The sequence below is a fragment of the Rhizobium sp. BK377 genome (genome assembly GCF_014193935.1).
Classification (GTDB): domain Bacteria; phylum Pseudomonadota; class Alphaproteobacteria; order Rhizobiales; family Rhizobiaceae; genus Rhizobium.
In genome coordinates, this window is record NZ_JACIAC010000002.1 from 1,119,659 (window position 1) to 1,172,857 (window position 53,199).

At 60.3% G+C, this 53,199-nt stretch carries 48 protein-coding genes and 1 pseudogene (1 of these 49 running past the window's edge); 20 read left to right on the forward strand and 29 right to left on the reverse strand.

Annotation, left to right across the window (positions count from 1 at the left end):
- The 3 genes from FHT92_RS14355 to preA all read left to right on the forward strand — a co-directional run.
- Nucleotides 1–677, forward strand: the 3' portion of a protein-coding gene (locus tag FHT92_RS14355; RefSeq protein ID WP_183826300.1) for a sensor histidine kinase. It extends 319 nt beyond the left edge of the window; 677 of the gene's 996 nt are visible here — the last part of the coding sequence; the start codon falls outside the window, past its left edge; its stop codon occupies nucleotides 675–677.
- Nucleotides 678–1,136: 459 nt separating this feature from the next.
- Nucleotides 1,137–2,498: an NAD(P)-dependent oxidoreductase gene (locus FHT92_RS14360; RefSeq protein WP_183826065.1), complete on the forward strand. Its 1,362-nt coding sequence runs from the start codon at nucleotides 1,137–1,139 to the stop codon at nucleotides 2,496–2,498.
- Between the two features lie 15 nt (nucleotides 2,499–2,513).
- Nucleotides 2,514–3,827 (forward strand): NAD-dependent dihydropyrimidine dehydrogenase subunit PreA, encoded by a 1,314-nt coding sequence (gene preA / locus FHT92_RS14365; protein WP_183826067.1) that lies wholly within the window; start codon nucleotides 2,514–2,516, stop codon nucleotides 3,825–3,827.
- A gap of 68 nt (nucleotides 3,828–3,895) precedes the next feature.
- Here preA and ftrA read toward each other — a convergent pair whose 3' ends face one another.
- Complete coding sequence (gene ftrA, locus FHT92_RS14370) at nucleotides 3,896–4,876, reverse strand: transcriptional regulator FtrA (RefSeq protein ID WP_183826070.1); 981 nt, start codon at nucleotides 4,874–4,876, stop codon at nucleotides 3,896–3,898.
- A gap of 104 nt (nucleotides 4,877–4,980) precedes the next feature.
- On the opposite strand from ftrA, the gene FHT92_RS14375 reads away from it, so the two are divergent.
- Nucleotides 4,981–5,391: a rhodanese-like domain-containing protein gene (locus FHT92_RS14375; protein ID WP_183826073.1), complete on the forward strand. Its 411-nt coding sequence runs from the start codon at nucleotides 4,981–4,983 to the stop codon at nucleotides 5,389–5,391.
- Nucleotides 5,392–5,433: 42 nt separating this feature from the next.
- Here FHT92_RS14375 and FHT92_RS14380 read toward each other — a convergent pair whose 3' ends face one another.
- Complete coding sequence (locus FHT92_RS14380; protein ID WP_183826076.1) at nucleotides 5,434–6,456, reverse strand: NAD(P)-dependent alcohol dehydrogenase; 1,023 nt, start codon at nucleotides 6,454–6,456, stop codon at nucleotides 5,434–5,436.
- Between the two features lie 103 nt (nucleotides 6,457–6,559).
- Between FHT92_RS14380 and FHT92_RS14385 the strand changes: the two genes are divergently transcribed.
- Nucleotides 6,560–7,459, forward strand: a complete 900-nt coding sequence (locus FHT92_RS14385; RefSeq protein WP_183826079.1) for a LysR family transcriptional regulator — start codon at nucleotides 6,560–6,562, stop codon at nucleotides 7,457–7,459.
- Nucleotides 7,460–7,584: 125 nt separating this feature from the next.
- On the opposite strand, the gene FHT92_RS14390 is transcribed toward FHT92_RS14385, so the two are convergent.
- The gene (locus FHT92_RS14390) at nucleotides 7,585–8,235 is read right to left on the reverse strand and encodes a TetR family transcriptional regulator C-terminal domain-containing protein (RefSeq protein ID WP_183826081.1); all 651 of its coding nucleotides are present in this window, start codon (nucleotides 8,233–8,235) and stop codon (nucleotides 7,585–7,587) included.
- 310 nt (nucleotides 8,236–8,545) lie between these two features.
- On the opposite strand from FHT92_RS14390, the gene FHT92_RS14395 reads away from it, so the two are divergent.
- From FHT92_RS14395 to FHT92_RS14410, 4 genes are read left to right on the forward strand one after another with little or no spacing between them, the layout of a single operon-like run.
- Nucleotides 8,546–9,799: a Zn-dependent hydrolase gene (locus FHT92_RS14395; RefSeq protein WP_183826084.1), complete on the forward strand. Its 1,254-nt coding sequence runs from the start codon at nucleotides 8,546–8,548 to the stop codon at nucleotides 9,797–9,799.
- A complete protein-coding gene (locus FHT92_RS14400; RefSeq protein WP_183826087.1) occupies nucleotides 9,799–10,374 on the forward strand; it encodes an endonuclease domain-containing protein in 576 nt (191 codons plus the stop codon). The genes FHT92_RS14395 and FHT92_RS14400 overlap by 1 nt, the downstream gene beginning before the upstream one ends.
- A gap of 16 nt (nucleotides 10,375–10,390) precedes the next feature.
- Nucleotides 10,391–11,845: a dihydropyrimidinase gene (gene hydA, locus FHT92_RS14405; protein ID WP_183826089.1), complete on the forward strand. Its 1,455-nt coding sequence runs from the start codon at nucleotides 10,391–10,393 to the stop codon at nucleotides 11,843–11,845.
- Between the two features lie 5 nt (nucleotides 11,846–11,850).
- Nucleotides 11,851–12,228 (forward strand): hypothetical protein, encoded by a 378-nt coding sequence (locus FHT92_RS14410; protein ID WP_210278489.1) that lies wholly within the window; start codon nucleotides 11,851–11,853, stop codon nucleotides 12,226–12,228.
- Nucleotides 12,229–12,230: 2 nt separating this feature from the next.
- Here FHT92_RS14410 and FHT92_RS14415 read toward each other — a convergent pair whose 3' ends face one another.
- Entirely contained in the window at nucleotides 12,231–12,644 is a 414-nt protein-coding gene (locus FHT92_RS14415; RefSeq protein ID WP_183826094.1) for a cupin domain-containing protein, read from the reverse strand.
- A 94-nt stretch (nucleotides 12,645–12,738) separates the two neighbouring features.
- Here FHT92_RS14415 and FHT92_RS14420 point away from each other — a divergent pair, with 94 nt between their 5' ends.
- The 7 genes from FHT92_RS14420 (at nucleotide 12,739) to FHT92_RS14450 (ending at nucleotide 22,112) form a co-directional block, all read left to right on the forward strand.
- Nucleotides 12,739–13,524 (forward strand): ABC transporter ATP-binding protein, encoded by a 786-nt coding sequence (locus FHT92_RS14420; RefSeq protein ID WP_183826096.1) that lies wholly within the window; start codon nucleotides 12,739–12,741, stop codon nucleotides 13,522–13,524.
- A gap of 217 nt (nucleotides 13,525–13,741) precedes the next feature.
- Entirely contained in the window at nucleotides 13,742–14,113 is a 372-nt protein-coding gene (locus tag FHT92_RS14425) for an endonuclease domain-containing protein (RefSeq protein ID WP_183826098.1), read from the forward strand.
- A complete protein-coding gene (locus FHT92_RS14430) occupies nucleotides 14,110–14,994 on the forward strand; it encodes an ABC transporter permease (RefSeq protein ID WP_183826100.1) in 885 nt (294 codons plus the stop codon). The genes FHT92_RS14425 and FHT92_RS14430 overlap by 4 nt, the downstream gene beginning before the upstream one ends.
- Nucleotides 14,991–16,118 (forward strand): ABC transporter permease, encoded by a 1,128-nt coding sequence (locus FHT92_RS14435; RefSeq protein ID WP_183826102.1) that lies wholly within the window; start codon nucleotides 14,991–14,993, stop codon nucleotides 16,116–16,118. The genes FHT92_RS14430 and FHT92_RS14435 overlap by 4 nt, the downstream gene beginning before the upstream one ends.
- A gap of 54 nt (nucleotides 16,119–16,172) precedes the next feature.
- Nucleotides 16,173–17,144: an ABC transporter substrate-binding protein gene (locus FHT92_RS14440; RefSeq protein ID WP_183741508.1), complete on the forward strand. Its 972-nt coding sequence runs from the start codon at nucleotides 16,173–16,175 to the stop codon at nucleotides 17,142–17,144.
- Nucleotides 17,145–17,552: 408 nt separating this feature from the next.
- The gene (locus tag FHT92_RS14445) at nucleotides 17,553–18,779 is read left to right on the forward strand and encodes an efflux RND transporter periplasmic adaptor subunit (protein ID WP_183826104.1); all 1,227 of its coding nucleotides are present in this window, start codon (nucleotides 17,553–17,555) and stop codon (nucleotides 18,777–18,779) included.
- A 12-nt stretch (nucleotides 18,780–18,791) separates the two neighbouring features.
- Nucleotides 18,792–22,112 (forward strand): efflux RND transporter permease subunit, encoded by a 3,321-nt coding sequence (locus tag FHT92_RS14450; protein WP_183826107.1) that lies wholly within the window; start codon nucleotides 18,792–18,794, stop codon nucleotides 22,110–22,112.
- Between the two features lie 57 nt (nucleotides 22,113–22,169).
- On the opposite strand, the gene FHT92_RS14455 is transcribed toward FHT92_RS14450, so the two are convergent.
- Nucleotides 22,170–23,231, reverse strand: coding sequence for a LacI family DNA-binding transcriptional regulator (locus tag FHT92_RS14455; protein ID WP_183826110.1), 1,062 nt, complete (start codon nucleotides 23,229–23,231; stop codon nucleotides 22,170–22,172).
- A gap of 464 nt (nucleotides 23,232–23,695) precedes the next feature.
- Between FHT92_RS14455 and FHT92_RS14460 the strand changes: the two genes are divergently transcribed.
- On the forward strand, nucleotides 23,696–24,382 hold the full coding sequence (locus FHT92_RS14460) for a Crp/Fnr family transcriptional regulator (protein WP_183741516.1): 687 nt from the start codon (nucleotides 23,696–23,698) through the stop codon (nucleotides 24,380–24,382).
- Nucleotides 24,383–24,474: 92 nt separating this feature from the next.
- Here the strand turns inward: FHT92_RS14460 and ureG are convergent, their stop codons facing one another.
- The 17 genes and pseudogenes from ureG to FHT92_RS14545 all read right to left on the reverse strand — a co-directional run bounded on the left by ureG (nucleotide 24,475) and on the right by FHT92_RS14545 (nucleotide 40,410).
- Nucleotides 24,475–25,086 (reverse strand): urease accessory protein UreG, encoded by a 612-nt coding sequence (gene ureG / locus FHT92_RS14465; RefSeq protein WP_183826113.1) that lies wholly within the window; start codon nucleotides 25,084–25,086, stop codon nucleotides 24,475–24,477.
- An 87-nt stretch (nucleotides 25,087–25,173) separates the two neighbouring features.
- Nucleotides 25,174–25,845, reverse strand: a complete 672-nt coding sequence (locus tag FHT92_RS14470) for an urease accessory protein UreF (RefSeq protein ID WP_183741520.1) — start codon at nucleotides 25,843–25,845, stop codon at nucleotides 25,174–25,176.
- Between the two features lie 6 nt (nucleotides 25,846–25,851).
- The gene (gene ureE / locus FHT92_RS14475; protein ID WP_183826115.1) at nucleotides 25,852–26,400 is read right to left on the reverse strand and encodes an urease accessory protein UreE; all 549 of its coding nucleotides are present in this window, start codon (nucleotides 26,398–26,400) and stop codon (nucleotides 25,852–25,854) included.
- 85 nt (nucleotides 26,401–26,485) lie between these two features.
- On the reverse strand, nucleotides 26,486–27,349 hold the full coding sequence (locus tag FHT92_RS14480) for a GGDEF domain-containing protein (RefSeq protein WP_183741522.1): 864 nt from the start codon (nucleotides 27,347–27,349) through the stop codon (nucleotides 26,486–26,488).
- A gap of 640 nt (nucleotides 27,350–27,989) precedes the next feature.
- Nucleotides 27,990–29,702, reverse strand: coding sequence for an urease subunit alpha (ureC, locus tag FHT92_RS14485; RefSeq protein WP_183826118.1), 1,713 nt, complete (start codon nucleotides 29,700–29,702; stop codon nucleotides 27,990–27,992).
- Nucleotides 29,703–29,705: 3 nt separating this feature from the next.
- Nucleotides 29,706–30,329, reverse strand: coding sequence for a Urease operon accessory protein (locus FHT92_RS14490; protein ID WP_183826303.1), 624 nt, complete (start codon nucleotides 30,327–30,329; stop codon nucleotides 29,706–29,708).
- Between the two features lie 16 nt (nucleotides 30,330–30,345).
- Nucleotides 30,346–30,756 carry a lysozyme inhibitor LprI family protein gene (locus FHT92_RS14495; RefSeq protein ID WP_183741524.1) on the reverse strand — a complete coding sequence of 137 codons (411 nt, stop codon included), beginning with the start codon at nucleotides 30,754–30,756 and terminating at the stop codon, nucleotides 30,346–30,348.
- A gap of 27 nt (nucleotides 30,757–30,783) precedes the next feature.
- Nucleotides 30,784–31,089: an urease subunit beta gene (locus FHT92_RS14500; protein WP_183826121.1), complete on the reverse strand. Its 306-nt coding sequence runs from the start codon at nucleotides 31,087–31,089 to the stop codon at nucleotides 30,784–30,786.
- 10 nt (nucleotides 31,090–31,099) lie between these two features.
- Nucleotides 31,100–31,351: a DUF1272 domain-containing protein gene (locus FHT92_RS14505; RefSeq protein ID WP_183741526.1), complete on the reverse strand. Its 252-nt coding sequence runs from the start codon at nucleotides 31,349–31,351 to the stop codon at nucleotides 31,100–31,102.
- Between the two features lie 10 nt (nucleotides 31,352–31,361).
- On the reverse strand, nucleotides 31,362–31,664 hold the full coding sequence (locus FHT92_RS14510) for an urease subunit gamma (protein WP_007816043.1): 303 nt from the start codon (nucleotides 31,662–31,664) through the stop codon (nucleotides 31,362–31,364).
- Between the two features lie 20 nt (nucleotides 31,665–31,684).
- Complete coding sequence (locus FHT92_RS14515; RefSeq protein ID WP_183826124.1) at nucleotides 31,685–32,509, reverse strand: urease accessory protein UreD; 825 nt, start codon at nucleotides 32,507–32,509, stop codon at nucleotides 31,685–31,687.
- A gap of 176 nt (nucleotides 32,510–32,685) precedes the next feature.
- Nucleotides 32,686–33,381 carry an urea ABC transporter ATP-binding subunit UrtE gene (gene urtE, locus FHT92_RS14520; protein ID WP_183741530.1) on the reverse strand — a complete coding sequence of 232 codons (696 nt, stop codon included), beginning with the start codon at nucleotides 33,379–33,381 and terminating at the stop codon, nucleotides 32,686–32,688.
- Between the two features lies 1 nt (nucleotide 33,382).
- Complete coding sequence (gene urtD, locus FHT92_RS14525) at nucleotides 33,383–34,138, reverse strand: urea ABC transporter ATP-binding protein UrtD (RefSeq protein ID WP_183826127.1); 756 nt, start codon at nucleotides 34,136–34,138, stop codon at nucleotides 33,383–33,385.
- A 76-nt stretch (nucleotides 34,139–34,214) separates the two neighbouring features.
- A pseudogene (gene urtC / locus FHT92_RS14530) lies at nucleotides 34,215–35,306 on the reverse strand (urea ABC transporter permease subunit UrtC); the annotation flags it as partial.
- Complete coding sequence (gene urtB, locus FHT92_RS14535; protein ID WP_183826133.1) at nucleotides 35,303–36,922, reverse strand: urea ABC transporter permease subunit UrtB; 1,620 nt, start codon at nucleotides 36,920–36,922, stop codon at nucleotides 35,303–35,305. The gene urtB and the pseudogene urtC, both read right to left, overlap by 4 nt.
- Nucleotides 36,923–37,032: 110 nt before the next feature.
- A complete protein-coding gene (gene urtA / locus FHT92_RS14540; protein WP_183741539.1) occupies nucleotides 37,033–38,325 on the reverse strand; it encodes an urea ABC transporter substrate-binding protein in 1,293 nt (430 codons plus the stop codon).
- A gap of 183 nt (nucleotides 38,326–38,508) precedes the next feature.
- Nucleotides 38,509–40,410: an acid phosphatase gene (locus tag FHT92_RS14545; protein ID WP_183826136.1), complete on the reverse strand. Its 1,902-nt coding sequence runs from the start codon at nucleotides 40,408–40,410 to the stop codon at nucleotides 38,509–38,511.
- A 178-nt stretch (nucleotides 40,411–40,588) separates the two neighbouring features.
- Between FHT92_RS14545 and FHT92_RS14550 the strand changes: the two genes are divergently transcribed.
- Nucleotides 40,589–43,972 carry an ATP-binding protein gene (locus tag FHT92_RS14550; RefSeq protein ID WP_183826139.1) on the forward strand — a complete coding sequence of 1,128 codons (3,384 nt, stop codon included), beginning with the start codon at nucleotides 40,589–40,591 and terminating at the stop codon, nucleotides 43,970–43,972.
- Nucleotides 43,965–44,876, forward strand: a complete 912-nt coding sequence (locus FHT92_RS14555; protein ID WP_183826142.1) for a response regulator transcription factor — start codon at nucleotides 43,965–43,967, stop codon at nucleotides 44,874–44,876. The genes FHT92_RS14550 and FHT92_RS14555 overlap by 8 nt, the downstream gene beginning before the upstream one ends.
- Before the next feature lie 21 nt (nucleotides 44,877–44,897).
- Here FHT92_RS14555 and FHT92_RS14560 read toward each other — a convergent pair whose 3' ends face one another.
- The 7 genes from FHT92_RS14560 to FHT92_RS14590 form a co-directional block, all read right to left on the reverse strand.
- Nucleotides 44,898–45,869, reverse strand: coding sequence for a D-glycerate dehydrogenase (locus FHT92_RS14560; protein WP_183826145.1), 972 nt, complete (start codon nucleotides 45,867–45,869; stop codon nucleotides 44,898–44,900).
- A gap of 128 nt (nucleotides 45,870–45,997) precedes the next feature.
- The gene (locus FHT92_RS14565) at nucleotides 45,998–47,119 is read right to left on the reverse strand and encodes a branched-chain amino acid ABC transporter substrate-binding protein (RefSeq protein WP_183741549.1); all 1,122 of its coding nucleotides are present in this window, start codon (nucleotides 47,117–47,119) and stop codon (nucleotides 45,998–46,000) included.
- A 120-nt stretch (nucleotides 47,120–47,239) separates the two neighbouring features.
- Nucleotides 47,240–47,593, reverse strand: a complete 354-nt coding sequence (locus tag FHT92_RS14570; protein ID WP_183741551.1) for a DUF6867 family protein — start codon at nucleotides 47,591–47,593, stop codon at nucleotides 47,240–47,242.
- 25 nt (nucleotides 47,594–47,618) lie between these two features.
- Complete coding sequence (locus FHT92_RS14575) at nucleotides 47,619–48,347, reverse strand: ABC transporter ATP-binding protein (protein ID WP_183741553.1); 729 nt, start codon at nucleotides 48,345–48,347, stop codon at nucleotides 47,619–47,621.
- Nucleotides 48,347–49,222: an ABC transporter ATP-binding protein gene (locus FHT92_RS14580; RefSeq protein WP_183741555.1), complete on the reverse strand. Its 876-nt coding sequence runs from the start codon at nucleotides 49,220–49,222 to the stop codon at nucleotides 48,347–48,349. The genes FHT92_RS14575 and FHT92_RS14580 overlap by 1 nt, the downstream gene beginning before the upstream one ends.
- On the reverse strand, nucleotides 49,222–50,619 hold the full coding sequence (gene livM / locus FHT92_RS14585) for a high-affinity branched-chain amino acid ABC transporter permease LivM (protein ID WP_183826148.1): 1,398 nt from the start codon (nucleotides 50,617–50,619) through the stop codon (nucleotides 49,222–49,224). Before livM ends, FHT92_RS14580 begins: the two co-directional genes overlap by 1 nt.
- Before the next feature lie 3 nt (nucleotides 50,620–50,622).
- Entirely contained in the window at nucleotides 50,623–51,525 is a 903-nt protein-coding gene (locus FHT92_RS14590) for a branched-chain amino acid ABC transporter permease (RefSeq protein WP_183741559.1), read from the reverse strand.
- A gap of 499 nt (nucleotides 51,526–52,024) precedes the next feature.
- Here FHT92_RS14590 and cysQ point away from each other — a divergent pair, with 499 nt between their 5' ends.
- Nucleotides 52,025–52,822 (forward strand): 3'(2'),5'-bisphosphate nucleotidase CysQ, encoded by a 798-nt coding sequence (gene cysQ / locus FHT92_RS14595; RefSeq protein WP_183826306.1) that lies wholly within the window; start codon nucleotides 52,025–52,027, stop codon nucleotides 52,820–52,822.
- Nucleotides 52,823–53,199: the final 377 nt, after the last annotated feature.

Here is a 53,199-nt window from a genome sequence, read left to right on the forward strand (position 1 = left end):
GAAATTACGGCCTACTTTCCGTCATCTCTGAGATTACCGAAAGCCGGCACCGCGAAAAGGTGCTGAAATCGCTGTTGCGCGAGCTTTCCCACCGCTCCAAGAACCTGCTTGCCATCATTCAGGGCATTGCCACCCAGACTGCGCGAAACACAATTTCCCTCGATACTTTCCTGACGAAGTTCCGCGGGCGCCTTCAATCGCTCTCCAACTCACAGGATCTGATCACCGATTCCAGCTGGCGCGGGGCCTTCCTGTTCGAACTCGCCGAAAAGCAGTTCGCGCCCTATTGGCCGGAAACATCGGGCTCCATGTCGATTTCTGGCGTCAACGCGCATCTGACGCCGAACGCCGCCGTGCATCTCGGCCTGGCGCTGCATGAACTGATCGTCAATTCCGCCTCCTATGGCGCAATCGCCAGCGGCGCGACGTCGGTGACGCTGAATTGCCGGGAAACGGACATCGCCGGCCGCCGGGCAATCGAGCTCACCTGGGTGGAAGTGCTGCCAAACAGCGCCGATGTGCATGAATTTAGCGAAAACAGCTTCGGGCGCACAGTGCTGGAGCGGGTCGTGCCCTCCTCCGTCAACGGCAAGGCCGAGCTGACGCTGACACCCGGCCGTATCGAATACCACCTGACGGTTCCGGAAACCGAATTCGAAATCCTTAAGCGTCCCTGAGGCATTCCATGCAATTTGCGGCGTTCCGCGCGATTTGCATTTTCTGACGTTGCCTGAGCTCAAACGGAAAAACAGCCGGCGCGAGGGCGGCGCGCCGGCTGTTTCGACTCACCGGGAGGGGACCGTGAGTTCGTCCGAATGATGGGTTGGGGGCGCGCATGTTGGGTCGATGCGGTCATCATCCGGATACCGCATTAACTACGCACGTTAACTTTGGTTCCGCCGTTTCGGAAAAAAATTGGACTTTTATCAATTTTTTCTCGGACACCCGATTTGGGGCGCCATCCAAATCCTTCCAATTGGAAGGCAGAGCCTGCCTAAAGAATTATCATACCAAGCAAAATCAATCTCTTAAATGGCGTATGCGAAAGGAAATTGCCAAAATTTTACCGTTTGATAAATTTTTGAACCTGAGTTACGATTTCTTCACTAGCCGTTACCGATAAAGAGGGAACTTCAATGGAACGTCTGGAAACTGGGATTCGTGCCGGCCGGCTTTCGTCCGCCGAGTACGAGGCTAATTTCTCCGATCTTCATCCGCGCCTGGATAATCACGAAGCGCTGGTCGCCGCCGACCGCTGTTATTTCTGCTATGACGCGCCGTGCATGACGGCCTGTCCGACCTCCATCGACATTCCGCTCTTCATCCGCCAGATTTCGACCGGCAATCCGTTGGGTTCGGCGAAGACCATCTTCGACCAGAATATCCTCGGCGGCATGTGCGCCCGCGTCTGTCCCACCGAAGAGCTCTGCGAGCAGGCCTGCGTGCGCAACACCGCCGAAGAGCGCCCGGTCGAGATCGGCCGTCTGCAACGCTATGCAACGGATGCGGCGATGGCTGCTGGCAAGCAGTTCTACCGGCGCGCGGAACCAACCGGCAAGAAGATCGCCGTCGTCGGCGCCGGTCCCGCCGGCCTCGCGGCAGCCCACCGCCTCGCCGTTAAGGGCCATGATGTGGTGATCTACGATGCCAAGCCGAAATCCGGCGGCCTCAACGAATATGGCATTGCCACCTACAAGACGGTCGATGACTTCGCCCAAAAGGAAGTAGATTACGTCCTGTCGATTGGCGGCATTGAGGTGAAGCACGGCCAGCAGCTCGGCCGCGATTTCTCGCTCGCCGACCTGCAGAGCCAGTATGACGCCGTCTTCCTCGGCTTCGGCCTTGCCGGCGTCAACGCATTGCGCGTCGACAACGAAAACCTGCCCGGTGTCGATGACGCCGTCGATTTCATCGCCGCCCTGCGCCAGGCCAGGAACAAAGGCGACATCGCCATCGGCCGCCGTGTCGTCGTTCTCGGCGGCGGCATGACTGCGATCGATGCAGCCGTACAGGCAAAGCTGCTTGGCGCCGAGGAAGTGACGATCTGCTATCGCCGCGGCAAGGAACATATGAACGCCTCGGAATTCGAGCAGGATCTCGCCACCTCCAAGGGCGTCATCATCCGCCATTGGCTGGCGCCGAAATCCATCCTTTCCCAGGACGGCAAGGTCGCTGCTATCGAGGTCGAATATACAAGCCTCGTCGACGGCCGCCTCACCGGCACCGGCGAGACCGGCGTCATTGCCGCCGATCATATCCTGAAAGCCATAGGCCAGGCCTTCGAAGCCTCCAGCCTCGGCGCGCTGCGGATGGAATCCGGCCGCATCGCGGTTGATGCTGAAGGCCGCACATCGATCGAAGGTGTGTGGGCCGGCGGCGACTGCGTCTTTGGCGGTGAAGACCTGACCGTATCTGCCGTCGCCCATGGCCGTGATGCGGCCGAGTCCATTCACCGCACCCTCACTGCCGCAGCCGCTCCGGCTGTCGCCGTCGCCTGAAGGGGAGAATGAACAATGGCTGATCTCCGCAATAATTTCGTCGGCATCAAGTCTCCGAATCCCTTCTGGCTCGCCTCTGCACCGCCGACCGACAAGGCCTACAATGTCGAGCGTGCCTTCAAGGCTGGCTGGGGCGGCGTCGTCTGGAAGACACTCGGCGAAGAAGGCCCGCCTGTCGTCAACGTCAACGGCCCGCGTTACGGCGCGATCTGGGGTGCCGATCGCCGCCTGCTCGGCTTGAACAATATCGAGCTCATCACCGACCGCGACCTGCAAACCAATCTCAGGGAAATGAAGCAGGTCAAGATGAATTGGCCGGACCGGGCGCTCATTGCTTCGATCATGGTCCCGTGCGAGGAACAGGCCTGGAAGGCCATCCTGCCGCTGGTGGAAGAGACCGGCGCTGACGGCATCGAACTGAATTTCGGCTGTCCGCACGGCATGTCCGAGCGCGGCATGGGCTCGGCCGTTGGCCAGGTGCCGGAATATATCGAAATGGTCGTGCGCTGGTGCAAGCAGTACACGCGCATGCCCGTCATCACCAAGCTGACGCCCAACATCACCGACATCCGCCGCCCTGCCCGCGCCGCCAAGGCCGGCGGCACGGATGCCGTCTCGCTCATCAATACGATCAACTCGATCGTCTCGGTCGATCTCGACAACTTCGCGCCAAACCCGACCGTCGGCGGCAAGGGCAGCCACGGCGGCTATTGCGGCCCGGCCGTCAAGCCGATCGCGCTCAACATGGTCGCCGAGATCGCCCGCGATCCCGAAACCTACGGCCTTCCGATCTCGGGCATCGGCGGCATTACCACGTGGCGCGATGCGGCAGAATTCCTGGTGCTCGGCGCCGGCAACGTGCAGGTCTGCACCGCCGCCATGACCTACGGCTTCAAGATCGTGCAGGAGATGATCACGGGCCTCTCGGACTGGATGGATGAAAAGGGCCACAAGACCCTCGACGACATCACCGGCCGCGCCGTTCAGAACGTCACCGACTGGCAGTACCTCAACCTCAACTATATCGCCAAGGCCAAGATCGATCAGGACGCCTGCATCAAATGCGGCCGCTGCTACATCGCCTGCGAGGACACCTCGCACCAGGCGATCACCAACTTCGTCGATGGCGTTCGCCATTTCGAGGTGATGGACGAGGAATGCGTCGGCTGCAATCTCTGCGTCAGCGTCTGCCCGGTCGAGAACTGCATCACCATGGAGCAGCTTCCGGCCGGCTCCCTCGACAAGCGCACCGGCAAGGTGGTCGACCCGAATTACGCCAACTGGACGACGCATCCAAATAACCCGATGGCGCGCCAGGCTGCGGAGTGATGCCTCCAAAAGCCTGATGAAAAAGCCGCCCGTCCAAGGCGGCTTTTTCTTTGCCCGTTAACCGGCCCTCAAAGGCCGAACGACTTCCTATAAGCGCTCGGGCTCGTCCCGAGCCGCCTGCGGAAATGATGGCGCATGGTCGCCAATGTCCCAAACCCACTGGCAAGAGCAATATCGTCGAGCGACACCGCAAGCTGCTTTTCCAAGAGTTCACGCGCATGCCGCAGCCGCTCCTTCAGCAGCCACTCGCCGACGCTGTCGCCTGTCGTCGCCTCGAAGCGGCGCTGGAAGGTGCGCATGCTCATGCCGGCCTTGCCGGCAAGCAGGCTGATCGGCTGCTCCTCGGACAATCGCTCGCGCATCCATTCGATCAGCGGTCCCAAACGAATGCCCTCTCGCTCTTCCGGCACGGGGGCCGCAATGAATTGCGCCTGCCCGCCCTCGCGATGCGGCGGGACGACGAGACGTCGCGCCACGCTGTTGGCCGCGTCGGGCCCAAAATCACCGCGCACCACATGCAGGCAGAGGTCGATACCTGCGGCACTGCCGGCCGCCGTAAGGATGCTACCCTCATCCATGTAGAGCACGTCGGCATCGAGCGCGATGTCGGGGTAGCGTTCGGCAAGCGAGGCGACATAGCGCCAGTGGGTGGTCGCCCGACGCCCGGCAAGCAGCCCGGCAGCGGCAAGCACGGCGACGCCCGAGCAGAGCGACATCACCCGCGCTCCTCGTTCGTGGGCGGCCTGCAGGGCGGCAATCACAGGCTCCGGCACCGGCGCATCGATCGCCCGCCATCCCGGCGCGATGATGAGATCCGCCTCGTCGAGCAGTTCGAGCCCCTTGTCGACCGCTACCGTCAGCCCGCCGGCCGCGCGCAACGGGCCAAGCTCAATACCGGCGACCGAGAAGCGATACCAACCCTCCCCCATTTCCGGCCGCGGCAGGCCGAAGACCTCATAGGCGATACCGAATTCGAAGGTGCAGAGCCCGTCATAGGCCAGCGCTACGACATGCGGCCCACGCGTCTTGTGCACATTCGATTCTGGCATGATCTTTACGCTATCCGTCGTGACGGCCAATTTCGCTCATCACTATCATCGGCAATGATCGGCCGCAACCCAAGCCAAGACCAGCCCCAGGAAAGGACAAGATCATGCCGAGCCCCGTTTCCGAAATTCCCGCCGCCTCTCCCGAAGCCACCGTCGAATACTTCGCCCGCAAGCTCGCCTTCGAGACCGACTGCTCGGATGTGCACGCCGCCTTCGCCTCCGGCAAGGTCGATTTCGTGTTGCTCGATGTGCGCTCGCCAGCACTCTTCAACCTCTCGCATATTCCGGGCGCCCTCAACCTGCCGCATGGCAAAATGACTGCGCACCGCATGTCCGAATGGCCTGACGATACGCTGTTCGTGGTCTATTGCGCCGGCCCGCATTGCAACGGTGCGGACAAGGCGGCACTCCGCCTCTCCCGTCTCGGTCTGTCCGTCAAGCTGATGATCGGTGGTCTGACCGGATGGGCGGATGAAGGCTTTGTTTTCGAAGGCGAAGCAGGCGTTGCTGCCTGATCCGGTTCCCCTCTCCTCGCTTGAGGAGAAGGGAACCATCCCTCAAAACTCGACCACGACCTTGCCGAACGGTCCGCGATAGAGGTGATCGAGCGCTTCGGGGAATTCCTCGAACGCGTAGCGCTTGTCGATGACGGGTTTCAGCCCGACCTGATCCACCGCCCGAACCAGATCTTCCAGCGCCCGGCGATGACCGACGGAAATACCCTGCACCACAGGCGCCTTGAGCAAGAGCTGGCCGGCCGGACCGGATACTTCGAAACCTTCGAGAACGCCGATGACCGAGATGCGGCCGTTGACCGCCACCGCCTTGAGAGCCTGCCCGAGATGCGCGCCACCGACGATCTCGAGCACGTGGTCGGCGCCGTAGCCATCGGTAAGTGAATAGAGCTGCTCCACCCAATCACCGTCATTGCGGCTGAGCGCATGATCGGCGCCAAGGGCAACGGCGCGTTCCAGCTTTTCCGCGCTGCCTGATGTAATGAAGACCTCCGCCCCATGCGCCTTAGCGATCTGCAGTCCGAAGAGCGCAACGCCGCCCGTGCCCTGTACCAGCACCTTGTCGCCGGCCTTCAAGCCGCCGCGCTCGATCAGCGCGAACCACGCCGTCAGTCCGGCGCAGGGCAAAGTGCTCGCCTCGGCCGCATCAAGTGTGTCAGGTGCGTGCGAATACCATTCCTCAGAGAGCACCGTATATTGCGAGAGAACGCCGGGATAGAAGCCACCACGCGTTCTGTAGGGCGGCGTGCGGGCGTCACCAAAACCGCGTCCGTCGATCCAGTCGGGCGAGAAAGTCGAAATCACCCGATCTCCCGGCTTGAAGCGGGTAACATCGGGACCGACAGCTTCCACGATTCCCGCCATGTCGGAGGCCGGCACGAAAGGAAATTGCAGCGGCAATCCCATGCCGGTTTCCATCACCAGCCTGTCGCGAAAATTCAGCGAGACAGCCTTCGTCCGCACGAGAATTCTGTCGCTCGAAACCGGCTCCAGTCTCCGCTCACCTATCGCAAGTTTCCGCTCCGGTCCGATCGTGTCGATCTGCCATTGCCGCGTCGTCTCCATTGTCTCACTCCTTGTCCGATTGCGGGGGAGCAAAACATATCGTTGAAATCTTCTCTCCAGTTGCGATATTAATTCGCCAAACTGGTTCCATCAGGGAAACAATATGGAACACTTGAAAGGCATCTCGATCTTCGTCGAAGCTGTCGAGGCCGGCGGTTTTTCGGCTGCTGCCGAGCGGCTGCATCTCACGCGCTCCGCCGTCGGCAAGACCATCGCGCGCCTGGAGCAGCGGCTCGGCGTACGCCTCTTCAACCGCACGACACGGATGCAGAGCCTGACGGAGGAAGGCCGCTTCTTCTACGAACGCTGCCTGCGCGCGGTCGAGGAAATCCGCCTTGGCGAGGCGATGCTGGAATCGGGCCGCCGCACCGTGCGCGGCCGGCTCCGTGTCTCGATGCCCGTGCTCTTCGGCCGTCTCTGCATCGCGCCTGTTCTGGAGGATCTGCTCGATGAACATCCCGAACTGGAACTCGACCTCTCGTTTAACGACCGCATCGTCGATCTCCTGGAGGACGGCTTCGATCTTGTCATCCGCAACGGGCCGCTGAAGGATAATCCGGACCTGATGGCCCGCGCCGTCGCTCGCCAGCGGATGACCGTCTGCGCATCGTCGGCCTATCTGGAACGACACGGCATACCCCAATCGATCGCAGATATTCCTCGGCACAAGGGCATCGTCTACCGCCGCGGCGATTATGAAAGAAGCTGGATATTCCCGACACCCGACGATCGATGGAGGGAGATCCAGCCGAAGACGCGGCTGCGGCTCGACGACCTCGGGGCGATCTCGGATGCCGCCGTTGCCGGACGCGGCCTTGCCTGGCTGCCCTGCTGGTTGGTCCGCGACGACGTCGCTGCAGGCCGTCTCGTCCAGGTGCTGAAACACGAAGCAGCGAACGTCTTCGATGCCCATGCCCTCTGGCTGCGCTCGCCGGTCATGCTGCCGAAGGTAAGGCTGGCGATTGACACACTCGCCGCCAGGCTCCCGGCAATGATGGGCTAAGCAGCCAGCGTCCGGCGATGATTAAAGCATGTCGCGCAAAAGTGTGCAGCGGTTTTGCGGCAACGACATGCGTAAAAACAAAGACCTAAAGCGCAGCAAGCGGATCTGAAAGATCGCGACGCGCTTTAGGGGCCCGACCGATCCGGCCGCAATCCGCCGATGAAAAGCTGTTCGAGGAAACGCGCTGCGTCCTCGAAGCGCCCGTCGCCGGAATGCTCTTCGCCGAGCACGGCACGAACCTGCACGTCGAAATCGGCATAGTGCTGCGTCGTCGACCAGATCGAGAAGATCAGGTGATAGGGGTCGCAATGGACGATCTTGCCGCTTTTGATCCAGGTGCGGATCACGGCCGCCTTTTCGTCGACCAGCTCTTTCAGCGGCCCTTTCAGCATATCAAGGACGTGCGGCGCGCCCTGCAGCATCTCATTGGCGAAGAGCCGGCTCTCGCGCGGGAAATCGCGGGCCAACTCGAGTTTGCGGCGAATATAGCTGCGGATCTCCGATTCCGGATTGCCTTCCGCATCGAAGGCCCTCAGCGGCTCCAGCCAGTTGAAAAGCACCCGGTCGATCAACGCGCGGTGCATCGCTTCCTTGGTGCGGAAATAATAGAGGAGATTCGGCTTCGACATGCCAGCCACCTCGGCGATCTGGTCGATGGTCGAGCCCCGGAACCCGCTGACCGAAAATACATCGAGCGCCGCTTCCAGGATCTGCTCTTCCTTTTCTTCCTGGATGCGTGTCCGCCGAAGTGTCTTCGCCGCTCTCGGTATGGCCATTCGCTCTTTCCCCTTGAAATTCAACTCCTCGCTCAAGATTGGAAGAACGGCCTCTCCTGCCGCCTTAATGGGCACTTGCCAGCATTTTTGCCCATTTTTTGTATGTATTTTTCGTGATTTTCGTCTTGAGCGCAGCGATGGAAGTTGTAATGTTTACCAATCGGTCAAATTATCCGCCAGATAAAAAACAAAGGCAACTGGCGATTTTCCGGCGCTGACAGAACAACGGGCAGCAGCGGAATTTGACCACGGGAACAAGGCAGGCAGGCATCTCGCATGACTGCCGCAAAACAGGTGAGGATTTTCAACTATGGTGGCAGCGCCAGGCGAAAACATGCGCGTCAATGGGGACCGTCTCTGGGACAGTCTCATGGACATGGCAAAGATCGGCCCCGGAATTGCCGGCGGCAACAACCGCCAGACGCTGACGGATTCCGATGCCGAGGGCCGCAACCTCTTCAAGACATGGTGCGAAGACGCAGGCATGACGCTCGGCGTCGACAAGATGGGCACGATGTTTGCAACCCGCCCCGGCACCGATCCTGACGCGCTCCCCGTTTATGTCGGCTCGCATCTCGATACCCAGCCGACCGGCGGCAAGTATGATGGCGTGCTCGGCGTCCTCGGTGCCCTCGAAATCGTCAGGACCATGAACGATCTCGGCATCAAGACGAAGCACCCCATCGTCGTCACCAACTGGACCAATGAGGAAGGCGCCCGATTCGCGCCTGCCATGCTGGCCTCTGGCGTCTTTGCTGGTGTGCACAGCCTGGACTTCGCCTATAACCGAAAAGATCCCGAAGGCAATCTCTTCGGCGACGAGCTGAAGCGCATCGGCTGGGTCGGCGACGAGGAAGTCGGCGCGCGCAAGATGCACGCCTATTTCGAATATCACATCGAGCAGGGTCCGATCCTTGAAGCCGAAAACAAGCAGATCGGCGTCGTCACCCACTGTCAGGGCCTGTGGTGGCTGGAATTTACGCTGACCGGCAAGGAAGCGCATACCGGCTCGACGCCGATGAACATGCGCGTCAATGCCGGCCTTGCAATGTCGCGCATCCTGGAAATGGTTCAGAGCGTGGCGATGGGCGAACAGCCGGGCGCCGTCGGCGGCGTCGGCCAGGTCTTCTTCTCGCCGAACTCCCGCAACGTGCTGCCGGGCAAGGTCGTCTTTACCGTCGACATCCGCTCGCCTGACAGGGCCAAGCTCGATCGCATGCGGGCAAAGATTGAGGCCGAAGCACCCAAAATCTGCGATGCGTTGGGTGTTGGCTGTTCCGTCGAGGCGATCGGCCACTTCGAGCCGGTCACCTTCGACGAAAAGCTCGTCACCTCGGTCCGCTCCGCCGCCGAACGCCTCGGCTACTCCCACATGAACATCATCTCCGGCGCCGGCCACGACGCCTGCTGGGCCGCCAAGGTCGCACCCGCCACGATGGTCATGTGCCCGTGTGTTGGTGGTCTCTCGCATAATGAGGCGGAAGAGATTTCCAAGGAATGGGCAACAGCCGGTGCGGACGTTCTGTTCCATGCAGTGGTCGAGACGGCGGAGATTGTTGTGTGATGGATAGCACTGCGCCCGGGGCCCCCTCATCCGACCCTTCGGGCCACCTTCTCCCCGCTGGGGGGAAGGGGAAGGGGACGGTGAACGTCGCCGCCTCCCCCTTCTCCCCTCGGGGAGAAGGTGCCCGAAGGGCGGATGAGGGGGCTCCAAGCGCGACAAAAACTATCAAACAAGACGTCCGCAAACACCGCCCCGCCAAGACTGCGCAAGCAAGAAACCTGCGACAAACCGAAACCGAGGAAGAATATCGCCTCTGGAGTGACCTGCGTGCCCGCCGCCTGAACGGCTACAAATTCGTACGGCAAGTTCCGCTCGGCCCCTTCATCGTCGACTTCCTCTGTCGCGAAGAGCGGCTGATCGTTGAGATCGACGGCTTCCAGCATGCCGAAAGTGTTGCCGATAAACGCAGGACCGAATGGCTCAATGCTAATGGCTATTCGGTCCTGCGCTTCTGGAATCAGCAAATCTTGCGCGAGCGACGCTCGGTCCTCGAAACGATCCTGGCTGCAATAGAGGGCCGTCTCGAATTCAGCGCCAAACTGCCCGATTTTTATTCGCCAGCCGAACAACGATAATGAATAGGGAACGATCATGACCACAGTCATCAAGAACGGCACCATCGTCACGGCCGACCTCACCTACAAGGGTGACGTGAAGATCGACGGCGGCAAGATCATCGAGATCGGCCCGAACCTGTCGGGCAATGAGGTTTTGGATGCCTCCGGCTGCTACATCATGCCCGGCGGCATCGACCCGCACACCCATCTCGAAATGCCCTTCATGGGCACCTATTCCTCCGACGATTTCGAGAGCGGCACACGTGCGGCGCTCGCCGGCGGCACGACCATGGTCGTCGATTTTGCACTTCCCTCGCCCGGCCAGTCGCTGCTCGAGGCGTTGACCATGTGGGACAACAAGTCGACCCGCGCCAATTGCGACTATTCCTTCCACATGGCGGTCACCTGGTGGGGCGAGCAGGTCTTCAACGAAATGAGGACTATCGTTCAGGACAAGGGCATCAACACCTTCAAGCACTTCATGGCCTATAAGGGCGCCTTGATGGTGAACGATGACGAGATGTTCGCCTCCTTCCAGCGCTGTGCCGAGCTTGGCGCTCTGCCGCTCGTCCACGCCGAAAACGGCGATGTCGTCGCCTCGCTGTCCGCCAAGCTGCTGTCGGAAGGCAATAACGGCCCCGAGGCACACGCCTATTCGCGCCCGGCCGAAGTCGAGGGCGAAGCCACCAACCGCGCCATCATGATCGCCGACATGGCCGGCTGCCCCGTCTATATCGTCCACACCTCCTGCGAACAGGCCCATGAAGCGATCCGCCGTGCCCGCCAAAAGGGCATCCGCGCCTATGGCGAGCCGCTGATCCAGCACCTGACGCTCGACGAGACCGAATATTTCAACAAGGATTGGGATCACGCCGCCCGCCGCGTGATGTCCCCGCCCTTCCGCAACAAGCAGCATCAGGACAGCCTCTGGGCCGGCCTTGCCTCCGGCTCGTTGCAGGTGGTGGCAACTGATCACTGCGCCTTCACCACGGAGCAAAAGCGCTTCGGCGTCGGCGACTTCACCAAGATCCCGAACGGCACCGGCGGCCTCGAAGACCGCATGCCGATGCTCTGGACCTATGGCGTCAATACCGGCCGCCTGACGATGAACGAATTCGTCGCCGTCACCTCGACCAACATTGCCAAGATCCTCAACATCTATCCGAAGAAGGGCGCCATCCTCGTCGGCGCCGATGCCGATCTTGTCGTCTGGGATCCGAAACGCTCCAAGACCATTTCGTCGAAGCGCCAGCAATCGGCAATCGATTACAACGTCTTCGAAGGCAAGGAAGTCACCGGCCTGCCGCGCTACACGCTGACGCGTGGCGTCGTGGCGATCGAGGAAGACACGGTCAAGACCCGCTCGGGCCATGGTGAATTCGTCAGGCGCGAGCCGGTCACCGCCGTCAGCAAGGCGCTGTCGACCTGGAAGGAGATCACCGCCCCGCGCAAAGTCGAGCGCACGGGCATCCCGGCGAGCGGGGTGTGACATTGATGCGCGGCCACCTGCTTCTGACGATCGCTTCCCTGGCCGCGCTTTCCACCGCGGCAGATGCCGACACGCTGCCCATCAAGGGCAGCTACGGCAACAAGGATGGCTGCGCCTACGCCAAAAGCGGCGAAAGCACAGGTTCAGACGACTTCTTTCTGCTGACTTCCGAGGGCATCACCACGGCTGCCTCTTACTGCGAAATCAAGAAAGTCTTGAAGGCCGAAGGCAAGGACTTCACCGCGACGGTCGCTTGCCAGGCCGAGGGCGAAGAGAGCAATAACGACGACACCGTCAAGATCACATCAGGGCCTAAAGGCTATACGATCGGATTCCTGGCCGATGCCGCAATCAAGTGGGGGCCGCTGCCGCTATGCAAATAGCCTCACGCCGGCACCAAGGCATCCAGCTCGGGCAGCAGGATCACGCGTTCCTGCTCGTTCGGGTCGGTGCGGGCAATGATCGCCGTGCACGGCGTGCTGCTGAGGTTGGCTGGAAGATGCGGCACGCCGGCCGGGATATAAAAGAGCTCACCCGCATGCATGATGACGTGGTTTTCCAGCTTGTCGCCATACCAGGTATGCGCCTCGCCGGAAAGCATGTAGATCGCCGTCTCATGCGCCTCATGCAGATGCGCCTTGGCGCGCACGCCGGGCGGGATTGTCAGAAGATGCATGCAGATGCCCTTCGCACCAACCGTCTCGGCCGCGATACCCTGGAAATAGCTGAGCCCCTGCTTGCCGTCATAGGTGTGGTTGGGGCGAACAATGTGACAGGTGGGCTTTGATTTTGCGTCCATCCTCATCCTCCAAGGACTGTGCTGCCGGAAAGGCCGGCGGCAATGATATCATGGAAAACCGCGACGGCGCGGCGAAAACAAGACTGGTTTATTGATGCAAGCACCCTCCGTCGTATCCGCCAAGGATCTCTGTCTCAGCTACCAGACGAATGACGGCGCGGTGCATGCGCTTGCTGATGTCAATCTCGATATCCGCAGGGGCGAGTTCGTCTCCTTCATCGGCCCTTCCGGCTGCGGCAAGACGACTTTCCTGCGCGTCATCGCCGACCTCGAGCGCAAGACCTCCGGCGACATTGCCATCAACGGCATGACACCGGAAGAGGCCCGCAAGGCCCGCGCCTATGGCTACGTCTTCCAGGCGCCGGCCCTTTATCCCTGGCGCACGATCGAGAAGAACATCGCCCTGCCGCTGGAGATCATGGGCTATTCGAAACCCGAACAGAAGAAGCGCATTGCTGGGGCGCTCGACCTCGTCGAACTCTCCGGCTTCGAAAAGAAATTCCCCTGGCAGCTCTCGGGCGGCATGCAGCAGCGCGCCTCGATCGCCCGCGCGCTCGCCTTCGACGCAGACCTGCTTTTGATGGACGAACCCTTCGGGGCGCTGGACGAAATCGTTCGCGACCATCTGAACGCGGCGCTCCTCAAACTGTGGGCACGCACCAACAAGACGATCTGCTTCGTCACCCATTCCATTCCGGAGGCGGTCTATCTCTCCACCAAGATCGTGGTCATGTCGCCCCGCCCAGGCCGCGTGACGGATATCATCGACTCGACGCTGCCAAGCGAGCGCCCGCTCGATATCCGCGAGACTCCTGAATTCCTGGAAATTGCCCATCGTGTCCGCGAAGGGCTGAGGGCGGGGCATAGTTATGAGCAGTAGATTGAGCGCTATGGACTCGGCAAAAACCCCTCCCCACCCCCTACCCACAAGGAGGAGGGGCAGATCTGCCGCACCCTCCACTTTCAACGTCAAGCGCGCTGCTGGCATCGGGGTTGAGATGAGTGTTCAAGGCGGGCGGCAACCTCCTGAGCCCCTCCCCCTTGTGGGTAGGGGGTGGGGAGGGGTTTTCTTCGCTACGACAGGAATGGAGGCCTGAATGCCGCATTCCGATATCACACCCAAAACGCGAGACAGAGCCCGCCGCCTTCGCCGTGAATTGACAAAGGCCGAATCCGCCATGTGGGACACGCTTCGAGATCTTCGCCCCTACGGCGCGCGCTTCCGTCGCGAAACGCCGATCGGTCCATATATTGCCGATTTCGCCTGGCTCTCAGCGCGCCTGATCGTGGAAGTTGACGGCGATAGCCATGAAACTGAAAGCGGTCGCCGCCATGACATCGCTCGCGATGCCTTCTTGAAAAATCAGGGCTTCACTGTACTCCGCTTCGACAATTCCCAAGTGCTGGACGGCCCGGACTACGTTTTCATCCAGAAACAGGCGGCACCATTCCTGAAGGAGGCCGCATGAAACCCGAGACCTTCAAGGACAAGATTGTCCCCGTCCTCACAATCCTGCTGGTGCTGATCGCGATCTGGTATGTCGCAGCCATCATCCTGAACACGCCGTTCCAGCGTGACATGGATACCCGCAACAACATCACCTCGACCACGATGGAATTTATCGGCAAGACGCTTTCCCAGCCGAAGCCCGTCCTGCCGGCGCCGCATCAGGTGGCGCAGAACGTATTCGAAAACACCTTCCTCAGAAAGCTCTCCAGCAACCGCAGCCTGGTCTACCACGCCGGTGTCACCCTCTCCTCGACCGTGCTTGGCTTTACGTTCGGCACGCTGCTCGGCATCGTCATTGCCATCGGCATCATCCACGTCAAGGCGCTCGACCGCAGCCTGATGCCCTGGATCATCGCCTCGCAGACCGTGCCGATCCTGGCAGTCGCGCCGATGGTGATCGTAGTGCTCGGTTCGATCAATATCACTGGCCTGATCCCCAAGGCGCTGATATCAACCTACCTCTCCTTCTTCCCGGTCGCCGTCGGCATGGTGAAGGGGTTGCGTTCGCCCGAAGTGATGCATCTCGACCTGATGCGCACCTATAATGCCACGGCTGCGCAGACTTTCTGGAAGCTGCGCGTGCCCGCCTCCATCCCCTTCCTCTTCACCTCGATGAAGGTGGCGATTGCCGCAAGCCTCGTCGGAACCATCGTCGGCGAACTGCCGACCGGCGCTGTCGCAGGCATCGGCTCCAAACTGCTTGCCGGCTCCTATTACAGCCAGACAATCGATATTTGGGCCGCTCTTGTCGCGGGCTCGGTGCTTGCGGCCATCCTCGTTGCCATCGTCGGCCTTGTGGCCAAGATCGTCGACCGCTCCATGGGCGGGAGACCGGCATGAAGCGGGTAACGATCTCCTGGCAGGCTCTGATTGCCCTTCTCTGCGTCGTCGGTGCAATGGTCATGCTGCCGCTCTTTTCGGCAGGCGCGCCTCAACCCCCGTCTGCAAGCACTATCGCGCTGATAGCCCTGCTTGCGATCGCCGCAGCGCTTCTGTCCTTTGCACCTCTCTCTGCCCCGCTCATTGCAACCGTTCTCTTCGCCGGCGCTCACGGCGCCGCATGGCTGCTGCTTGGCACCCTCGCAGGTAATGAAGGTTTCGCCGGACCTGCATTCTTCCTGCTGCTTGCCGCCTGCTGGCTGCTCGCATGGCGTTGCGTGACGCAACTTTCGGACCTCCAGCCGACAAGACCGACCGGTCAGTGGCTGCTGCGCCTTTTGATTCCGGCGATTTTCGGCGCCTGGATCCTCGTGATCTGGGAAGGGCTCACACGCGGCGGCGGCATTCCCTTCGTCATTCTGCCGCCGCCGAGTGCGATCTGGGCACGCATCGCAGGCTCCCTGCCGACCCTCGGCGAAGATGTCAGGCAGACGATTTTCAAGGCCGTATTGGTCGGCTACATCGTCGGCTGCATCAGCGGCTTCGTGGTCGCCATCCTCGCCGACCGAGTCGACTTCCTGCGCCGTGGCCTGCTGCCGATCGGCAATATGGTCTCCGCACTGCCGATCATCGGTGTCGCACCCATCATGGTCATGTGGTTCGGCTTCGACTGGCAATCGAAGGCCGCCGTCGTCATCATCATGACCTTCTTCCCGATGCTGGTGAACACCGTCGCCGGCCTTGCCGCCTCCGGCAACATGGAGCGCGACCTCATGCGCACCTACGCATCGAACGACTGGCAGACGCTCGTAAAGCTCCGGCTTCCGGCCGCAATGCCCTTCATTTTCAATGCACTGAAGATCAACTCGACGCTGGCCATGATTGGTGCCATCGTTGCTGAATTCTTCGGGACGCCGATCGTCGGCATGGGCTTCCGTATCTCTACCGAGATGGGTCGCATGAATGTCGACATGGTCTGGGCCGAGATCGCCGTCGCGGCGCTTGCAGGCTCGGTCTTCTATGGTGTCGTCGCCCTTGCCGAGAGGGCGGTGACGTTCTGGCATCCGTCTATCCGTGGTGGTTAGACGCGCCCCGGCCCCGCATCGGGATCAGGGCATAACTTCAGAGGGAAAAAGAAAATGAAAAAGTTGATGGTTGCAATGATGGCGAGCGCGATGTCGCTTGCCGCGGCACACGCGATGGCCGCCGACAAGGTCACGCTGCAGCTGAAATGGGTCACCCAGTCTCAGTTCGCCGGTTATTACGTCGCCAAGGATAAGGGTTATTACGAAGAGGAAGGCCTCGACGTCGATATCAAGCCGGGCGGCCCTGACATCGCTCCCGAGCAGGTGATTGCCGGCGGCGGCGCCGATGTGATCGTCGACTGGATGGGCGGCGCGCTGGTCGCCCGCGAAAAGGGCGTTCCGCTCGTCAATATCGCCCAGCCTTACCAGAAGTCGGGCATGGAAATGATCTGCCGCAAGGATGGCCCGGTCAAGACCGAAGCCGACTTCAAGGGCCACACGCTGGGCGTCTGGTTCTTCGGCAACGAATATCCGTTCTTTGCCTGGATGAACAAGCTCGGCCTTAAAACCGATGGCGGGCCAAATGGCGTGACCGTGCTCAAGCAGAGTTTCGACGTGCAGCCGCTCCTGCAGAAGCAGGCCGACTGCATTTCCGTCATGACCTATAACGAATATTGGCAGGCGATCGATGCCGGCTTCAAGCCTGAAGACCTCACTGTCTTTAACTACACCGCCATGGGCAACGACCTCCTGGAAGATGGCCTCTATGCGATGGAAGACAAGCTGAAGGACCCGGCCTTCAAGGAGAAGATGGTCAAGTTCGTCCGCGCCTCCATGAAGGGCTGGAAATACGCTATGGAGAATCCTGATGATGCTGCCGAAATCGTCGTGGATGCCGGCGGCCAGGACGAAAACCACCAGAAGCGCATGATGGGGGAAGTCGCCAAGCTGATCGGTGACGGGACCGGCAAGCTCGACACCAAGCTCTATGACCGCACGGCGAAGGCGCTGCTCGACCAGAAGATCATCAACAAGGAGCCGTCGGGCGCCTGGACGCACGACATCACGGATGCCGCCGCGAAGTAAGACGCGCCGATGCCGAAATGCAACGCGTGGGGGAATTTTCCCCACGCGTTTCTAGTTTTTGTATCCAACGAAAAAAATCGCCTTGCAACCGTCGCATTTGTCAGGCGTCAAACGTCAAACACACGGGGAGCCGATCAATCATCGTCATGTTCGCATAACCCTAAAATGATTGATGAGCGCCGCAATGGTAATTAATATTATCTCACGGGGAATTATTTTCTGCCGGGCTTGCGCATGGAGCAAATCGATACCACGTACTAGCCGGATTTGCCGGATGGGACGATAAGCTCCGGCAAATGGCATGCGGGTAAATACCTCTGAGATTAGAAGACGGCATTTGCCCGGTTCGCGAGTTGCATGACGACGCGCGAGTCCGGCCGATCCTGTCAAGAGATTGGACGAAGACGCATGGCCCTGAAGCCGCAAGCATTACTACGCGCCTCCACTTTCCCTGTCGCCGCTTTTGCGGTCTCGGCCCTTTTTGTCGCCACTTTTGCGGCCTCGGCTGTATTTGCCCAGGAATCCCAGACTTCTCAGCCGCAGGCCCTGCAGAACCTGCCGGCGATCGTCGTCACTAAGGCGGAGAACCGCACCCTCGTCGACCGTGTCATCGGCACGGGAACGGTCAAGCCCGTCGAGGAAGTCTATATCCAGCCCCAGGTCGAAGGCCTTTCGATCCGCACGTTGAAAGCCGATGTCGGCGACAAAGTTCAAGCGGAAAGCACGCTTGCCACGCTGAACGATGACGCGCTGGTCCTTGAAAAGAGCCAGATGATGGCGACGAAAGCCAAGGGCGAGGCAACCCTCGCCCAGCTGCGCGCCCAGCTCATCGAAGCGCAGGCCAATGCCGAACAGGCACGGCAGCAGCAAGCCCGCGCCCAGGAAATGGGTAAGAAGGGTACGGTTTCGACTGCCCAGGTCGAGCAGGCCGATGCGACTGCTGCCGCTGCTAACGCCCGCGTCGTTTCCGCCGAACAGGCGATCGAGGTCGCCGAAGCCGATCTCAAGGTCTTCGACAGCCAGATTGCCGATGCGGATCTGAAACTCGCGCGAACCGACGTGAAGACGCCGGTCGCCGGCACGATTTCGGCAAAGAACGCCAAGGTCGGCGCCATTGCCGCCGGCAACGGCGATCCGCTGTTCACGCTCATCCGCGACGGCGATATCGAGCTTGTCGCCGAAGTCGCCGAAAGCGACATCGTCAAGGTGATGGCCGGCCAGAAGGCGACGATTTCGCTTTCTGGCAGCCGGGAAAAACTTTCCGGCGCCGTCCGCCTGGTTTCGCCGACTGTAGACCCGGTCACTCGCCTCGGCCTGGTCCATATCTCCATCGACGACGACAGCAAGGCACGTTCAGGCATGTATGGGAGCGCCGAGATCATCGTCCGCGAGACGGAGGGCGTGTCGCTTCCCCTGACCGCCGTGCTCACCGGCATTGAAGGCTCCTCGGCCCGCAGGGTCGAGGACGGTGTCGTAAAATTCGCCAAGATCCAGACCGGTATCCAGGACGGTGCCTATGTCGAGATCGTCGATGGATTGAAGAGCGGCGACGAGGTCGTGGCCAAGGCGGGCGCCTATGTCCGTGATGGCGACCACATCACGCCGGTGCGTGAACAGCCTCCGGCTTCCAACTAAAGAGACCATCCGATGAATTTTTCAGCCTGGTCCATTCGAAACCCGATCGCGCCGCTCCTGGCCTTCTGCCTGCTGATATTCATCGGCATGCAGTCCTTCAATAAACTGCCGATCACCCGCTTCCCGAATATCGACGTGCCGCTCGTTTCGATCAGCGTGACGCAGAGCGGCGCTTCCCCGGCCGAACTCGAAATGCAGGTGACGAAGGAGATCGAAGACGCGATCGCCTCCATTACCGGCATCGACGAAATCCAGTCGACTGTGACCGACGGCAGCTCGCAGACCAACGTCATGTTCCGGATGGAAGTGCCGACAGAACAGGCCGTACAGGACGTCAAGGACGCGATCGACCGCATTCGCAGCGATCTGCCCGCAACAGCCGAAACGCCGATTGTTACCAAGGTCGACGTCGAGGGTCAGGCGATCCAGACCTTCGCCGTTTCCTCGCCCGACATGTCGCTGGAAGAACTCTCCTGGTTCGTGGATGACACGATCAAGCGTGCACTGCAGGGTCAGGCCGGCATCGGCCGCGTCGACCGGTACGGCGGCGCAGAGCGCGAAGTGCGCATCGAACTTACGCCCGGCAAGCTCGACGCCTACGGCATTACCGCCGCAAGCGTGAACCAGCAGCTGCGTGGTACCAACATCGACCTCGGCTCCGGCCGCGGCCAGGTGGCCGGCAGCGAACAGGCGATCCGCGTTCTCGGAGACGCCCGCAACGTCGCTGAACTCGCCGATACGACGATTGCCCTGCCCAACGGCCGCTTCGTCAAGCTGTCCGATCTCGGCGTCATCAAGGATACGTACGAGGAGCCGAAATCCTTCTCGCGCTTCGACGACACACCGGTCGTCACCTTCGGCGTCTTCCGCTCGAAAGGCGCCAGCGAAGTCAGCGTCGCCGAAACCGTCGCGCAGAGCCTCGACAAGGTGCGAAGCGAAAACCCGAACGTGAAGATCGAGATGATCGACGATTCGGTCTATTTCACCTACGGCAACTATGAAGCCGCCATCCATACTCTGCTCGAAGGCGCCCTGCTCGCCGTCATCGTGGTCCTCCTGTTCCTCCGGAACTGGCGCGCGACCCTGATTTCGGCCATCGCCTTGCCGCTCTCGGCGATCCCGACCTTCTGGGTCATGGATCTAATGGGCTTCTCTCTGAACCTGGTCAGCTTCCTCGCCCTGACGCTCGCGACAGGTATTCTGGTCGACGATGCGATCGTTGAAATCGAGAACATCGCCCGCCACATCAAGATGGGCAAGACGCCCTATAGAGCGGCGATCGAGGCGGCGGACGAAATCGGCCTCGCCGTCATCGCCACCACCTTCACCATCATCGCCGTCTTCGTGCCGGTTTCCTTCATGCCGGGCATTCCGGGCCAGTACTTCATTCAGTTCGGCCTGACCGTGGCCTTTTCCGTCTTCTTCTCACTGCTGGTCGCGCGCCTCATCACCCCGATGATGGCCGCTTATCTCATGCGCGCCGAAGACGGCATGGAAGACCATCACGACAATGATGGCTTGCTGATGAAGGGTTATACGCGCCTGATACGCAGTACGACGGGGCATAAGTATTCACGATATCTGACACTGCTTGCGGCGATTGGCTTCCTCGTTGGTTCGGTTTTCCTGCTGATGAAGGTTCCGGGCAGTTTCCTGCCGCCGGAAGATGCCTCGCGCATCGTTCTCTCGGTCGAACTGCCGCCGAATGCGCGGCTCGACGACACCGAGAAGACGACGAAAGCGATCTATGACAGGGTCAAGGACATCAACGGCGTCGAAAGCGTCTTCGTCCTCGGCGGCGCATCGCCGAAGGGCGATCTCGAACTGCGGCGTGCGACCATCACGCTGGCGCTCCACAAGCTCGACCAATCGCTGATCAAGAAGGTGGTCAACGATGTGCTGGGCCATATTCCGGTCATCGGTCCGATGCTGCCGAAGGTGGAAGTCCACGGCCGTGAACGTCCGCAATGGGATATCGAGAAGGAAGTCTTCGCCAAGCTGCGCGACATTCCGGACGTCCACATCCTGAAACTGAATGACCGCGGCGAACGCGACCTCTCCTTCAATTTCCTTTCCAAGAACGAGAAGGATCTGAACGACGCCATCGGCATTCTGGAATCGAAGCTCCGCGCCGATCCGCTGCTCGCCAATGTCAGCGCCGATGGCGCCTTGCCCCGTCCGGAACTGCAAGTCTACCCGCGCAAGGACGAGGCCGCCCGCCTCGGTATCACGCCGCAGCAGATCTCCGAGACGATCCGCGTCGCCACCATCGGCGATGTCGACGCGGCCCTTGCCAAGATCTCGCTCGACGATCGCCAGATCCCGATCCGGGTACAGGCGGCGGTCGACATGCGCCGCGATCTTGCAGCCATCCGCGCATTGAAGATCCAGACTGCCAGCGGCGGTACCGTTCCGCTCGCAACCGTCGCCAACATCGATTATTCGGAAGGCGTAAGCTCGATCAAGCGTAACAACCGTTACCGCGTCGTTTCGATCGGCTCGGACCTGCCGCAGGGCGTAGCACTCGACACCGCCTCGGCCCGCTTCCGCCAGATCGTCAATGACGCCAATATCCCGGCCACGGTGCATCTTGCCGAAAGCGGCGACACCAAGGTTCAGACCGAAATGCAGCAGAGTTTCGTCAACGCCATGTTGATGGGTCTCCTGCTGGTGCTGACCGTGCTGATCCTCCTCTTCAAGGATGTGATCCAGCCCTTCACCATCCTGTTCTCGCTGCCGCTCGCCATCGGCGGCGTGGCGGCCGGCCTGATCCTCACCAGCAACCCGCTGTCGATGCCCGTCATGATCGGCATCCTGATGCTGATGGGTATTGTCACCAAGAACGCTATCCTGCTCGTCGATTTCGCGATTGAGATGCGCCATCGCGGCATGGCTCGCGTCGACGCCATGGTCGAAGCCGGCCGCAAGCGCGCCCGGCCGATCATCATGACCTCGATCGCCATGTCGGCGGGCATGTTGCCTTCCGCGCTCGGCGTCGGCGAAGGCGGCTCGTTCCGTGCGCCAATGGCTATCGCGGTGATTGGCGGCATCATAGTCTCGACAGTGCTCTCGCTCGTCGTCGTCCCCTCCTTCTTCCTCATCATGGACGATCTTTCCCGCCTGCTCGGCTGGCTGTTCGGCCGCCTCGTCGGCAAGAAGGATGAGGAGGAACTGGCCATGTCGCGTGAGGAAATTACCCGCGAACTCAAAACGAGCCAGAACGCCATCGAGGCTCTCGAGGAGCGCCTGAACGCGATCGAGAAGCCGGCAAGCAAGCGCAAGACCGGCAATGACACCAACGTGCTGCGCCTGCCGCCATTCGCGGCAGAATAAGGCCGGGACCATCGGATAAAAGGCCGGGCGCCGATCCGGCCTTTTTGTTGTCCACGCTCACTGCGGCCTTGGGGCCGCAGTGCTGTCTCTCACGACGAGTTCGAGATCGAGCGCCTCGTGATTTTTCGGCAGCGCATTTTCCAGGATTGCCGTTACCGACCGCCGCGCAATTTCCGCAAAGGGCTGCGCGACGGTGGTGAGACGCGGCAACGAGGCTGCAGCTTCTGGCACGCCGTCAAAGCCGATGATGGAAACGTCCTCGGGTACCTTCAGCCCCCTCTCCGCCAGCCACTGCATGGCAAACAGCGCGACCTTATCCGACATGGCCAGAATCGCCGTCGGCGGATTATCGGTGGAGAACAGCGCCTCCATCGCCGTCAGCGTGCTCGGCCTGTCATGCAATGTCCCCTGGATCGAAACGGCCTCGCGGGGGATGCCGAATTCCGCCAGCGCCTGCCAATAGCCATGCATGCGGTCACGCGGGGTGGCTTCCATTTCAGGATCGACACGCTCGGGCGCCACCAGGCCGACAAGACCATCGACATCGCCGATCGACAGGATCGCAATGTCACGGTGCCCGAGTTCCAGCAGATGCCGCGCGGCCGCAGCTCCGCCAGCGACATTGTCGATGCCGATCGCCGGAATGGTCTCGTCCTCAATGCCGAGAGCCAGCGCGATGAACGGCAGCTGGCGTTGACGGGTGAGTTCCACGAGCCTTTCTCCGCCTTCCACGCAAAGCAGAATGAAGCCGTCGACGAGCGCGCTGTTGATGTTCCAGGCAAGCCTCTCCTCGTTCATCGCCGATACGACGGCAATGCCGGTGCCGCTGGCGTCACAGACCTCGCCGATCGCCGTCATCAGCGAACGCGCCCAGGGATCGTCAAAAAAATAGGTGAGCGGTTCCACGGCGGCGACGCCGATCGCGTTCACCCGCCCTGCCCTCAGCAGCCTGCCCTTCACATCAGGCCCACCGTAACCGAGCTCGCGGGCGACGTTGAGCACCCGCTCGCGCACTTCCTCCCGGACCACGTCAGGACGGCTGAAAACATTCGATGCCGTGCCCTGCGATACGCCTGCCGCCTTGGCGACATCGGCCAACCTTACATGCCCTTTACCCAAAGCTGCTCCTTGCGAGTGCGGATTTATGCACAGAGTAGCAAAGGATTGTATCGGTTCAAAATAAACTTGACAAAGTCGAGGACGAGAGCGAGGATTGAATCGGTTCAATAACTCTATCGAGCTTTTGAATCGATTCAAACGATGGAGAATGAGGCGATGATTCCGATCAGTTCGCTATTCAAGGACCTTTACGAGTACCGGTGGGGTAACCCGCGCGACAACCACCCCGCTGAAGAAAGGGAACGGGGCAAGCACCTGTTTGTCTTGCTTCCTTTCACGCGTCGCTTGATGGGAAACGGCAAACGCCCGGACGCCTGGTCCTTTACTATACCGACCGACCGCAGGCCTCGATAGTACATGTAACGGCAGCGTTTGATCAAAATCAATTCCGCCGCGCTTTACTTCCCCTATTCTGGCATCGTCAGGGAGATTGGCGGCATGAACCGCTGCCGGAGGGCCGGAACATGAACAGAATGCTGATGCCGAACAGTCGCGAGCGGACGCTGCTCTCGAGGGCTGGAATTTTTGCAGAGCTGAATGGCGCTGAAGCAGAAGCGTTACGCGCCTGCTCTACCGTGATCTCCTCCGCTTCGCACGACATTCTCTTCCAGGAAGGCGAACCTGGCGTTTATTTCTATAGCGTATTGGAGGGTTACGTGCGGCTCTTTCGCCTCAACGGCGAAGGCAGGGAGGCAGATATCCGGATCTGCGAACCGGGCGACAGTTTTGCTGAATGCCTCATTCAGGCTGGCGGCACCTATCGCTACGGAGCTCAGTCGATGGACAACACGGTGCTCGCCCGCTTCCATATTGGTAAGGTGCGCGCTCTCTTGGCGGAACACCCGCAGATCGGCACCGCCATTATGCACAGCCTCTCGCTGCATCTGCTGGCCACGCTGGAATGCCTGGCCAACGATCGCATGCAGACCGCTCCACAGCGTGTGGCGCATTACATTCTCTCTCATTGCGTGGAGGACGGCGTAGCAACTGCCTCGCTGCGGCTGCCCTTCCCGAAGAACCTGCTCGCCCGAAAGCTGGGGCTCGCACCCGAGGCGCTCTCGCGCGCCTTTTCGACGCTCAAATCAGCAGGTGTGACCGTTCGCGGCCGCTTCATCGCCGTCAGCGACGTCAACATCCTGAAGCGTATCTAGGCTCCAGCAAAGTGCACAGCGGTTTTGCGTCCGGAATTGAATAAGAACAGGGAGATAGAGCATCTCCCGTTATTCGAAAAACCGGAGCTGCTCTATAGACCGCCTTGCACCCGCAGGAAGTCGACGATCGAATTGATGCCGTCACCGCGCTTCATGTCGGAAAAGACGAAAGGGCGCGTTGCGCGCATGCGTGTCGCATCCCGGTCCATCACTTCGAGGTCGGCCCCGACATAAGGCGCCAGATCCTTCTTATTGATCACGAGAAGATCCGACCTTGTAATGCCCGGACCACCCTTGCGCGGAATTTCCTCACCCTGGCAGACGGAGATCACATAGATGGTGATGTCGGCAAGGTCAGGCGAAAAGGTCGCCGCCAGATTGTCACCGCCGGATTCGATGAAAACGACGTCGAGATCGGGAATGCGCTCGTTGAGACCTGCGATGGCCTGCAGGTTGATCGTCGCATCTTCACGGATGGCAGTATGCGGGCAGCCGCCGGTCTCGACGCCGACGATGCGCTCGGACGGCAGCGCCTGCATGCGCACCAGCGCCTCAGCATCTTCGGTCGTGTAGATGTCATTGGTTACGACAGCGACGGAATAGTCGTCACGCATCGCCTTGCAGAGCTTTTCAGTCAGCGCCGTCTTGCCAGAGCCGACCGGGCCGCCGATACCGACGCGCAGGGGTCCGTTTCTTGATTTCATATGTCTTACTCCAATCGAAGTCGGATGATAGCGAAGCGCTGCTTTCCCGCCACCGTCAAATGACGCAGCTGCGCGGGTAATTTCACATCACGAGCGGAACAGCCGCGTCTGCTGCGTCTCGTGGCGAAGCCCGGCGATATCGGCCTGGACCGTCGCCGAACCCAAATCGTCAAGATCGGAGCGAGCTGCACGCGCGGCAATATCGATCACGTGCTCCTCCAGTCCGGCAAGGATGCCAACGCCGTCCTTCTGCCCCGCAACGCCGAGCCGGATACCGGCGGAAACGGCTTGAGAGAGATAGGCGTGCAGAAAGGCGACAAGCGCCTTTTCCAGCTGAATGCCATGCGCGCCCGTTATCGCGCCAACGGCAACCGGATAGGCTGTTTTCTTCGGTAACCGACCGAACACGTCGTCCGGCCAGGCTTGCGCAGCCGTGAGAAAAGCTTCTCCGAGCAGCAGCGTTTCCTGATGCCGCTCGCGCGACCCCGCAAGGGCTGCAGCCAGTTCGGCAAGCCCCGCAAGGCGATCCCCATTGCCATGACCACGATGGCTTTCGGCAAGAAGCACCGCATCGTTCCAGACCGAACCGCTGCCGGTCAGCGTCTCCAGCCAGCGCCGCAACATCTCCGCGTCGCCGACGAGTCCATCCGCTACCGCCCGCTCCAGGCCGCCGGAATAGGCAAAGGAACCGATCGGAAAGGCCGGCGAAAGCCATGCCGTCAGGCGTAGCAGAGCCTGCAGCTCACGATCCTCAGCCATCACGCATCAATCGTGTTTGTGATGATGGTGACCATGCTCATGGTCATGGTCGTGATGATCGTGCCCATGGTCATGGTGCTCGTGGTCGTGATCATGATGGTCATGACCGTGCGAATGTCCGCCATGAGAATGATAGGCGCCGCGGGCCGGCTGGAAGGGTTCGTTGATATCAAGCACCATCGCACCCAGCCCCTGCAGCATGGTGCGGATAACGTGATCGCGCAGGATCAGGATGCGATCCTCCTCGATCTGCGCCGCGAGATGGCGGTTGCCGAGGTGCCAGGCGAGTTCGGTCAGATGCACGCGGTCGCGGCCGCGCACTTCAAACAGCTTCTCGTCGGCGGCGAGGATTTCGATCAGCTCGCCATCCTCGCGCACCAGCATATCGCCATTGGCAAAAAGCACCGGCTCCTTGAGATCGAGCATCACCATCTCGCCATTCTCCAAATGCAGGAGCTTGCGGCGCAGGTGCCGCAGATCGTGCGGCAGCTTGACCTGTGCGGTCGGATGGGCGGAAGGGGTGCCGGCGGGCAGATAAGATGTGACGCGCTGCATGACATATCCGTTAAACTGGGGCCTAGACCATGCAAAATAGCCCTTCAGGATGCAAGCACCAATGCACGTTTCGTGACGAACTGGCCTAGATTCCAGATGCCTGCAGCAGGCCTGCCTCCTCAGGCGCAACACCCTGCACCCCGAGGCCGTTTTCCACCAGCCCGTGCCAGGCGTGGTTCAGCCCTTCCCGCTCATGGACGACACGATTGCGGCCGAGCGCCTTGGCGAGATAGAGCGCCTTGTCGGCGGAGGCATAGACCGCCTCCTTGTCCCGTCCCTCATGAAGATCGGCAATGCCGCCTGATATCGTGATGGTGACGGCATGCCCATCCGCCGGAATCGGCCGCGCAGCAATCTGTGCTCTCACCCCTTCGATGCGTGCCACGCGCTCCTCCGGCGTCCCGCCCTGAACGACGACACCAAACTCCTCACCGCCGAGCCGCGCCACGACCGACGCGCCGTCGAAAGCCGCGGAAAGCATGGCTGAGACGGCAGTAATCACGGCATCACCGCAGCCATGGCCGAAACGATCGTTGATAGCCTTGAAACGGTCTACGTCGAAAATGGCGAGGCAGGCATCGCCGTCCACCCTTTCCAGGGCGTCGGTGAAAGCGCGCCGGTTCAGGAGTCCTGACAATGTATCAGTGCGGCTGAGCTTTTCGAATTTGGCACGGGAGACGGTCAGGTCGTGAATGGCGAAGCCAGCAACGAGCGACAGCACGCCGGACACCATTCCGCCGATCAGCCAGGAGAGGATGATGGCAAAGGTCATGGCGTGCCCGAGTGTGATCGGCAGCACCCCCATGAAGTTGAGCGGAGGCAGCGTCACCCCGATGATGAAGCCGGACAGAATAACTGCCAAAAAACTCATCTTCAGCGCAAAAGTATAAACGGTCTTGCGATGCTCGAAACTGCCCAGTTCAGCCTGAAGCGATATCCAGTTTTCCATGAGAATCGGCCTTCCTGCACAGCGTTTCCAAGGCATTGATAGGGTTGCAGTTGCTGCGGAGGTCTTAATTCAATTACTAAAATCCGAGCGATTTCAGAGGATTCGGCCGATCTGTTTTTTCTAGCAGGAGGTGCAACTTTTCGGCACAGGCACGCCCGCCATGGGAAATACGCCTAACTAATTGATTTTAAATGTATTTAATGTGGATTTCCAGGCGCGTGTTTCAGAATGGACTATGGCTGAAAAACCACAGTCCACCTACAGGTTTTTACAACCATCTGGAGAGCGACGTTCGGATTTCGCTTTAAGGGCAACGGTGGTGAGCAGCGCGTCTTAAAGACAAGGGTTAAAACGGGAAATAACGCTACGGAATCAACGGCGCCAAGATTGCAGAATATCTCTATACTTTAATCATGGAGGATAGGCGAAAGCACGAGCGTCTGCGGCAACGGGTTCCATGAACCTGTTCGCGAGCCGCCTGTCCGGAGCGCCGCCGTAGTCCATGTGCAGTCCGTATGTTGCAGCCAAAAGGCTGCGACGAGCAGCCGCCTCGGAATGACCGTGCCGCCAGCCAGTAGCAGCGCGGTCAGCCGTATCAGCCATCGCGCTGCCACTTCAAACCGCCCCTGAACGAATGATCTCAGAACAGGAAATATCGCTGCGCCATCGGCAGCACCGTTGCCGGTTCGCAGGTCAGCAACTCCCCATTCGCCCGTACTTCGTAGGTTTCCGGATCAACCTCGATGTCGGGGGTGAGGTCGTTGTGGACCATCGACGCCTTGGAGATGCCGCCGCGAGTGTTCTTCACTGCAACGAGATCCTTGGCAACACCGAGACGGCCCTTGAGGCCGGCATCGAGCGAAGCCTGCGAAACGAAGGTGACCGAAGAGTTCGTCAGGCTCTTGCCGAAGGACGCAAACATCGGCCGGTAATGCACCGGTTGAGGCGTCGGGATCGAGGCATTTGGATCGCCCATGGGTGCCGCGGCAATGGAGCCGCCGAGCAGCACCATATCCGGCTTCACGCCGAAAAAGGCCGGGTTCCATAGGACGAGATCGGCGCGCTTGCCGATTTCGATGGAGCCGATCTCGTGCGACAGCCCGTGCGCAATCGCCGGATTGATCGTGTATTTGGCGACGTAACGGCGGACACGGAAATTGTCGTTGTCGCCCTTTTCTTCTTTCAGACGGCCGCGCTGGCGCTTCATCTTGTCTGCGGTTTGCCAGGTGCGGATCAGCACCTCACCGACACGGCCCATGGCCTGACTGTCCGAGGAGATGATCGAGAACGCTCCGATATCGTGCAGGATGTCTTCCGCAGCGATCGTCTCCTTTCGGATACGGCTTTCAGCAAAGGCGATATCCTCAGGGATCGACGGCGACAGGTGATGGCACACCATCAGCATGTCCAAATGCTCGGCAATCGTGTTGACCGTATAGGGCCGCGTCGGGTTGGTGGATGACGGAATGACGTTCGGTTGACCGCAGATCTTGATGATGTCGGGTGCGTGACCGCCACCCGCACCCTCCGTATGGAAGGCATGGATGGTACGGCCCTTGATCGCGCCGATCGTATCTTCCACGAAGCCGCTTTCGTTCAGCGTATCGGTATGGATCATCACCTGTACGTCATATTCGTCTGCAACCGACAGGCAGCAGTCGATGGCGCCGGGCGTCGTGCCCCAATCCTCGTGCAGCTTAAGCGAGGTCGCACCGGCAAGCACCATTTCCTGCAATGCGCCCGGCAGCGACGCATTGCCCTTGCCGGCGAAAGCAAGGTTCATCGGGAAGGCATCGGCAGCCTCGATCATGCGCGCGATATGCCACGGACCTGGGGTACAGGTGGTCGCCAGTGTGCCGTGCGCAGGCCCGGTGCCGCCGCCTAGCATACAGGTGAGCCCGCTCATCAGCGCTTCTTCGATCTGCTGCGGAGCGATGAAATGGATGTGGCTATCCATGCCGCCGGCCGTGATGATCTTGCCTTCACCGGCAATCGCTTCCGTACCCGGACCGACTATGATGTTGACACCGGGCTGTGTGTCCGGATTGCCGGCCTTGCCGATCGCCGCGATACGACCGTCCTTCAGGCCGATATCAGCCTTGTAGATGCCGGAATGGTCGATGATGACGGCATTGGTGATGACGGTATCGACCGCGCCATCCGCCCGCGTCACCTGGCTCTGGCCCATGCCGTCACGGATGACTTTCCCGCCGCCGAACTTCACCTCTTCGCCATAGGTGGTAAAATCCTTTTCGATCTCGATAAAAAGCTCCGTATCGGCAAGGCGGACCTTGTCGCCGATGGTCGGACCGAACATGCCGGCGTATGCCTTGCGAGAGATCTTGTGGGGCATCTATCAGGCTCCTTGGGAGGAAGAGACGAATGGTTTTCCGGCAAACCGCCTGAGACGGCCGGCCGCAATATAGGAGTCGACGAGCTGCTTTTCGGCGGCGAAGGGATGCCATTCCCAGCCCACATGGCCGAAACCTGCGAGCGTCACCTCGTCGTTGGGAAATCTGTCGAGCACTTCGCCGATCACGATCATGCCGCTGCTCGGCACGACGTAAGGCGCCGGCGAGAAGGCAGACAGCGCCTGATCGACGGCTTCGTGAACCTGTTTGTCAACGATCCGATGCACCTTGCCGGCTTCAGCACAGAAAGCGTTGAATTGGCTGGTGTAATCGTCGCAGAAATCATCGAGCTCCGGATGCGAAGCCGCAAGAGGTGCCCGCATCGCCGCGAATTTTTTGGGATCACGCACACTCCAGATTTCCGAGGCTTCGACAACACCGGGATGGATGCGCCAGCTTTCGGAGCCGAGTATGGCCTTGGCGGGCCGGCCGGTATTGCATACGGCAACCACATCAGTGCGCGTGCCGCCGGCACCATAGGAGCGGCATTCGTTGAAGCGGATGACGAGGTCTGCGGCATCGATGATCTCAGCCCCTCCTTCTCCCACTTCGCCGTTGCCCACGATCATGATCGTCCTGCCCACCTTACTGGCCCATTCCATTGGCGAGTTCTTTGAGCTCCTTGGTCCTGAGGTCCGTCAGGTCAGCAAGACAGCCCGCCACCAGCATTGGCTCCATCGTGCCGCCGCGTGCCTGAAAGCCGTAATTCTCACAGTGAGCGTCGCGATAACTGATCCAGGCGCGCTGTGCCTTGAGAAGCGCCTGTTCGGCACCCTTCATGTCACCATCGAGATCCTTGTCCATCGCCACCATTGCTGCGCGTGTCTGCTTGTACTGGGCATTGAGCGCCTTGTCGGCCTCCTCATAGCGCGCCTGCGCGCAGCTCGTCATGTCGGACTGTGTCTGAGCATTGTCGCAGTCCACATCCTCGGCATGGGCGGCACAGGCGGCAAGCAGCACAAATGCCCCACCGATGAGCCCGATCTTCAAGCGCATGAATTTCCTCCCGTCATTTTCTTTTAATTAGAGCCGGCCCATGACGAGCTGGCGGAAGCCATAGACTTCGCGCTTGCCGGAGAGCGGTATGAGCGTCACCGAGCGGGTCTGGCCCGGCTCGAAACGGACGGCCGTGCCCGAGGGAATGTCGAGGCGCATGCCGTGAGCCTTGTCACGATCGAAGGACAGGCCGGCATTGGTTTCGGCAAAATGATAGTGGCTGCCCACCTGCACAGGGCGGTCACCAGTATTGGAAACGTCGAGCGTCACGGTCGGTGCGCCGGCATTGAGCTCGATCTCGCCATCAGCGGCAATGATTTCGCCAGGGATCATGTATCTCTCCTTAAGCCGCCTCGGGCGCACAGCCCTCGGCCTTCAGAACACGCTTCGTCGAAGCCGGATATTTCTCAAGTTTCGATGCGGGCCGAATCGGTCGGGCGGCAAAATTGCCGCCGCAATTGGGGCACTCGCCCTTCAGCACATTGTCGACACAAGCCGCACAGAACGTGCATTCGAAGGTGCAGATCATCGCTTCCGCGCTGTCGGGCGGCAGATCCTTGTCGCAGCATTCGCAATTGGGTCGCAGGTCCAGCATGGCGCGCTCCTCAGCGGATTGGTTCGTGCACGGTCACAAGCTTCGTGCCGTCGGGGAATGTCGCCTCGACCTGCACGTCATGGATCATCTCGGCAATGCCTTCCATCACCTGGTCGCGGCTGATCACATGGGCGCCAGCTTCCATCAGTTCGGCGACCGGGCGGCCGTCACGGGCGCCTTCGACGACGAAATCGCTAATGAGGGCGATCGCCTCCGGATAGTTCAGCTTGACGCCGCGCTCCAGCCGCCGGCGGGCCACCATGGCGGCCATGGAAATCAACAGCTTGTCTTTTTCTCTCGGAGTGAGGTTCATCGTCTATCCGCTTGTTGAACTCATAGATTCCAGACTTTCGGCACAGGCGCTCCATTGCGCAAGGCGGAAATGACCGGGATGAGGATTTTTCTGAGAGCAAAGCCATCGGCTGCAGCAAGGCGCACGACGATTTTATCGCTCCAGGCGCTTGCTCCGCCCATATGCCCGTCCACCAGCGGTCGCACTTTGGCGAGATAGGCTTCCGACATCGGTCCGGCATAAAGCACCGTCGCGAAAGCCACCTGCCCGCCGAGCACCGCCTGCTCTGCCGCAAGCAGCGCCACCGCATCGGAAAGGCGCAGTTCCTCGGCATGAACAAGCTGGCCCGACCGACGGATGCGCCAGCGATCGCGAAACAGCCCTGTTTCCATCGTCTCGCCCATCGCCTTGCGCCCGAGCAGGATTGCCTCGACGGCGAGGAACTCTGCGCTGTCATCGAGATCGACATCCAGACGACGAAACAGCGATGCACGATCGAAAAGAATGGTCTCCTGCGGCAGCCAGTCGACGCGGGCGCCTGGTCCCACCGTGATCTGCGTCGTCACATCTGCCGTTCCGGCCGATGCCCTGTAGATCTTCTCGCAGGCTTGCGTCGTCACGTCGATGCGCGTACCCGCTCCCGCTGACACGCTCCAGTTCATCCGGTCGCCGCCAGTCAATCCGCCGGCCGTATTGATGATGACGGCTTCCATCGAGGCATCGAACGTATCCGGCAGGCGGATCTTCGCCGCACCTTCCTGATAAAGCTCCTGAATCCGCGTACGCCCGCCCTGCACCTTGGCAGCAAGATGCCCGCGTCCTTCTGCTCTCTGCGGTCTCGTGATGCCCGCTGCCACGCCTGTCATGCCACCCCCGTGCAGAAGCCATCCTGTCTGGCAACTTGCGTTGAATGTGTCTGTTGACTGCAACAAAGCAAGTCCCGTGCCGCTTTCCGAGTGCCCGTGCCCTAACGGGCCACAAGGATGGGGCGGAAGGCATCTGCCGCAAAATGCGGCATCTGCCAGCGCGATCGCCAGAGGGATCATACGGTCAGATGGCGGCGCGCTTCCGGCGTATCCAGCGTCTCGGCAAGACCCTCGTGAACGATCTCTCCGCGGTCCATGATGTAGACATAATCGGCAAGCTCCCGACAGAAATCGAGATACTGCTCGACAAGCAGGATCGCCATGCCGGTGGAATCGCGAAGATACCGGATCGCCCGGCCGATATCCTTAATGATGGAGGGCTGGATGCCCTCGGTCGGCTCGTCGAGCACCAGGATCTTCGGCCGCGTGACCATGGCGCGGCCGATCGCCAGTTGCTGTTGCTGCCCGCCCGAGAGATCGCCGCCGCGACGCGACAACATCGACTTCAGCACCGGGAAGAGACTGAAGATATCGTCGGGGATGTTACGGTCGCGGCGGCCAAGCGGAGCAAAGCCGGTTTCGAGGTTTTCCTTCACCGTCAGCAGCGGGAAGATTTCACGCCCCTGCGGCACATAACCGATGCCTTGTTTGGCGCGGGCAAAGGGCGGCAAGCCGTTCAGCTTGGTATCGTTGAAGGTGATCGTACCGGCAGACAGCGGATGCTGGCCGGTAACGGCGCGCAGAAGAGAACTCTTCCCCACGCCGTTACGCCCCAGCACGCAGGTGATCTTGCCCATCTCGGCCTTGATCGAGATGCCACGCAGCGCCTGGGCTGCGCCATAATGAAGATTTGCGTTTTCGACTGTCAGCATCTTAGCGCCCCAGATAGTTCTCGATCACCTTCGGATCGTTGCTGACGAAATCGATGGATCCTTCTGCCAGCACCGAGCCTTCCGCAAGGCATGTCACCTTCACGCCGAGATCTCGGATGAAACCCATGTCGTGCTCGACAACGACGACGGACCGGGTCCTGGCTATATCCTTGAGCAGGGTCGCCGTCTCCGCCGTTTCCGCATCGGTCATGCCTGCCACCGGTTCGTCGACGAGCAGCAGCTTCGGCTCCTGCGCCAGCAGCATGCCGATTTCCAGCCACTGCTTCTGGCCGTGCGACAGGTTGGCCGCGAGCTCATCGCGCCGATGCGTCAGCCGCACCGTCTCAAGGATCTCATCGATACGATCCCTGTCCTCACCGGAAAGGCGATAGAAGAGCGTCGAAAACACCGTGCGCCGGCGGTTGAGCGCCAGTTCCAGATTGTCCCAGACCGTATGGCTTTCGAAGACCGTCGGCTTCTGGAACTTTCGGCCGATGCCAAGTTGAGCGATGTCGGCCTCGTCCTTCTTGGTGAGATCAACCGTGCCGTTGAAGAAGACCTCGCCCTCATCGGGCCTGGTCTTACCGGTGATGATATCCATCATCGTCGTCTTGCCGGCGCCGTTCGGGCCGATGATCGCCCGGAGTTCGCCGGGTTCGATGACGATGGAGAGCGAGTTCAGCGCCTTGAAGCCGTCGAAGGAGACCGAGACACCGCTGAGATAGAGCACGCTGTTGGGTTTGACGTCGGGGATCATAGGTCTACTCCGCAGCCTGGATTTTTACCTCGACGCCCTCTTCGGCAGCCGCCGGCGGCACGCCGTTCGAGACCGGTTTCCGCTTGCCGAGGTATTGGGCGATGGTGCCGACGATGCCCTTGGGCAGCAGCAGCGTGACGAGCACGAAGAGGCCACCCAATGCAAACAGCCAATAATCGGGGAAGAGGCCGGTAAAGATCGTCTTGCCGCCATTGACGAGGATAGCGCCGATGATCGGTCCGATCAGCGTCGCCCGCCCGCCGACAGCCGTCCAGATGACGACTTCGATGGAGTTGGCCGGAGCAAATTCGCCGGGGTTAATGATGCCGACCTGCGGCACATAGAGCGCGCCGGCAATGCCCGCCATCATCGCCGAGACGACGAAGGTGAAGAGCTTGAAATGCTCGACACGATAGCCGAGGAAGCGCGTGCGGCTTTCCGCATCACGCACGCCGACCAGCACCTTACCGAATTTCGAGCGTACGATGGCCGAAGCGACCATCAGAGAAAACGCCAGGAAGATTGCGGTTGCCGCAAAGAGGGTCGCACGCGTGCCATCCGCCTGCACGTTGAAGCCAAGAATATCCTTGAAATCGGTCATGCCGTTATTGCCGCCGAAGCCCATGTCGTTGCGGAAGAAAGCGAGCAGCAGCGCGTAGGTCATGGCCTGCGTGATGATCGACAGGTAGACGCCGTTGACGCGGGAGCGGAAGGCGAACCAGCCGAAGACGAAGGCAAGCAGGCCAGGCACGAGCAGCACCATGAGTGCTGCAAACCAGAACTGGTCGAAGCCGTACCAGAACCAGGGCAGCTCCTTCCAGTTCAGGAAGACCATGAAATCAGGCAGGATCGGGTCGCCATAGACGCCGCGCGAGCCGATCTGGCGCATGAGATACATGCCCATCGCATAGCCGCCGAGCGCGAAGAAGGCGCCGTGACCGAGCGAGAGAATGCCGCAGAAACCCCAGACGAGATCAAGCGCCAGTGCCAGCAGCGCATACGTGAGATACTTGCCGAACAGCGCCATGATATAGGTCGGCACATGCAGCGGACTGTCCGCCGAGGTCGCCAGGTTCAACACCGGCACCAGAATCGCGACCACCAGCAGGATGGCGATGGCAATGGAAATCCGGCGATCGAGAGACCGGAGAAGGAAGGCCGTAATCATGCTTCCACCGCTCTTCCTTTGAGTGCGAACAGCCCGCGCGGCCGCTTCTGGATGAAGAGAATGATGAGGACGAGCACCAGGATCTTGCCGAGCACGGCGCCGGCAAAGGGCTCTAGGAATTTGTTGACGACGCCGAGCGACAGAGCGCCGACCAGTGTGCCCCAGAGATTGCCGACACCGCCGAAGACCACGACCATGAAACTGTCGATGATGTAGCTCTGGCCGAGATTCGGCGAGACGTTATCGATCTGCGAGAGCGCCACGCCCGCCATGCCGGCAATGCCGGAGCCGAGCGCGAAGGTGAAGGCATCGACCCAGCCGGTGCGGATACCCATGGATGACGCCATGCGCCGGTTCTGGGTAACGGCACGCATCTGCAGGCCGAAGGCGGAGCGTTTCAGGAGCATCAACAGTGTCACGAAGACGGCTATAGAGAAGACGATGATCCAGAGACGGTTCCAGGTGATCGACAGGCCACCGAACTCGAAAGCGCCCGACATCCAGCTCGGATTGCGCACTTCACGGTTGGTCGGGCCGAAGACCGTGCGCACCGCCTGCTGCAGGATCAGCGATACGCCCCAGGTGGCCAGCAGCGTCTCCAGCGGCCGGCCATAAAGGTAGCGGATGACGACGCGTTCGATGATGAGGCCAACGAAACCGGTAAACACGAAGGCGGCAGGCACGGCGAAGGCCAGCGAATAGTCGGCCATGCCGGGAAAGTTCGCAGTAATATATTCCTGCACGACATAGGTCGTGTAGGCGCCGATCATCACCATCTCGCCATGCGCCATGTTGATGACGCCCATGACGCCGAAGGTGATGGCAAGGCCGATGGCCGCAAGCAGCAGCACCGAGCCGAGCGACAGCCCGTACCAGACGTTTTGGACGATATTCCAGAGGGCCAGGCTGCGGTTGATGGTGGAAATATGCGCCTGAATGGCAGGCTTGAGATCATCGGGCGCCGTTGCCAGCGCCGTGGTCAGAATGGTCAGCGCATCGCGGCCGCCACGGGCAGCAACCGTATCGATGGCAGCCCTCTTCTCATCGGCGCTCATTTCGCTCTTCAGCACCATGACCGCGCGGGCCGCTTCCATCGTGCTCTTGATATCGGCATCCTTTTCGTCGGCCAAAGCGGAATTCAAGAGGTCGAGATTGGCCGGATCGGCATCCTTCAAAAGCCCCTGGGCAGCCGCAAGGCGGGCGGCGCGATCGGGGCTCAGGAGCGTCATTTGGCTCGTCATCGTACCGATGAGCGTGCGCAGCGAATTATTGATCTTCACCTTCGACATCATGTCGGGATCGATATCCGCGATAGCCTCGCCGGTGATCGGGTCGGAATAGGTCGGCTCGTCGTCCGTGCCGCCCTGAACGAGGACGGGCCCTCCCGCGTCGGAATTGACGTAGAGAAGACCATCGCTCAGCTGCTGCAATATCTGGCTGACATGCGCATCCTTGGAAGCAACGAGCGCCGTGATGGCCGCTTCACGCTCCGGAAAACCGCCGATACCGAGCGCATCGACAAGAGCGTGGATATCGTCCTGGGCCTTCAGGCCTGCCGTCACGCCGGTAAGCGTTAGGCAAAGGGTTAAAAGAAAGATCTTGATGGCGCGATACATCGGCTTTCCCGCCTAAATCGTTGGCCTCTCGGCAATACCGCTGGGGACGGAGCTTCCGCCCGGATTGAAATCCGGACGGAAGTCTTGAGGCTCGTGTCGGATCGGCTAACTCAGGAACCCTTGCCGCCGCACTTGCCGGTGGCAACGTTGAAGTTGCCGCAGTTCATCGGCTTGCGCCAATCGGAGATCAGATCCTTGGAGTCCGGCAGGAAGTCGGACCATTCGTCGCCGACGACCGCAGGAGTCTGCTGAACGATTTCGAACTGGCCGTCGGCCTGAATTTCACCGATCAGCACCGGCTTGGTGATGTGGTGGTTCGGCATGACGGTCGCCGTGCCACCGGAAAGGTTTGGAACGGAGACGCCGATGATGTGGTCGAGAACCGCATCCGTGTCGGTCGTGCCGGCGGCCTGAACAGCCTTAACCCAGGCATTGAAACCGATATACGCAGCTTCCATCGGGTCGTTGGTCACGCGCTTGTCGTTCTTGGTGTAGGCATGCCATTCCTTGATGAACTTCTTGTTGATCGGCGTATCGACCGATTCAAAGTAGTTCCAGGCGGCGAGATGGCCGACGAGCGGCTTGGTGTCGAGACCGGCAAGTTCTTCTTCGCCAACCGAGAAGGCCACGACCGGGATGTCGGTTGCCTTGATGCCCTGGTTGCCGAGCTCCTTGTAGAAGGGAACGTTGGCGTCACCGTTAATCGTGGAGACGACGGCGGTCTTCTTGCCGGCCGAGCCGAATTCCTTAATCTTGGAGACTTCCGTCTGCCAGTCGGAGAAGCCGAACGGTGTATAGTTGATCAGGATGTCTTCCTTCGGAATGCCCTTGGATTCGAGATAGGCTTCCAGGATCTTGTTGGTCGTGCGCGGATAGACATAGTCGGTACCTTCGAGCACGAACCGCTTCACGCCTTCATTCTTCATCAGGTAATCGACGGCCGGGATCGCCTGCTGGTTCGGGGCAGCACCCGTGTAGAAGATATTGCGCGACGATTCTTCACCCTCGTACTGAACCGGGTAGAAGAGCAGCGAATTCAGCTCTTCGAAAACCGGCAGAACCGACTTGCGCGAAGACGAGGTCCAGCAACCGAAAACCGCCGCAACCTTGTCCTTTTCGATCAGCTCGCGTGCCTTTTCCGCAAAGAGCGGCCAGTCGGACGCCGGGTCGACGACGACGGCTTCGAGCTTCTTGCCGAGGAGACCGCCCTTCTTGTTCTGCTCGTCGATGAGCATCAGCATGGCGTCTTTCAGCGTCGTTTCGGAAATCGCCATCGTGCCCGAAAGCGAATGCAGAACGCCGACCTTGATCGTGTCGTCGGCGGCAAGCGCTCCGTGGAAGGCGGCCGATGCGGCCATGACGGCACCAAGCGCAGCGCCCGTGATAGTGGATCTGAGATTCATCTGGTTGAACTCCCCTCTTCTTGTTCCGCAACAGGCCGGAAACGGAAATTAACTGTTGCCGAGGGGACTATCGGGTGCTGCAGCGCGAAAACACATACGCAAAATGACGTAGGCGGCAGGGGCAAACGCGCATGTAGGGACGAGGAAGGGCACCCCGCAGACGGGATGCCCGTCGGTTCGATATTATCCGTCGATCGTCATGGTGACGGATGTCGGGCCGTATGAAAGGGTCGCCCTGTGGCCGGAGATGGTGAACCTGTCGAAGATGCCGGTGATGGCTTCCGCCTTCAGTATCTCGATCTGCGTTCCAGGCGCCGGGGCGTAGCCCGGGGCAAGTGTGACGTCGAGGTCGCCGGAGAGCGCCGCCTTACCCGCAATGACGAGCGTGCCCGCGCCGTCAGCACCGAGCGTCGGCTTTACCGCGGTATTGGCGAGCTGCTGGTAATCACCGCCAACGGTCAGGGGCTTATCGGCCGCCAGGACGAGAGAACCGCCGTTCACGGACAGTCCGCCGGTGCCGAAGGCCGAGGGTGAGCCAGCCACCAGCACGCCTTCTTCCAGCACCGTGCCGCCGGCAAAGCTGTTGGCGCCGGAAAGCCCGAGGATGCCGTTGCCGCGCTTCACCAGCCTACCCTTGCCGCCGATGTCGTTACGCCAAGTGTCGATCGCATTGAAGCCGCCCTTTGCGGCATCCATCGTCACGGTCACGTCCTGATCGAAGGCGCCATAGCCGTCTGCGGCGGCAAACAGGTTGAGACGACCGTAGCCTTCAGCATCATCGAGCAGCGGATAGCCCGAGGCGATCTCCGTCGTGCCAAGCACGTCGCGGCGCTGCTCACCATCGAGATAGGGCAGACGCGTTTCGAGAAGCGCTTCGGCGCCCAGCGGTACGCGCGCCGGCTGGTCGGTCGCATGGATCGTCGGCAGGCCGTAGCTCAGGCGCTGCAGCACGTAGGCGCGGTTGGCGTCATGATCGGCGAAACGGTCTGCGGCGAGCGGCGCTGCATGGGCCGCAATTTCGAGCGCGCCGGCATCCGCAACACCTGATTTGGCAATGAGCCATGACTGCGCTTGGGCGTAAGCATCGCTCTTCAGCGCGGCGTTATCGGCTTTGTTCAGATTGTAGACGACCGTGGCCGTGCCGAGCATGCGGCCGCCCATCACGTCGAGCGGGGAATGCATGCCGGCGAGGACGCGGTCCTCGCCCATTTCACTGGCGCGCGCGACCATTTCCTGGAAGCGCTGCGGCACGAGATAGGCCATGGCCAGCGCATCCCGCCAGGCTTCGGCCGTATGACCGCTCGGGAAACCGCCGTCTTCGACAGGCTTGCCGCTCTTGGCAGGCTCCAGCGTCGGGACGACCGATACGTCCTTGCTCCAGCGGTAGGGACGGGCATATTTGAAATAGCGTTTGGCGGGTTCGGTCGAGCCGTCGCTGCTCGCGGCGTTGATGAAGTCGATCGCAAGACCCATGTCCGGATTGGCATCGGTCTTGTTTTCCGCGTCCGGCTTGCTGCCGGCGCCGCGATTGTTGCCCTTGTCGTCGTATTTGACCGTCGTCGCATCGGCCGCCACCTCGGTGATCGTAGTGGTCTGTTTCGAACCGGCTTTCCAGGCATCCGTCAACGGACCAAGGCCATCGACGATGCTGGCATTCTTGCCCCGCCGATCGTCGAGATAAGCGGCAACTGCCTGATCGGCCGTCCGTGCTCGCGTCGCTTTGATGACATAGGCAATGTTGGCGTCATGGACGAGCTTGTTGACGACCTGACCGTCGGTCTTGCTCAAGGGAATGCCATCCCAATCCGTCTTGGCGACAGCGGGGCAATTGTCCTTGGCCGGGGCCTCTACGCCAGCATCAACGAACGGCGTGCGCGGCGTCCAGACTTCGAGGAAGCCGGAGAGAAGATGGACGGCGGCATTGGTGTCCGCGGTCGAGAAGCAGGCATCACCACGCTTGTTGGTGTTTCCGGCCTCCACATAAGGCGCTTTTACCGCCGTGGCCTGCTCGGCAGCGGCAAGCGATGGCACGATCGAAAGAAGGCAGAGCGCGGTGCTCAGGCGGCAAAGGCTTGGAACAGACATGGTGATACCCGAATTGGTGGAACGGACGGCGGGAGAGTTAGGGCCCTTATGTGACAGACCGGTTTCAAAAATATTGCCGTTCTGTGAATCTGCCAGCGTTCCGCCTCTTGCCTTTCCCGCTCATCCCGCCAAAAGTGGCTCAAAGACGGTAAGCTGACCGAAACGCCGGAAAGAGGGCATGACAGCGCGCCAACGCATCATTCCGGTGAGACGCGAATATAATCGCTGGGTCGCCAACCAGACGCTCGAAGATTACGCGCTGCGCTTCACCGCAAAGAGCGCCCGCCGCTTCTCCTCCCAGCGCATCTCGCAGACGGCGATCGGCGCCATCTCCTTCTTGGCGCTGGAGGCGATCGGCGGTGCCATCACACTGTCGTACGGCACCACCAATGCCTTCTTCGCCATCATCGTCGCCTCCATCGCGATGCTCGCGATCGGCCTGCCGATCAGCCGCTACGCGATCCGCCATGGCGTCGACATCGACCTGCTGACGCGCGGCGCGAGCTTCGGCTATATCGGCTCGACCATAACCTCGCTGATCTATGCGAGCTTCACCTTCATGCTGTTCGCGATCGAGGCCTCGATCATGTCGGGCGCGTTGGAGCTGACGCTCGGCATTCCACTCTGGATCGGCTACATCATCAGCGCCGTCATGGTGATCCCGCTCGTCACCCACGGCGTGCGGCTGATCAGCAAGTTCCAGCTGATGACCCAGCCCTTCTGGATCATCCTGAACATCCTGCCCTTCATTTTCATCGCCTTTCTGGACTGGGGCAAATTCGATGTCTGGCGCGCCTTCGCCGGCATCCGCCACGCTTCCGGCCCACCCGGCACGGTCGCAGATTTCAACCTCGTCGAGTTTGGCGCAGCCTCCGCCGTCATCCTCGCGCTCATGTCGCAGATTGGCGAACAGGCGGACTTCCTGCGCTTTCTGCCCCCCGATCCGCAGCGCAAATGGCGCCACCGCCTCGCCGTCTTCCTCGCCGGCCCCGGCTGGGTCATCATCGGCGCGCCGAAACTTCTAGCCGGCTCCTTCCTCGTGGTGCTGACCTTCACATCGGGCGTGCCAGCCGATCGTGCCGCCGACCCGGCGCAAATGTATCTAACCGCCTTCGGCTATATGATTCCCTGGCAGAATGCCGCCCTGCTGCTGATGGCCGCCTTCGTGGTGGTCTCGCAGCTCAAGATCAACGTGATGAATGCCTATGCCGGCTCGCTTGCCTGGTCGAACTTCTTCTCGCGTCTGACGCACAGCCATCCCGGCCGCGTCATCTGGCTCGTTTTCAACGTGGCGATTGCGCTGCTCCTGATGGAACTCGGCATCTACCGGCTGCTCGAAGAAACGCTCGGCATCTTCTCGATTATCGCCATGGCCTGGCTCTGTACGATATCGGCCGACCTCTTCATCAACAAGCCGCTCGGCCTTGCCCCTCCGGGCATCGAATTCAAGCGCGCCCATCTCTATGACATCAATCCGGTCGGCCTCGGCGCCATGACCTTGTCTGCAGGCACTGCGCTGATCGCCCATTTCGGCATTTTCGGTTCGGTTGCCGCGTCGCTTGCCCCCTACATCACCCTGGCAATTGCGCTGATCGCCTCGCCTGCCCTTGCCTGGGCAACCAAGGGCAAGTTCTATCTCGCCCGCAAGCCGCGCCATGCCTGGAAGAACCTGACCACCATCACCTGCTCCGTCTGCGAACATCCCTTCGAGCCTGAAGATATGGCCTGGTGCCCGGCCTATGCCGCGCCGATCTGCTCGCTCTGCTGCTCGCTCGACAGCCGCTGCCACGACATGTGCAAGCCCAATGCCCGCTTCAATGCACAGGTCGGCGCCGTCGCAAAGACCCTGTTGCCGGAAACCATCGTCCAGAAGCTGACCACCCGCCTTGGCCGCTACGGTATTGCCGTGGCGCTGGCCCTGACAGCCGTCGGGGCAATCCTTGCCATGATCGCCCATCAGGTGGGTTCCGCCTCGCCGGAGACTGCCGAAGTCGTCAACAGAACCATCCTGATCGTCTTCTTCGTCTTCTCGGTCATCGCCGGCATTGCCTGCTGGTTCTATGTGCTTGCCCATGACAGTCGTGTCGTCGCCGAGGAGGAATCCTCCCGCCAGAACACCCTGCTCCTGAAAGAAATCGCCGCCCACAAGAAGACCGATGCGGCGCTTCAGGCCGCCAAGGAAAGCGCTGAGGCCGCCAACCGCGCCAAGAGCCGCTATGTCGTAGGCTTGAGTCACGAACTGCGCACGCCGCTGAATGCCGTTCTCGGTTACGCCCAGATCCTTGAGCGCGACGAGACGATCCCTGCGCCGAGGCAATCTTCCATCAAGGTTATCCGCCGCAGCGCCGAGCATCTCTCCGGCCTGATCGATGGCCTTCTGGACATCTCGAAGATCGAGGCGGGCCGCCTGCAGGTCTATTCGAACGAGATCAATATCCAGGACTTTCTCGACCAGATCGTCGATATGTTCCGACCGCAGGCGCAGGCAAAGGGCCTGTCCTTCATCCATGAGCGTTCGCAGGCGCTGCCGCAATTCGTCCGAACCGACGAAAAGCGGCTGCGACAGATTCTCGTCAACCTGCTCTCCAACGCCATCAAATTCACCGACGAAGGCAGCGTCACCTTCGATGTCGGCTACCGCAGCCAGGTCGCGACCTTCGCCGTCTCCGACACCGGACGCGGCATCGCCGAGAAGGATCTGACGCGCATCTACGAGCCTTTCCAGCGCGGTGAAGCGGAGAGTGTGCGCCCCATGCCCGGTCTCGGCCTTGGCCTCACCATCACTCGATTGCTGACCAACACGCTCGGCGGCGAGATCTCCGTTGCGAGTGAAAAGGACAGGGGCTCCACCTTCCGCGTGCGCCTCATGCTGTCGGCCGTTATGCGCCCTGCAGCCCCGCCGCAGGAGAAAAAGATCGTCAGTTATGACGGTCCGCGCCGCACCATCGTCGTTGTCGACGACAACGAGGATCATCGCGAAATGATGCGGGAAATCCTGGTTCCCCTCGATTTCATCGTGCTGACCGCCGCAAGCGGTCCCGACTGCCTGACGCTCGTTGAAGGTATCGAGCCGGACCTTTTTCTCGTTGATATCTCGATGCCCGCCATGAACGGCTGGCAGCTCGTCTCCCGGCTGCGCGAGACCGCACGCACAGCGCCGATCGTGATGCTATCGGCCAATATCGGCGATGCCGCCGCTCATAGCGACAGCGACGACAGCCATAATGATTCGATCGGCAAGCCGGTCGATCTCAAACAACTGCGCGACAAGCTCGCCCTGCATCTCGGCCTGAAATGGCTTTATGCCGACGACCAGACACCGGCGCCGGCAGCAGCCAGCTTGCCGCTCAGGAGCCCCGGTGCTGCGCATGTGCAGGAACTGCTGCGCCTTGGCGAAATAGGCTACATCAGGGGCATAGAAGCCAAGCTCGCAGACCTTGCCAAGGTAGAGGCAAATCAGCCATTCACCGAGGAACTCCGCTCCTATGTCGGCGCTTTCGATCTCGCCGGCTTCCTGGATTTCCTGCACAAGTTCGAAGAAAAGGGTGAAACCGTTGGCTGAGCTTCCGCGCGATATCGTTCTGCTGGTCGACGATTCGCCAGAAGCGCTTGGTTTCCTGACGGATGCGCTGGAGCAGTCTGGCTTTTCCGTCCTGATCGCCACATCGGGCTCGGCCGCTCTCAGTATCGTCGAGCGCATCACGCCCGATCTCATCCTGCTCGATGCAGTCATGCCGGCGATGGATGGTTTCGAGACCTGCCGCAGGCTGAAAGCCAATGCCGCCGTCGCCCAGGTGCCCGTCATATTCATGACCGGCCTGACAGAAACCGAGCATGTGGTACATGCGCTCGAATCCGGTGGCGTCGATTATCTATCGAAACCGATCAATATCGACGAATTGCGCGCCCGCATCCGCGTCCATCTGCGCAACGCCCGCTCCGCCCAGAGCGCCCGCGTGGCGCTTGATGCCGCCGGGCGTCATCTGCTGGCGGTTAAAGGCGACGGCGCGATCCACTGGTCGACGCCGCAGGCGACCCGCCTCGTCAATGCCGCCATGGGCAGCGACGACGGCATGGACGTCGTCTCCCGCGCGATCGGCAACTGGATGAAGGAACGCACTGCCGCCGCTCGCGACGCCCTCATCTCCATCGCTCATGCTGGGCAGGCTGCCCTGCAACTCGCCTTTCTTGGCGCGATCGGTCCGGATGAATATCTCTTTCGCCTGACTGCCGCCAACCAACGCAACGATGACGCAGTCCTGCGTCAGTACTTTGCCCTGACACAGCGCGAATCCGAAGTGCTGATGTGGATCGCCAAAGGCAAGGCCAACCGCGATATCGGCGAAATTCTCGGCCTCTCCGCCCGCACGGTAAACAAGCACCTGGAACAGATCTATGTGAAGCTCGGCGTCGAAAACAGGGCATCTGCCGCCGTAAAGGCGGCGCATGTACTGCATGAGATGTGAGGGATTAGCACGGTAGCGCCCTCAGACGACCCGGTCCGGCGCCTCGCGGCCTTCGAAAAACGCCGTCACATTCTCCACCACCTTCATTCCCATCGCCGTGCGCGTCTCCTCGGTCGCGCTGCCGAGATGGGGCAGCAGAACGACATTCTCCATCCGTCGCAGCGCTTCCGGCACGTGTGGCTCCGCCTCGTAGACATCGAGCCCGGCGCCGCGGAGCGTGCCACTCTCCAGCGCCGAAATCAGCGCCGCCTCGTCGACGACATCGCCGCGCGCCGTGTTGATGAGAAAAGCGCCGGGCTTCATCGTTGCAAGCCGCGCCGCATTCATCAGGTGCCGGTTCTCCGCTCCACCGGGGCAATGCAGCGAGACGAAATCGGCAGCCGCCAGCACGTCCTCGACCGTCGGCAACTGCCGCGCGCCATAGCGCGCGGCTTCCTCGGGATCGACCGACGAGCGGTTAAAGAACACGATATCCATGCCGAAACCGAAATGGCAGCGCTGCGCAAAGGCCTTGCCAATGCGGCCGAAGCCGATGATGCCGAGTATCTTGCCTGATACCTTGGTGCCGACCATATGCGTCGGGCACCAGCCCTTCCATTCACCGGCGCGCAGCTGCCGGTCGCCCTCGCCGCCGCGCCGGGCAACGGAGAGCAGCAGCAGCATGGCGATGTCGGCGGTGCAGTCGGTCAGTACGCCGGGCGTATTCGTGACCGCAATACCCTTCGCCCTAGCGGCGGCGACATCGATATGATTGTAGCCGACGCCAAAATTGCCGAGGATCTTCGTGACGATCGATGCACCTTCGAAGACAGCCGCCGGCAGCCGGTCGGACACCGTCGGCAGCACTGCATCGTAGATCGAAAGCGCCAGCCTCAGCTCATTTTCGCCGAGCGGAAGATCGGCTCGGTTGAGCGTGACGTCGAAACGTTCGGCCAGAACAGCCTCTACCGCGGCTGGCCAGCGCCGAGTGACGAGAATGCGGGGTTTGGACATGGATGGCTCCGCCCGATGACAATGACGAGGGTTAGATCAGGTGAACAGGAATTGAAACGTCCACATAAGAAAGAAGCCCGGTCGATGACCGGGCTTCGATAATCATGTCCCCGAAAGGGAAGTGAGGCTTACATGCCCTGCGGCACGTAAGTGTACTTGCCGTCCGCGCCCTTCTTCCATTCGTACATGATGTAGCCGGGGATCTTCGGGTCGCCCTTTTCATCGTACGAGATGTCGCCGAGAACCGTCGGGAACGGGCCCTTTTCCTTCATGGCAGCGGCAACGGCTTCTGCGTCTGTTGAACCGGCAGCCTTGGCGGCACCGGCGATCACCTGCATCGCAGCGTAGGAATAGAGCGTGTAGGCTTCCGGGTTGAAACCGGCGGCCTTGAACTTTGCAACGAGGTCCTTGTTGGCCGGGTTCAGCGTCGGATCGGGACCGAAGGTGTTCAGCGTACCGGCGACGGCGTCACCAGCGATCGAGGCCAGTTCGTTGGAAACGATACCGTCACCCGAAACGAGCGTTGCCTTCAGACCCTGGTCAGCGGCCTGGCGGATGATGAGACCAGCTTCGGTGTGCAGACCGCCCCAATAAATGATCGAGACGCCGGCTTCCTTCATCTTGGCGATGAGGGCCGAGAAGTCCTTGTCGCCGACGTTGATGCCTTCGTACATGACTTCGGTGAGGCCAGCGGCATTCATAGCCTTCTTGGTTTCGTCGGCAAGGCCCTGACCGTACGGGGTCTTGTCGTGAACGACGGCGATCTTGGCGTCCTTGAAGTGATCGGCAAGATACTTGCCGGCGATGGCGCCCTGCTGGTCGTCACGGCCGCAGGTACGGAACGTGTTCCACAGGCCACGCTCAGTGAAAACAGGGTTGGTAGCAGCCGGGGTGATCTCCAGGATGCCGTTTTCGGCGTAAACTTCAGAAGCCGGGATGGAAACGCCCGAGTTGAAGTGGCCGATAACGAACTTCACGCCGTCGGCAACGAACTTGTTGGCAACGGAGATGCCCTGCTTCGGGTCGGAAACGTCATCGCCGAGCTCGATCTTGATCTGCTCGCCGTTGATACCACCAGCAGCATTGATGTCAGCGGCTGCCTGCTCGGCACCCTTCTGCAGCTGTGCGCCGAATGCAGCATTCGGACCTGTCAGCGGACCACCCACGCCGATCAGGATGTCAGCTCGTGCGACGCCGCCGAAAGCGACGATCGCCGTCAGTGCCACCGCTGACAAGAGAGACTTCTTCATATTGTTACTCCCAATTTTTGGGCGGGTTTCATTTGAAGACCCGGCGCACTACCCACCATTGACTGCGCCAGGAAAGCTGTTCCACTCTGAGGCTAATTCATGCCTAGTTTCAACGGGCTGTCAATGTTTCTCCTTCCACGAAAACGCGGAAGTTTTTTCGTACAGCCAGTAATAGTTGTTGACCATTTGATTGGTGCGGCGATAGCGGAACCCGGCTGTCGAGAAGATCAGTAGAGTTACGAAATCGATGATGTAGAAAAAGGCGCTGAGCATTGGGCCGTTGAACAGCGCATGATGCAGAAATTGCATCGCCCAGGCGAGCAGGAAGGTATAGACGACGACCAGCGGATAGGTGTTCCAGCCGTCCGCAACAGCCCTTCCGGCCCGCCACGCCGTCCAGAAACCGATGAGCACCACAAACGCACGGATGACGAGCTTTACGCCGTTGTCGCTTTCGAAGAAAAGGCCCTGCATAGTCAAATTCCCCCTTCTGCCGCGATCAATGCCGCCCGCCTTCGAGATAGGCGGCTCGGACCTCGGGATTGGCAAGCAGTTCCTTGCCACTGCCACTCATCGTCACCTTGCCGTTCACGAGCACATAGCCGCGGTGCGATAGCCTGAGCGCTGCGAATGCGTTCTGCTCCACGAGGAAGACGGTGAGCCCTTCTTTTTCGTTCAGCACTTTGATGGCCTCGAAGATGCCCTTGACGATCAACGGTGCAAGGCCGAGCGAAGGCTCGTCGAGAAGAAGGAGCTTCGGACGCGCCATTAGCGCGCGACCGATCGACAGCATTTGCTGCTCGCCGCCCGAAAGCGTGCCGCCGCGCTGCGACTGGCGCTCTTTCAGACGTGGAAACAACGTGAAGATCTTTTCCACATCCTCATGGAAATATTTGAGGTTGTCGAGGCCGGCGCCCATTTGGAGATTTTCCAGCACGGTCATACGCGGGAAAATGCGACGCCCTTCAGGAGACTGGGCAATACGCAGCCGGGCGATCTCATGGGTCGGCAGCTTGGTGATATCGCGGCCCTCGAAGACGACCGAGCCGGCTCGTGCCTGCGGGCTGCCACAGATCGTCATCATCAGCGTCGACTTGCCGGCACCGTTTGCGCCGATCAGGCTGACGATTTCGCCCTTGTTGACCTCGACATCAATTCCGGCAAGCGCACGGATATTGCCATAATAGGTTTCGACGCCGTGAACCTTCAGTAGTGGTTGATCCGCCATCAGTGTGCATTCCCTTCGAGGCTCTCCACGGTGGCGATGACCTCGTCTACTTCTTCGTCCTCGACGCCGAGATAGGCCGCAATGACCTTCGGGTCGTTCTTCACGTGCTCAGGCGTGCCGTCGGAGATCTTCTGGCCGTATTCCAGAACGATGACGTGGTCGGAGATTTCCATGACCACCGACATATCGTGTTCAATAAGCAGGATCGAAGTGCCGGTTTCCGTACGGATACCGCGCAGCAGCGCGTTGAGGGCGGCTGACTCACGCGGGTTGAGGCCGGCGGCAGGTTCATCGAGGCAGAGAAGCTCCGGTCCGGTGCACATGGCGCGGGCGATTTCAAGACGACGCTGGGCGCCGTAAGGCAGGTCGCCGGCCGGATCGTCTGCCCGGTCGATGAGGTCGGCCTTCTCCAGCCAGTAACGCGCAAGCTCGATGGCGGCTGCAGCTTCCTTCCTGTAGGGACCAATGCCGAGCAGGCCGAGCACCGTGAAACCCGAAGCCTTCATCAGCTTGTTGTGCTGCGCGACGAGCAGATTCTCCAGAACGGTAAGTCCCGAGAAAAGGCGGATGTTCTGGAAGGTACGAGCGACCCTGGCTTCCTTGGTAATACGAAAGTCCGGCAGACGCTCGAGCAGGTATTGCTTGCCGCTCTTCTGAGTCAGCGTGATCATACCCATCGTCGGCTTGTAAAAGCCGGTAATGCAGTTGAAGACGGTCGTCTTGCCCGCGCCGTTCGGGCCGATCAGCGCCGTGATTTCGCCGCGCTTGGCCTCGAAGGAGAAGTCGTTGATAGCCATAAGGCCGCCGAACTTCATCGACAGGTGCTCGACCTTGAGCAAAGTGTCATTCGACATCGTGTTCTCGACAGGGCTCATCAACCATGGCCCTCCTTGGTAAGGCTTCCAGATACCGCCTTGCGTTCCTTAAGGAAGGCGGTTGGTTCACGCGAGCCGACGAAGCCTCGTGGCTTGAACAGCATGACGATGACCATGGCGAGGCCGAAAAGCAGCATGCGATAGAGTTCAGGCGTGAATTCCGGTCCGAAGATGACCTTGAGGAAGCTCATTTCGCGCAGCACTTCCGTGCCCCCGACCATGACGACAGCAGCGATCGCAATACCCGTCAGCGAACCCATACCCCCTAGAACGACTATGGCGAGGATGACGGCCGATTCCAGGAACACGAAGGATTCCGGCGAAACGAAGCCCTGGCGGGCAGCGAAAAAGGAGCCTGCAAAGCCGCCGAACATTGCGCCTGTAGCAAAAGCCGTCAGCTTCGTCGTCACCGTATTGATGCCAAGCGAGCGGCAAGCGATTTCGTCTTCACGAAGCGCTTCCCACGCCCGACCGATCGGCATGCTACGCAACCGGATCGTCACGTAGGCGGTCAGCATGCAGAGCGCCAGAATGACGTAGAACAGGAAAATCTTGTAGTAGGCCGAGGAACTCGCCAGACCGAAGGCCTTTGTGAAATTATTCGCTTTGCCGACATCGAAGCTCCAGATGCCGAAGACCGAAGCCTTGGCGATGCCGGAGATACCGAAGGTGCCTTTGGTCACTTCTGTCCAGTTGATGATAACGAGGCGGATGATTTCGCCAAAGGCAAGCGTGACAATCGCCAGGTAATCGCCTCGCAGGCGCAGTACCGGAAAGCCGAGGATGACGCCCCAAAGTGCAGCGAAGATGCCCGCAAGCGGAAGAAGCACCCAAAAGGACAGGCCGAAATGGGCTGACAGCAGCGCATACGAATAGGCGCCAACCGCATAGAAGGCAACGTAGCCAAGGTCGAGCAGGCCGGCGAGACCGACGACGATGTTCAGACCCCACGCAAGCATCACATAGATCAGGATCTGGATGCCGAAATTGTCGACCCACTTCAGCGCGCCCTGCGGACCGAGGAAATAGGCGGTGGCCAGCGGATAGACCAGAAGGAATATGAGCGCGATTTTCAGGAAATGCGTCCGGAAGAAGCCTTTGTCGGTCGAAATATCGAGTTCGCCGTGACGCGCCTTCGAAAGCTTGCGCTGGTCGAGATGTGGCTTGACGAAAACGACCATGACGAAACGGCCGAGAGCGGCGATCAGAACGAAGATTGCAAGCAGCCCCCAGCGCTGAACGACAATCAACTCGTTATTGATGTTCTGCTGCGTGCCGAGACCGACATAGAGAACGAACAGGCCAAGTGAGATAAGGCCGGCGAAGAAGGCTTCCCTAAGCCCCTTCTGGACAAGCCCGGCGTCGGACTTGCCAGCGGAAGTGTCGATGTTTGCCATGATTTATACCTTCTCGACTTCCGGCCGCCCGAGAATACCCGTCGGCTTGAAGATCAGCACGAATGCAAGGATGGCGAAGGTAGCGACATCCTTATAAGCAATCGTGAAATAGGCCGACCAAAGGGATTCTATAAGGCCGATCATCAGTCCGCCAAGAACGGCGCCCGGAAGAGAGCCGATGCCGCCGAGAACGGCTGCGGTGAAGGCCTTGACGCCCGGGACAAAACCGTCCGCGAAGGACGCGACACCGTAATACATAAGGTACATCGTGCCGGCGACGGCTGCGAGTGCAGCACCCATTATGAAGGTAATGGAGATCGTCTGATCAACGTTGACTCCGAGGAGAGCCGCCATTTTGCGGTCCTGTTCGGTGGCGCGCTGGGCGCGTCCGAGTGCCGTTCTGTTGACGATGTACCAGAAAGCGGCGAGCAGGACCACCGTGATGACGACGATGATGATCTGCTTCAACGAAATAGACAGGCCGCCGATATTATAAACCGTGCCGACAAGCGGCGGGATCGGCTTGTTGCGCGGGCCCTGCGTGACCTGGATGAAGTTCGACAGCGTGATCGACATGCCGATCGCGGTAATCAGTGGCGCCAAGCGGAAAGAACCGCGCAGCGGGCGGTAGGCGACACGCTCGATCGTCCAATTCCACAAGCTCGTCATCAGCATCGCAATCACAAGCATCGCCAGCAGCAGCACAGCTACCGGAAGACCTGCGAAGATGGATGTGAGAACGAGAAAGACGATAAGAGCAGCGAAACCACCAAGCATGAAAATATCGCCATGAGCGAAGTTGATCATGCCGATAATGCCGTAAACCATCGTATAGCCAATAGCCACAAGGCCATAGATGGATCCGAGAGTCAGCCCGTTGAAGAGCTGCTGGACGAAATACTCCATATGTCATTTCCCCTGGATGCGAACCAAATTTAAGTTGCATCTCTTATTGATTTTATCGCTCTTGCTTTCACAGGAGCCTCTAACTCGCATTGCATAGCGGTTTCGTTGGAAATGTGAAGACAAAAAGGATTTACTGCGTCAGAATCTTGGGCAAACAGGCCTAAATGGCGCAATTCAAACCAAAATCCACACAAAAGCGGCATCGGTTGGCAAATTTTTAGCCAGAGCAGCTTCCGGCGCTTCATCTCTCGTCCTCAAATCAGGCCGGCGACGTTCGCTTTGTGCGTAAACCGTTCCACAAATAGGGAACTTGAAGAAATTCCAAACTAGCAGATGCTATAAATTGCAAATGTCATTTCTGGGTAAATGCTGGTCACGCGCTTTATGCGAACCCGCGAACCCGTGCTATGTTGGGCATTCCAGCAAGGGTGCGGCAACATCCTACTCTCTATATATAGGGTGGTGTCTCAAGACGAAGTTATGGGCGAATGGCAGGAATATGCTGAAGACATTTGAACGGGCAGCCCTCGAAGCCGGCAAGGCCATTATAGAAATCTTCTGCAACGGCTGCCCGGTGGAAATGAAGGCCGATGAAAGTCCGGTGACGTCCGCCGACCGGGAGGCTGAGCGAATCATACTGACGCATCTGGAGCGCGATTTCCCTAAAATCCCTGTCATCGCCGAAGAATCGGTAGCTGCTGGCAAGGTGCCCGATATTGCCGGAAAGTCATTCTTCCTCGTCGATCCCTTAGATGGAACCCGGGAATTCCTGGATAAGCGCCAGGAGTTCACCGTCAATATCGCCTATGTGGAAAATGGCATCCCGGTCGTTGGCATCGTCTACGCCCCTGCCCTCGGCGTCGCTTTTTCCGGCGAGCGCGGAAATGCAGAGAAGCTGGTGATCGACGACGAATTTGCGATAACTCAGAGAATGCCGATCAACGTGCGCAAACAGCCGGCAGAGGGCATGGCGCTCGCGAGCTTTCGGCATGACAGCCCTGAGACCGGCCTCTTTCTCGCCAGGCATGCGATCTCCAAATGCACCAATATCGGTTCGTCTCTCAAATTCTGCCTGCTGGCAGAAGGCAAGGCCGATGTCTACCCACGCTTCACCCGCACCATGGAATGGGATACCGCGGCCGGCGATGCAGTGTTGCGCGCAGCCGGCGGATCGACTGTCACGATGGACGGCCAACCGCTCATCTACGGTAAAACCGGCGCGGCTGCCGATTTCGACTTCGCAAATCCCCATTTCGTGTCCTGGGGCGGCGAGAAGCCTGCGTTCGAACAGGCTTAGCGATCGCCGAAAATTGGCTGAGCTGAGCAACATCAGGACCAGCCTGGCCTCTGGTCGGGAGATCCCCCACTAATCGTTCAGGCTTCACTTTTGATTCGCAGCCGCGCCCGATTCCTTTTCCCGCCGCATCCTCTTCGACTGTCGCCGCCGACGTCGTGTGACTTCGGTAACATCGCGCCTACGACAGACACAATTATGGTATTCAAGCCATAGTTTCAGATGACCGGTTCCCGCAGCATTCACCCGGTCTCATTGCGGCACAATAGACGCCAGATTCGATCCCGGCCGGACCGGGATTGCTGTGGACCTGCCGGGAATGGAGCGTTTTGGCGCGGTGTAAGCCGTGGCGATCGCACCTTCCCGTCTGCCGTCCCAAA

Bases quoted from the DNA above. Each gene is read 5' to 3' on its own strand.
- FHT92_RS14360 (WP_183826065.1), top strand. From the start codon at position 1,137: ATGGAACGTCTGGAAACTGGGATTCGTGCCGGCCGGCTTTCGTCCGCC.
- preA (WP_183826067.1), top strand. From the start codon at position 2,514: ATGGCTGATCTCCGCAATAATTTCGTCGGCATCAAGTCTCCGAATCCC.
- ftrA (WP_183826070.1), bottom strand. From the start codon at position 4,876: ATGCCAGAATCGAATGTGCACAAGACGCGTGGGCCGCATGTCGTAGCG.
- FHT92_RS14375 (WP_183826073.1), top strand. From the start codon at position 4,981: ATGCCGAGCCCCGTTTCCGAAATTCCCGCCGCCTCTCCCGAAGCCACC.
- FHT92_RS14380 (WP_183826076.1), bottom strand. From the start codon at position 6,456: ATGGAGACGACGCGGCAATGGCAGATCGACACGATCGGACCGGAGCGG.
- FHT92_RS14385 (WP_183826079.1), top strand. From the start codon at position 6,560: ATGGAACACTTGAAAGGCATCTCGATCTTCGTCGAAGCTGTCGAGGCC.
- FHT92_RS14390 (WP_183826081.1), bottom strand. From the start codon at position 8,235: ATGGCCATACCGAGAGCGGCGAAGACACTTCGGCGGACACGCATCCAG.
- FHT92_RS14395 (WP_183826084.1), top strand. From the start codon at position 8,546: ATGGTGGCAGCGCCAGGCGAAAACATGCGCGTCAATGGGGACCGTCTC.
- FHT92_RS14400 (WP_183826087.1), top strand. From the start codon at position 9,799: ATGGATAGCACTGCGCCCGGGGCCCCCTCATCCGACCCTTCGGGCCAC.
- hydA (WP_183826089.1), top strand. From the start codon at position 10,391: ATGACCACAGTCATCAAGAACGGCACCATCGTCACGGCCGACCTCACC.
- FHT92_RS14410 (WP_210278489.1), top strand. From the start codon at position 11,851: ATGCGCGGCCACCTGCTTCTGACGATCGCTTCCCTGGCCGCGCTTTCC.
- FHT92_RS14415 (WP_183826094.1), bottom strand. From the start codon at position 12,644: ATGGACGCAAAATCAAAGCCCACCTGTCACATTGTTCGCCCCAACCAC.
- FHT92_RS14420 (WP_183826096.1), top strand. From the start codon at position 12,739: ATGCAAGCACCCTCCGTCGTATCCGCCAAGGATCTCTGTCTCAGCTAC.
- FHT92_RS14425 (WP_183826098.1), top strand. From the start codon at position 13,742: ATGCCGCATTCCGATATCACACCCAAAACGCGAGACAGAGCCCGCCGC.
- FHT92_RS14430 (WP_183826100.1), top strand. From the start codon at position 14,110: ATGAAACCCGAGACCTTCAAGGACAAGATTGTCCCCGTCCTCACAATC.
- FHT92_RS14435 (WP_183826102.1), top strand. From the start codon at position 14,991: ATGAAGCGGGTAACGATCTCCTGGCAGGCTCTGATTGCCCTTCTCTGC.
- FHT92_RS14440 (WP_183741508.1), top strand. From the start codon at position 16,173: ATGAAAAAGTTGATGGTTGCAATGATGGCGAGCGCGATGTCGCTTGCC.
- FHT92_RS14445 (WP_183826104.1), top strand. From the start codon at position 17,553: ATGGCCCTGAAGCCGCAAGCATTACTACGCGCCTCCACTTTCCCTGTC.
- FHT92_RS14450 (WP_183826107.1), top strand. From the start codon at position 18,792: ATGAATTTTTCAGCCTGGTCCATTCGAAACCCGATCGCGCCGCTCCTG.
- FHT92_RS14460 (WP_183741516.1), top strand. From the start codon at position 23,696: ATGAACAGAATGCTGATGCCGAACAGTCGCGAGCGGACGCTGCTCTCG.
- ureG (WP_183826113.1), bottom strand. From the start codon at position 25,086: ATGAAATCAAGAAACGGACCCCTGCGCGTCGGTATCGGCGGCCCGGTC.
- FHT92_RS14470 (WP_183741520.1), bottom strand. From the start codon at position 25,845: ATGGCTGAGGATCGTGAGCTGCAGGCTCTGCTACGCCTGACGGCATGG.
- ureE (WP_183826115.1), bottom strand. From the start codon at position 26,400: ATGCAGCGCGTCACATCTTATCTGCCCGCCGGCACCCCTTCCGCCCAT.
- FHT92_RS14480 (WP_183741522.1), bottom strand. From the start codon at position 27,349: ATGGAAAACTGGATATCGCTTCAGGCTGAACTGGGCAGTTTCGAGCAT.
- ureC (WP_183826118.1), bottom strand. From the start codon at position 29,702: ATGCCCCACAAGATCTCTCGCAAGGCATACGCCGGCATGTTCGGTCCG.
- FHT92_RS14490 (WP_183826303.1), bottom strand. From the start codon at position 30,329: ATGATCGTGGGCAACGGCGAAGTGGGAGAAGGAGGGGCTGAGATCATC.
- FHT92_RS14495 (WP_183741524.1), bottom strand. From the start codon at position 30,756: ATGCGCTTGAAGATCGGGCTCATCGGTGGGGCATTTGTGCTGCTTGCC.
- FHT92_RS14500 (WP_183826121.1), bottom strand. From the start codon at position 31,089: ATGATCCCTGGCGAAATCATTGCCGCTGATGGCGAGATCGAGCTCAAT.
- FHT92_RS14505 (WP_183741526.1), bottom strand. From the start codon at position 31,351: ATGCTGGACCTGCGACCCAATTGCGAATGCTGCGACAAGGATCTGCCG.
- FHT92_RS14510 (WP_007816043.1), bottom strand. From the start codon at position 31,664: ATGAACCTCACTCCGAGAGAAAAAGACAAGCTGTTGATTTCCATGGCC.
- FHT92_RS14515 (WP_183826124.1), bottom strand. From the start codon at position 32,509: ATGACAGGCGTGGCAGCGGGCATCACGAGACCGCAGAGAGCAGAAGGA.
- urtE (WP_183741530.1), bottom strand. From the start codon at position 33,381: ATGCTGACAGTCGAAAACGCAAATCTTCATTATGGCGCAGCCCAGGCG.
- urtD (WP_183826127.1), bottom strand. From the start codon at position 34,138: ATGATCCCCGACGTCAAACCCAACAGCGTGCTCTATCTCAGCGGTGTC.
- urtB (WP_183826133.1), bottom strand. From the start codon at position 36,922: ATGTATCGCGCCATCAAGATCTTTCTTTTAACCCTTTGCCTAACGCTT.
- urtA (WP_183741539.1), bottom strand. From the start codon at position 38,325: ATGAATCTCAGATCCACTATCACGGGCGCTGCGCTTGGTGCCGTCATG.
- FHT92_RS14545 (WP_183826136.1), bottom strand. From the start codon at position 40,410: ATGTCTGTTCCAAGCCTTTGCCGCCTGAGCACCGCGCTCTGCCTTCTT.
- FHT92_RS14550 (WP_183826139.1), top strand. From the start codon at position 40,589: ATGACAGCGCGCCAACGCATCATTCCGGTGAGACGCGAATATAATCGC.
- FHT92_RS14560 (WP_183826145.1), bottom strand. From the start codon at position 45,869: ATGTCCAAACCCCGCATTCTCGTCACTCGGCGCTGGCCAGCCGCGGTA.
- FHT92_RS14565 (WP_183741549.1), bottom strand. From the start codon at position 47,119: ATGAAGAAGTCTCTCTTGTCAGCGGTGGCACTGACGGCGATCGTCGCT.
- FHT92_RS14570 (WP_183741551.1), bottom strand. From the start codon at position 47,593: ATGCAGGGCCTTTTCTTCGAAAGCGACAACGGCGTAAAGCTCGTCATC.
- FHT92_RS14575 (WP_183741553.1), bottom strand. From the start codon at position 48,347: ATGGCGGATCAACCACTACTGAAGGTTCACGGCGTCGAAACCTATTAT.
- FHT92_RS14580 (WP_183741555.1), bottom strand. From the start codon at position 49,222: ATGAGCCCTGTCGAGAACACGATGTCGAATGACACTTTGCTCAAGGTC.
- livM (WP_183826148.1), bottom strand. From the start codon at position 50,619: ATGGCAAACATCGACACTTCCGCTGGCAAGTCCGACGCCGGGCTTGTC.
- FHT92_RS14590 (WP_183741559.1), bottom strand. From the start codon at position 51,525: ATGGAGTATTTCGTCCAGCAGCTCTTCAACGGGCTGACTCTCGGATCC.
- cysQ (WP_183826306.1), top strand. From the start codon at position 52,025: ATGCTGAAGACATTTGAACGGGCAGCCCTCGAAGCCGGCAAGGCCATT.